This is a genomic window from Micromonospora cabrerizensis (genome assembly GCF_022230955.1).
GTDB lineage: Bacteria > Actinomycetota > Actinomycetes > Mycobacteriales > Micromonosporaceae > Micromonospora > Micromonospora cabrerizensis.
This window is the reverse complement of record NZ_JAKKFI010000107.1, coordinates 1-55252: the sequence shown is the minus strand read 5'-3', so window position 1 is coordinate 55252 and position 55252 is coordinate 1. Positions and strand designations below refer to the sequence as shown.

The following is a 55252-nucleotide window of genomic DNA, read 5'->3' as shown; positions in this document are numbered from 1 at the left end:
GTACGTCGAGGAGCTGCTGCGCTACGACTCGCCGGTGCAGCTGACCACCCGGATCAGCGGGGCGCCGGTGCGCTGCGGCGGGCTCGACCTGCCGGCCGGCAGCGCGGCGCTGCTGCTGCTCGGCGCGGCCAACCGGGACCCGCGCCGGTTTCCCGACCCGCAGCGTTTCGACCCGACGCGTGACCAGGCGCACCCGCTGTCCTTCGGCGCCGGCCCGCACTACTGCCTCGGTGCCGGCCTGGCCCGGCTGGAGGCGCAGCTGGCGTTCCCGATGCTGCTGCGCCGCCTCCCCGAGCTGGCGCTGGTCGAGCCGCCCCGGCACCGGACCCGGCTGACCCTGCGGGGTTACGAGAGCCTGCTGGTGACGCTGGGCACACCGGCCGTCGCGCGGCCCGGGACTCCGTAGGCCGGTACCCGGCCGACGGCGGCACAGCGAGGGGCCGGGCCGGCACGCGGGATGCGCACCGACCCGGCCTTCAGAGCGACAACGGCAGGTTGCCGGGCTGCCTCAGCCGAGCACCACGCCCGAGGCGCCGACTCCGGCCATGCCCGAGAAGATGTCCTCGTAGTACATCCGCCAGGCGCAGACCCGGCCGGTGGTGACGTAGCCGGTACAGGTCGTCACCGTGTTGGTGTCGTCGATGGCGGTGTTGGTGCCGGTCGCCCAGACCTGGAGGGTGTTCGCCGGGTTGACGATCTCCACGGGGCCGCCGCTGTCACCCTGGCCGACGGCGTTGGTGCGGGTCGTGCTCTCGGCCTGGACCTGGCCGCACACCGTGCCGAAGTTGCGCACGTTGATGCACAGGTTCCGGGCCTTCACCTGGATCGAGCAGCGGGTGCCGGAGTACGCGCCGGAGGTGCAGACGAAGTTGCCGACCTGGCTGGCCTGCGCGCCGATCACCTGGTTGCTGAACTCGCTGACCACCGCGCCGGCCGCGTTGGTGCTGTTGTTGAACACCCGGCCGCCCGAGCTGCCGGCGAGGAGCAGGGTGTCGGTGCCGGTGTTGCGGGTGCCGACGATGCCGATGGTCTGCCCGGTCGGGTCGGTCGCGAGGACGTTGAGGTTGGCGCAGTGCGCCGCGGAGAGCATCCGGGCCACCCCGCCCTGGAAGACCCCGAACCCGGTCGAGCAGCCACCGCCGGTGGCGGTGTTGCGCCACGCGGCGCCACCCCACCACGGTGCCGTGTCGTCCCAGCGGGTGGCGGGCGCGGCGGCGACCCCGGTCTGCACGGTCACCGGCACGCCCGCGAGGGCCGTCGCGCCGAGCAGGCCGTCCTGCGTACCCACGAGCAGGCCCGCGCCGTCGGCGCGCGGCCCGACCGTGGTGATCCTGTCGCCGGCCGCGGCGCGCAGCCGGTCGGCAGCAGCGACGAGTTCGCGCTGCGAGTACGGCGCGGGCAACACCCGGGTCGCGACGGTGGACCGGGCGACGGCCACCAGGTTGGCCGGCGGCTCGCCCTTCCAGTAGACCTGGAGCTGCCGGGTCGTGGGGTCGGCGACGACGCCGGCGAAGCCGGAGTTCGCGCTGCGCTCCGCCGTGTTCGTGATGCGCGCTGCGGCGGTATTCATCCGCTGCTGCAACCGGAGCAGCTCCGTCCAGGAGGCGAAGCCGCCGGGCACCGGTGTGCTGTCGACGAACGATCCGGTGGTGGCGGCCTTGCCGCCCGGTGCGGCGGTGGCCGGTGCGGCGGTCATGCCCGCGACGAGCAGTGTGAGGCCGAACGCGGCCACGGCGACGCGCCGCAGCATCGTGGTGGACCGCCGGCCGGTCGGGTGTGGACGGATCATCAGTTACCTCTTCCCCCAGGTCTTGTGGAGCGGGCCGAACCCGCATCAGGACGGTGGCACGCGACCTGTGCTCCGGGTGCCGCATCCTGGACGGGGCTGGACACCGCCGGACACGGCCGGACGGTCCGTGGTCCGAAGTGGAACTGTCAGACATCGGCGCTCACCTATCGAATGCCGCGCGGCCGGATTTAGCCTGCCCGTGCGCATCCGGGGGGCCGGGTGACCGGGGGGCGGGGGCCGCATGTCCGACCAGCGGGTGCCTTCCAGCACTCATCACACGTCACAGGTCTCGCCCGAGGGCTTCGAGCTGGTCCGCGCCTGTGCCGAGGCGCAGACGCTGCCGGAACTGGCCGGGCTGCTGCGCCAGTTGCGCCGCCGCGAAGCCCGACAGCAGGGCGAGACCCAGCTGACGTACCGGCAGTTGGCCGCGAAGACCGGCTGGTCGCGCGGGATCCTCGGGGAGTACTTCGCCGGCAACATCCTGCCTCCGCCGGAGCGGTTCGACGCCCTCATCCGGCTGCTCGGGGCGACGCCCGCTGAGCAGGGGGTGCTGGCCACCGCCCGGGACCGGGTCGAGGAGCGACGTCGACGCCCGACCCGGAACCCGGCGACCGCCGGACGAGCGGCCACCGGGCCGGCCCGGGCCGGTACGACCTCGTCCCGGCTGCCGGTGCCCCGCCAACTGCCTCCGGCACTGCCCGGATTCGTCGGGCGCGTCGCCCAGCTCGCCCACCTCGACGCGGCGTGCGCCAGCTCCCAGGCTTCCGCAGACGGCGGGCCTGCGCCGGTCACCATCCTGACGTTGTCCGGCACGGCCGGGGTCGGCAAGACGACGCTGGCGGTGAACTGGGCGCACCGGGTCGCCGACCGCTTCCCCGACGGCCAGCTCTACGTCGACCTGCGCGGTTTCGACGCCACCGGGACGGAGGTGACGGCCGTCGAGGCGGTACGGGGCTTCCTGGAGGCCCTCGAGGTACCGCCCGAACAAATCCCCACCCACCTGCCCGCCCAGGTGGGCCTCTACCGAAGCCTGCTGGCCAGCCGCCGGATGCTGGTGCTGGTGGACAACGCCCGCGACATCGGCCAGGTTCGACCGTTGCTGGCCGGCAGCCCGAGCTGCCTGGTCCTGGTCACCAGCCGCAACCGGCTCGCCGGCCTGGTCGCCGCCGAGGGCGCCCGGCCGATCGATGTCGGCCTGCTCAGCGCCGCCGAGGCCTGGCAACTGCTGGCCCGCCGGCTCGGCCCGCAGCGGTTGGCCGTCGAGCCGCAGGCGGTGGACGAGATCATCGAGCGCTGTGCGCGGCTGCCGCTGGCGCTGGCCGTGCTGGCCGCCCGGGGCGCGGCGAATCCCGCGTTCCCGCTGGCCACCCTCGCCGCGGAGCTGCGCGAGGCGACGTGCCCGCTGGACTCGTTCGACGGTGGGGACGCCGGCACCGACGTGCAGGCCGTCTTCTCCTGGTCGTACCGGAGCCTGACACCCGCGGCGGCGCGTCTGTTCCGTCTGTTCGGTTGCCACCCCGGACCGGACATCGGCGTCGCCGCGGCGGCCAGCCTGGCCGGGCTGCCCCGGGCCCAGGTGCCCCGACTGCTGGCGGAGCTGGCCCACGCGCACCTGGTCACCGAGTATGCCCCCGGCCGGTTCGGCGCGCACGACCTGCTCCGGGCGTACGCGGCCGATCGGGCCGACCGTCTCGAACCACCGGAGGCCCGACGGGCGGCGATCCGACGAGGGTTGGACCACTACCTGCACACGGCGCACGCGGCCGCGTTGCTGCTCCAGCCGGGGCGGGACCCGGTCACCCTGGCGGCTGCCCCGCCGGGGGTGCTGCCCGAGGAGATCACCGACCACGGTCAGGCGCTCGCCTGGTTCACCACCGAGTACCCGGTGCTCCTGGCAGCCGTCACACACGCGAGGCGTGCGGGGTTCGACGGGCACGCCTGGCAGTTGGCCTGGACGCTGGTGGACTTCCTGCAACGTCGGGGGCGTTGGCCGGACCTGGTCCTCGCCCAGCAGGCCGCCCTGGACGGGGCGCGGCGGGCGGGCGACCGACTCGGCCAGGCGAACGCCCACCGCGACCTGGCCCGGGTGCTGTACCGGTTGGGCCGGGTGAACGAGGCGGCGCGCCACTACCGCCGGGCCCTGATGATCTTCGAGGCGTTGGGTGACCAGACCGGGCAGGCGCGTACCCACCGGGCGTTCGGCGCGATGCTCGACGGGCTCGGCCGGTACGCGGAGGCGCTCGACCACGGCGAGCGTGCCCTGGTGTTGTACCAGGCCGCCGGCCATCGGGCCGGGGAGGCCAGCGCCCGCAACGCGGTGGGTTGGGCGCACGCCCAACTCGGCCAGTACGGGCCGGCGTTGGCGCACTGCGGGCAGGCGTTGGCGCTGCTGCGCCCGACCGGTGACCGGCACGGTGAGGCGAACACCTGGGACAGTCTGGGCTTCATCCACGCTCGGCTGGGTGACCACGGCCAGGCGATCCGGTGTTACGAGCGGGCGCTGCGGCTGTACCGGCGGGTCAGTGACCGCTACGACGAGGCGGACACGCTGTCCCGGCTCGGCGAGAGCCGACACGCGGCGGGGGACCGGACCGGTGCGGTGCGTACCTGGAGGCGGGCCCTGGGCATCCTCGACGACCTCGGCCACCCGGACAGCGAGCGGGTGCGTGATCTGTTGATCCGGGGGCAGGCTGAGCCGGGGGCGTAGGGCTGACGCCCGCCGACGAGCGGGTCGGCCGTCGGGACCGCGTCGATGCGGGGCTCGTGACCGGTTCACACCGGGTCCACCGGTGACGCTGGGCACACCGGCCGTCGCCGATCGAGGTACGCCGGCCAGCGCGCGGCGGGGCACTCCGTAGACTGGTACGGCACCCCTCGTCCGACCCGTGAAGGAGCCACCCCGCGTGACCGTTCAGCCCATCCGTCTGTTTGGGGATCCGGTGCTGCGCACGCCGGCCGATCCGGTGGTCGACTTCGATGCCGAGCTGCGTCGGCTCGTCGCCGACCTCACCGACACGATGCGTGAGCAGAACGGCGCCGGCCTGGCCGCCCCGCAGCTCGGTGTGAGCCTGCGGGTGTTCGCCTTCGACGTCGACGACGTGCTCGGGCACCTGGTCAACCCCGTGCTCGAGTTTCCCGACGAGGAGGAGCAGGACGGCCCGGAGGGCTGCCTGTCGATCCCCGGGCTCTACTTCGACACCAAGCGCCGCCAGAACGTCATCGCCAAGGGCTTCAGCTCGTTCGGCGACCCGATGCAGATCGTCGGCAGCGGCCTGATGGCCCGTTGTGTGCAGCACGAGACCGACCACCTCGACGGTGTGCTCTTCCTCGACCGGCTGGACGCCGCCGGTCGCAAGGAGGCCATGAAGGCGATCCGCCAGGCCGACTGGTACGACGCGGCGGCCCCGCCCACGGTCAAGCTCAGCCCGCACATCAGCGACCCGTTCGGTCTGGGTCGGTGACCGGGTGCGCGTGATCTTCGCCGGTACGCCGGCCGTCGCCGTGCCCGCGCTGGCTGCCGTCGCCGCCTCCCGGCACGAGCTGGTCGCCGTGGTCACCCGACCCGACGCGCCCGCCGGCCGTGGGCGTGGCCTGTCCCGGTCCCCGGTCGGGGAGTGGGCCGACGAGCACGGCGTCGAGGTGCTCACCCCGGCCCGACCCCGCGACCCCGAGTTCCTCGACCGGCTCCGCGCGCTCGCGCCGGACTGCGTGCCGGTGGTCGCCTACGGCGCGCTGGTGCCGCCGGCCGCCCTGGAGATCCCCCGACACGGCTGGATCAACCTGCACTTCTCGCTGCTGCCCGCGTGGCGCGGTGCCGCGCCCGTGCAGCACGCGGTGCTGCACGGGGACGAGCTGACCGGTGCCAGCGTCTTCCAGTTGGAGGAGGGCCTGGACACCGGCCCGGTCTACGGCACCCTGACCGACGAGATCCGGGCCGCCGACACCTCCGGCGACCTGCTGGAGCGGCTCGCCGACTCCGGTGCCGGTCTGCTGGTGGCGGTGCTCGACGCGATCGCCGACGGCACCGCCCGGGCCGAGCCGCAGCCCGCCGACGGGGTGTCGTTGGCACCGAAGCTGACCGTGGACGACGCCCGGGTGCGCTGGAGCGACCCGGCCTTCGCCGTGGACCGTCGGATCCGGGCCTGCACCCCGGCGCCGGGCGGTTGGACCACCTTCCGGGGCGAGCGGGTGAAGCTCGGCCCGGTCGTGCCGGTGCCCGACGGCCCGGAGTTGAAGCCGGGGGAGTTGCTGGTGGAGAAGTCCCGGGTGCTGAGCGGCACGGCGACCGTGCCGGTGCGCCTCGGCGAGGTCCGCGCCGCGGGCAAACGGGCCATGGGCGCGACCGACTGGGCGCGCGGCGTCCGGGTCGGCACTGGAGAGGATTTCGCGTGACAGCCCCTGAGGGCACCCGCCCCACCCGCTCCGGCCCGCCCGCGGGTCGTGGCGGAGACCGCCGGCCGGTCCGGCCACCTCTGGACCGACCGCGCCGAGCGGCGTACGAGGCCGTTGCCGCGGTGCACCGCGACGACGCGTTCGCCAACCTGGTGCTGCCCATCATCCTGCGGGAGGAGGGGCTGTTCGGCCGGGACGCGGCCTTCGCCACCGAACTGACCTACGGCACCCTGCGCCACCTGGGCACGCTGGACGCGATCCTGACCGACGCGGCCGGCCGGGACGTGGCCCGGATCGACCCGCCGGTCCGCGACGCGCTGCGGCTCGGGGCGTACCAGCTCCTGCACACCCGGGTGCCGGCGCACGCCGCCGTCTCGTCGACCGTGGACCTGGTCCGCTCGGTCGCGCCGGGCGCCACCGGCTTCGCCAACGCGGTGCTGCGCGAGGTGTCCACCCGTGACTCGGACGCCTGGGTGGCGAAGCTCGCCCCACCGATGGAGACCGACCCGGTCGGGCACCTCGCACTGGCGTACAGCCATCCGCAGTGGATCGTGCGGGCGTTCTCCGAGGCGCTCGACGGCGATCTGGGCGAGACCGAGCGCCTCCTGATCGAGGACAATGAGCGCCCGCCGGTGCACCTGTGCGCGCGGCCGGGGCTGATCGACCCGGTCGAGCTGGCCGACCAGGTCGGCGGGGCACCGGGTGCCTTCTCGCCGTACGCCGTCTATCTGCCCGGCGGCGCGCCGGGCGACATCCCGGCGGTGGTCGACGGCCGTGCCCACGTCCAGGACGAGGGCTCCCAGCTGGTGGCCGCCGCGCTCGCCGACGCGCCACTGGACGGCCCGGACGGGCGCTGGCTGGACCTGTGCGCCGGCCCGGGCGGCAAGGCCGGGCTGCTCGGCGCGCTGGCCGCGCAGCGTGGTGCCCGGGTGACCGCGGTGGAGGTGGCCGAGCACCGCGCCCGGCTGGTCTCCCTGGCGACCCGGGACCTGCCGGTGGCCGTGCTGACCATGGACGGCCGTGAGGTCGGTGGCGACCCGAAGCTGCCCGAGCAGCACTTCGACCGGGTGCTGGTGGACGCCCCGTGCACCGGGTTGGGGTCGTTGCGCCGCCGCCCGGAGTCGCGCTGGCGTCGTCAGCCGTCGGACCTGCCGCCGCTGACCCGGCTGCAACGGGAGTTGCTCGGCGCGGCCCTGCGGGCGGTCCGCCCCGGTGGTCTGGTCGCCTACGTCACCTGCTCGCCGCACACGGTCGAGACGCACGTGACGGTGACCGAGGCGGCCCGCCGTAGCGGCGTCGCGGTGGACTTCGTGGACGCCCGGCCGTTGCTGCCGGCCGGTATGCCGGGTCTGGGTGACGGGCCGACCGTGCAGCTCTGGCCGCACCGCCACGGCACCGACGCGATGTTCCTCGCCGTCCTGCGCCGAGGCTGAGTCGCACCGACACCGCTGAGCGCGAAGAAAGGGCCCCGAGGGGCCCTTTCTTCGCGCTCGGGGACGCTCAGGTGACCGGGAGGCCCTTGTTGCCGGCGTTCTTCATCGAGCGGGTCAGCTTGCGGTCGGAGATCCAGAGGAAGCACTGCACGCCACGGTTGCCGTTCTTCCACTCCTCCTCGTACGGCTGGTAGTAGATCGTCCCGGCGCGGAAGTCGAGCTGGGAGTTGTCCGGTACCTTCGCGTACTTGGCGATCATCGACTGGCAGGCGCGGTGGGTGCGCTTGACGGTGCGGGAGAACTCGGCGTAGGTGATGTCCGGCGCCTGCCAGACCCCGACGAACTCGGCGTGGTGCGTGGCGGTGCAGGAGACCGGCACCATCTCGTCGATGTCGTCCTTGACCACCTTCGGGTTGAAGCAGCGGTACGCCAGGGGCGCCGCTCCGGTCAGTGCGCCCCGGAGGCTGCCGGTGCGCAGGTCGACAGCGGTGTCGTCGATGCTGGCGATCTCGGTGACGTCGCAGCGGTACCACCGGGCCCCGCCCGACCACGCCTGTGGCGAGGGCAGCACGACGGCCACGCCGACTCGCCCGGACCGCCAGTCGGCGCCCAGCGCCTTGTTGACCTCGGTGTCGCAGGCGCTCTGCGCGGCCCGCATACCCACCGAGCCGGCCTGCGGCGGTGCGTCGCGCTCGGCGCCCGGGCCGGTGAGCGTGCCGACGTGGATGGTCTCCACCCGGTGGGCCTCGGTGCACGGCATCGGGTTGTAACCGCTCAGGAAGCCAACCTGCTGGGAGGAGTGGTGGCAGACGTCGGCGGCGGGAACGAACTGCTGTGCCGCGACGGGTGCCGGCCAGTCGTCGATGAGATCACGGTCGACCCCGGCGGGTGCGCCACACCCGGCCAGTGCCAGGGCCAGGGCCGCACCCCCGGCGAACGCCGCCAACCACCGTCGCATCCCCGACCTCCCGCCGCTGGTGGCCTCCGGCCGGACCTCGCCGGTCGGTAGCGCCACGGCGCAGCAGCATACGGCACCGTTGTTCAGATCGCCGGTAGTCCCTCCGGACCGGCACCGCGCATCGAGCGGGTGAGTTTGCGGTCGTCGCTCCACAGGAAACACCGCACGCCCCGGTCGCCCTCCTCCCACTCGCGTTGCGACGGTGGGTAGTAGATGGACCCGGCCCGGTACGGCAGGTCGCTGTTGTTCGGCACGGACGCGAACTCGGCGATCAACTGCATGCAGCGTTGGTGCGCCTGCGCGGCGGACCTGCTGAACTCGGCCCAGCTCATGTCCCGTTCCTCGTAGACGCCCACGAACTCGGCGCGGTGCGGTTCGGTGCAGAGCACCGGCGCCATGTAGTTGAGGTTGTCGCCGATCAGCTTCGGGTCGAAGCAGCCGTGCGTCAGTGGGTTGTCGCCGATCAACGCCCCGCGCAGGCTGCCGGTGCGGTTGACCGGGCGGGTGTTGTCGATGCTGCCGGTCTCGCTGAGGTCGCAGCGGAACCAGCGCGCGCCGCCGGACCAGGCGGGTGCGGACGGCAACGCCAGCGACAGCGCCAGCCGGGCGGTGTGCCAGTCGCCGCCGAGCACCTCCCGGGCCCGCTGGTCGCACTCGGCGCGGGCGGTGCGCAGCGCCGTCGAACCGGGTTCGGGCCGGGTCTCGGTCAGCGCGTCGGGCCCGACGAACGTGCCGACGTGGATGGTCTCGGCCAGGTGGTTGCGCGCGCAGTCCACCGTCTCGTACGTGCTGGCCTGCACGACCGGGATGATCCGGGGCAGGCAGGTGTCGGCGGCGGGAGCGAACGGCTTCGGGGCCCGCAGCACCGGCCAGTCGTCGGTGAGGTCACCGTCCGCGCCTCGCGCCGGCGCGCAGCCGGCCAGCAGCATCGTGGTGACGCCGGCCAGCGCCAGCGCTGGAAGCCACCGTCGCATCGTCCGCCCTTCCGGGTGCTGGCGGCCGGTCACCGCGCCCCGCGGCGAGACCCCGGCGGGCGTGCAGCCTACGGCACAGTCCCGGTTGGAGTGTCGTCGCCTTTCCGTCGATCGGCCAGCCACTGACGTCTGTTCGTCCGGAAACGGCGGTCCGGAGTGACCAATTCTGCACCACTGGTCACTGCGGGGTAACAGCGCGTCCCCGAAGGTGGCGCGATGCGGGTTGCGGGCCGCGACGTTCGTACACTGGCCACGTGACCGTACCGCCGCCGATCGTCGCGCCGAGCATTTTGGCCGCCGATTTCGCCCGCCTCGCCGAAGAAGTCCGTGCCGTCGAGGACGCCGCGGACTGGTTGCACGTCGATGTGATGGACAACCATTTCGTGCCCAACCTGACCATCGGGCTGCCCGTCGTGCAGAGCCTGCGGGCTGTCACCGCGATGCCGTTCGACGTGCACCTGATGATCGAGGACCCACGCCGCTGGGCCCCCGGTTACGCCGACGCCGGGGCGTACAACGTCACCTTCCACGCCGAGGCGTCCGACGACCCGGTGGCGCTGGCCAAGGACCTGCGCTCGGCCGGCGCGAAGGCTGGCCTGGCCATCGACCGGGACACCCCGATCGAGCCGTACCTCGACCTGCTGCCCAGCTTCGACACCCTGCTGATCATGACGATCAAGGCCGGCTTCGGCGGGCAGCGGTTCATCCCGCAACTGCTGGACAAGGTGCGTACCGCCCGCCGGCACATCTCGGCCGGGCACCTGGAGCTGCGCATCGAGGTGGACGGCGGGATCGCCGCCGACACCATCGAGCAGGCCGCCGCCGCGGGCGCCGACGCGTTCGTGGCCGGCACCGCCGTCTACGGCGCCGCCGACCCGGCGGAGGCCGTACGGCACCTGCGGGCACTGGCGGAACGCGCGGCTCCGAGCGCCTGACGTGGACCCCGACGACGACCGCAAGGACATCATCCTCGTCGTCGACGACGACGAGGACATCGCCCGTTTCGTCGAGTTCAACCTGCGGCTGCACGGCTTCGAGGTGATCCACGCCAGCGACGGCCAGGAGGCCCTCGAGGTCATCGAACGCCAGCGTCCCGACCTGGCGGTGATCGACCTGATGATGCCCCGGATCGACGGGCTGGAGCTGACGCGGCGGCTGCGCGCCGACCCGATGACCTCCGCCATTCCGGTGATCATGTTGACGGCCAAGGGCATGACCGTCGACAAGGTGCACGGGCTCAGTGCCGGCGCCGACGACTACCTGGTCAAGCCGTTCGACACCGCCGAGCTGGTGGCCCGGGTCTCGTCCACGCTGCGCCGCAACAAGGAGTTCCGCGAGGTTTCCCCGCTGACCGGGCTGCCCGGCAACAGCCGGATCCGTCGGGAGATCAGCGACCGGGTCCGCAACGGTGTCGACTACGCGGTCGGCTACATCGACATCGACCGGTTCAAGAGCGTCAACGACCGGTACGGCTTCGTCCGCGGTGACGACTTCATCTCCGCGCTGGCCCGCAGCCTGCACCGGGCGGTGGTGGCGGTGGGGCTGCCACCGGCCTTCCTCGGTCACGTCGGCGGCGACGACTTCGTGATCGTCTGCGCCCCGGACCAGGTCCGCTCGCTGACGTCGCGGGCGGTGGTCGACTTCGAGAAGTCGGCCGACACGCTCTACGACGCGACCGACCGGGAGCGCGGCTTCGTCGAGCTGAAGGACCGGCGCGGCAACATCCGGCGCGCCGCCCTGGTCACGCTCTCCATCGGGGTGTCCCTCTCCGACGCCGGCAAGCGGTTCACCGACCCCCTCGAAGCCATCGCGGTGGCCTCGGAGATGAAGACGGTCGCCAAGAGCCAGCCGGGCTCGTACGTGGCCGTGGACCGGCGTCGCGGCGTCACCTGACGCGTGATACCGCTGTGAAGTACCTCGCCTAGGTGGCGGCGCACCCGCATCGGCGTGTAAGACTGCCGGTATAACCCACCACGCGCTGGCGGGACTCGGTGAAATTCCGAACCGGCGGTGATCCACGGTCCAACCGTGGTCAGCCCGCGACCCGGACGGCTTCGGCCGCCCGGTGGACCTGGTGAAAATCCGGGGCCGACGGTTGGGGGCGGTTCGTCCGCGCCCAGACAGTCCGGATGGGAGACAGCGCGCGGGACGGACGGGTCCGAGCCGGCCGCTGGCTTCAGCGTGCCGTGCCGAGCCCCCCCGGGGCGGCTGTGCCGTTCCCGGACTCCGCCTCCGCCTGCCCGCGGCCCCATGGCCGCAGCCTCCCTGACCGCCGCGCGCGGACGGCGAGTGAGAGGGCAGGGGCAGCGCGATGGCCAGCGTCTCCGTCGATGAGGCGATGCGGCGTGCGATCGAGTTGGCGGCGCGCGGGCTCGGCACGACCAGCCCCAACCCGGTGGTCGGTTGCGTGCTGCTCGACGAGGACGGCCAGGTCGTGGGCGAGGGCTTCCACGCGTACGCCGGCGGGCCGCACGCCGAGATCGTCGCCCTGGCGCAGGCCGGGCAGCGCGCCAAGGGCGGCACCGCAGTCGTCACTCTGGAACCGTGCGACCACACCGGTCGCACCGGCCCCTGCAGTTCCGCGCTCGTCCAGGCCGGGGTCGCCCGCGTGGTCATCGCCGTGCCCGACCCCAACCCGGTCGCGTCCGGCGGCGCCGCCACCCTGCGCGCCGCCGGGGTCCGTGTCGACCTGGGGGTACGCGGGGAGGAGGCCGAGGCCGGCAACGTCGCCTGGCTGACCTCGATGCGCCGGGGCTGGCCGTACGTCATCTGGAAGTACGCCGCCACCGTCGACGGGCGCTCGGCCGCGCTGGACGGCACCAGCATGTGGATCACCTCGGAGGCGGCCCGGATCGACGTGCACGCGCTGCGTGGCACTGTCGACGCGGTGCTGGCCGGGGTGGGCACCGTGCTCGCCGACGACCCCCGGTTGACCGCTCGCAACCTGCGCGACGGCAGCCTGGCCATCCGGCAGCCGCTGCGTGTGGTGGTGGACAGCTCGGGTCGTACCCCCGCTGACGCCCGGGTCCGCGACGGCGCCGCGCGGACGTGGATCGCGACCGCCGACGAGGTGGGCGCCGACCCGGACGGCCGGGTCGACCTGACGGCGCTGCTCGCGGCGCTGCACCAGCGCGGGGTCCGCGCGGTGCTGCTGGAGGGCGGCCCCCGGCTGGCCGGCGCGTTCCTGCGGGCCGGCCTCGTCGACAAGATCGTCGGGTACGTCGCGCCCCGGTTGCTCGGCGCCGGCCCGACCGCCCTGATCGACGCCGGAGTGAGCACCATCGCTGAGGCCATCGATCTGGAGTTCGTCGACGTTACGCAGATCGGTCCGGATCTCCGGATCACCGCTTTGCCCCGCAAAAGGGAGGGCTGAGATGTTCACCGGCATTATCGAGGAGTTGGGCGAGATCGTCCGGGTCACGCCGACGGCGGGCGATTCGGCGTTGATCGGCGTACGCGGTCCGCTGGTCACCTCCGACGCCCGGCACGGCGACTCCATCGCGGTCAACGGCGTGTGCCTGACCGTGGTGGAGGTGGCCGACGGGGTCTTCACCGCCGACGTGATGGGGGAGACGCTGCGCCGCTCCGCGCTGGGCGCCCTGAGCGTCGGTGACCCGGTCAACCTGGAGCGGGCGGCCGCACTCGGCAGCCGGCTCGGCGGGCACCTGGTGCAGGGCCACGTGGACGGCGTCGGCGCGGTGCTCTCCCGGGAGCCGGCCGAGCAGTGGGAGACGGTCCGGTTCCGGCTGCCCGCCGCCCTGTCCCGGTACGTGGTGGAGAAGGGCTCGATCACCATCGACGGTGTCTCGCTGACCGTGGCCGAGGTGGGCGCGGACGAGTTCGCCGTCGGGCTGATCCCGACCACGCTCAAGCTGACCACGCTCGGCGCGAAGAGTGTCGGCGACCCGGTCAACCTGGAGGTCGACGTGCTGGCCAAGTACGTCGAGCGGCTGCTCGGCGACCGGCTCACCGGCACCGACGGCACCGGGGTGGCCCCGATCACCGGCGGGGTGGCCTGATGGGCCCGCTGAGCTGGCTGCTGGACGCCCAGGTGCAGGTGGGCGGCTCGCCGGTGCTGGCCCGGGAGATCGTCGGCAACGTGTTCGGGCTGGTCTCCGCGCTGCTCGGGCTGCGCCGGCTGGTCTGGGCGTGGCCGGTCGGCATGGTCGGCAACGCGCTGCTGCTCACCGTCTTCCTCGGCGGGGTGTTCGCCACCCCGCAGGAGCACGACCTGTACGGGCAGGCCGGCCGACAGGTGTTCTTCTTCGCCGTCAGCGTCTACGGCTGGTGGCGCTGGCAGTCGAACCGCCGCGCCGACGGCGGTCAGGCAGCGGTCGTCCCGCGCTGGGCCACCGGGCGGGAGCGGCTGATGCTGCTGCTGGCCGCCGTGGTCGGCACCGCCGCCGCGTACCCGGTGCTCAAGGCGCTGGGCTCGTGGGGTCCGCTGCCCGACGCCTGGATCCTCACCGGCAGCCTGCTGGCCACCTACGGCATGGCACGCGGCTGGGTGGAGTTCTGGCTGCTCTGGATCGCGGTGGACGCGGTCGGCGTGCCGCTGCTGCTGCGCGGCGGGTTCTACCCGTCGGCGGTCATGTACCTGATCTACGGCGCCCTCTGCGCCTGGGGCTTCGCCGCCTGGTGGCGCACCTCGCGTGCCGCGGCCCTCGCCCGCACGCCCATCTACCGGGAGGCCGTCGCATGAACGAGCGTAGCGAGCGAATCATCAGGTGCAGCCCCATGGTGCCTCATGACGCCACTGCTCACAGTCCGACCCCCGGCCGAGGCCGCGTGGTCCTGTCAAGACAGACCGACGCGGCCGGGGCTCGGACCGTTCGGCGAAGCGGAGTGGCGGCATGAGCAGCTTCGGAAGCATCGAGCAGGCGGTCGCGGAGATCGCGGCCGGCCGGCCGGTGGTCGTCGTCGACGACGCCGACCGCGAGAACGAGGGCGACCTGATCTTCGCGGCCGAGCTGGCCACACCGGAGCTGATGGCGTTCATGGTGCGCTACACCTCCGGGTACGTCTGCGTGGCGTTGACCGAGAGCGAGGCCGACCGCCTCGACCTGCCGCCGATGCACCACACCAACCAGGACCGGCGCGGCACCGCGTACACGGTGACCGTGGACGCCCGGGAGGGCGTCGGCACCGGCATCTCGGCGGCCGACCGTGCGCACACCAGCCGGCTGCTGGCCGGCGCGGCGACCGACCCGACCGACCTGTCGCGGCCGGGGCACGTCGTGCCGCTGCGCGCCCGCGAGGGCGGGGTGCTGCGCCGCCCCGGGCACACCGAGGCGGGGATCGACCTGACCCGGCTGGCCGGGTTGCGCCCGGCGGGCGTGCTCTGCGAGCTGGTCAACGACGACGGCACGATGATGCGACTGCCGGACCTGGAGAAGTTCTCCGCCGAGCACGGCCTCACGCTGATCACGATCGCCGACCTGATCGCCTACCGCCGGCGCACCGAGAAGCAGGTCGAGCTGGTCGCCGACGCCCGGATGCCCACCCGGCACGGGGTGTTCCGGGCGCTCGGCTACCGCGCCGAACACGACCCGGCCGAACACATCGCGATGGTGCTGGGCGACCTCGGCGACGGCCAGGACGTGCTGGTCCGGGTGCACTCCGAGTGCCTCACCGGGGACGTGTTCGGCTCACTGCGCTGCGACTGCGGGCCGCAGTTGGACGCCGCGCTGGCCCGGGTCGCGCGGGAGGGCCGGGGCGTGGTGCTCTACGTCCGCGGGCACGAGGGGCGCGGCATCGGGCTGCTGCACAAGCTGCAGGCGTACCAGTTGCAGGACTCCGGCCGCGACACGGTCGACGCCAACCTCGACCTGGGCCTGCCGGCCGACGCCCGCGACTACGGCACCGGTGCGCAGATCCTCTACGACCTGGGTGTGCGCTCGATGCGCCTGCTGACCAACAACCCGGCCAAGCGGGCCGGGCTGGAGGGGTACGGGTTGACCATCACCGGCCGCGAGGGGTTGCCGGTCGGCGCGCACCCGGAGAACATGCGCTACCTGCGCACCAAGCGGGACCGGATGGGTCACCTGCTGGACGAGTTGGACGAGCTGTCCGAGGCGCCGCTGGGGCGCCCGGTCGCCAACGACGAGATCGGAGCATGACGATGGCGGGTTTCGGTGAGCCGGGAGTCGACGCGGTGGACGCCGCGGGGCTGACCGTCGGGATCGTCGCCGCCCGCTGGCACGGCGACCTGACCGACCACATGCTGGAGCGGGCGGTGGCGGCCGCCGAGGCGTGCGGCGCCCGGTCCGTGGTCGCCCGGGTCGCCGGCTCGGTCGAGCTGCCGGTGGTCGCCCAGGCCCTCGCGCGTCGCTGCGACGTGGTGGTAGCCCTCGGCGTGGTGGTCCGCGGCTCCACCGCGCACTTCGACTACGTCTGCCGCTCGGTCACCGACGGGCTGACCCGGGTGGCGCTGGACGAGGGCAAGCCGGTGGCGCACGGGGTGCTGACCGTGGAGACCATCGAGCAGGCCCGGGACCGCGCCGGTCTGCCCGGCTCGGCGGAGGACAAGGGCTGGGCGGCGACCGTCGCCGCGCTCGACGCCGCGCTGGCCGTCCGGACCGTCGCCGCCGGCAACGCCCAGAGGGTCGGCTTCGGCGGCTGAGGCCGCCCCTGCCGTCGGCCGGCCCTTGCCTGCGGCCGGCTTAAGGGCCGCCGGCTTGAGGGGCGGTCGGCTTGAGGGGCCGCCGGCTTGAGGGGCGGTCGGCTTCAGACGCGGTCGGCTTCAGAGGCGGCCGGCCTCGATGATCCGGTGTAGGAACTGCCGGGTGCGAGGCTGGGTCGGCTCGCCCAGCACCTGTTCGGGTGGGCCACTCTCGACGACCCGCCCCTGGTCGAGGAAGCACACCTGGTCGGCAACCTCCCGGGCGAAGCTCATCTCGTGGGTGGCCAGCACCATCGTCATCCCGTCGGCCTTCAGGTCCCGGATCATCGCCAGCACCTCGCCGACGAGTTCCGGGTCCAGCGCGGAGGTCACCTCGTCGAGCAGCATCAGCCGCGGTGAGTTCGCCAGCGCCCGGACGATCGCCACCCGCTGTTGCTGCCCGCCGGAGAGCCGGTCCGGGTAGGCGTCCGCCCTGGCGCCGAGCCCCACCCGGTCGAGCAGCTCCCGGGCCTGGGCCTCCGCCTCCGCACGGGCCCGCCGGTGTACGCGACGCGGGGCGAGCGTGACGTTCTCCAACACGCTCAGGTGCGGAAAGAGGTTGTACGCCTGGAACACCATGCCGATCCGCCGACGGACCCGGTCCGGGTCCACCCGGGGATCGGAGATGTCCTCCCCGTCCAGCTCGATGGTGCCGTCGTCCAGCTCCTCCAGCAGGTTCACGCACCGCAGCAGTGTCGACTTGCCGGACCCGGAGGCACCGATCAGCGCGACCACCTGATGCTCGGAGACGGTCAGGTCGAGCTGGTCGAGCACCACCTGACCGGCGAACTCCTTGCGCAGACCCCGACAGCGCAGCAGCTCCATCGTCAGCCTCCCGACTGTCGGCGGGCCGCCCGCAGCGTCACCCAGTCGGTGACCGCGATCAGCGGGATCGCGAGCAGCACGAAGAGCACGCCCGCCACGACGTACGGCGTGTAGTTGAACGACTGGGCGGTGGCGATCTGCGCGGCGCGTACCGCGTCGATCGGCCCGGCGAGCGAGACCAGGCCGACGTCCTTCTGCAACGCCACCACGTCGTTGAGCAGGGGCGGCGCCACCCTGCGGACGGCCTGCGGCAGCACCACGTGCCGCATCGTCTGCCGGTAGGTCAGGCCCAGCGAGCGGGCCGCGGCGAGCTGACTGGGGTGCACCGACTCGATGCCGGCCCGGAACACCTCGGCGAGATATCCGCCGTAGGTGAGGACCAACGCGGCCCCACCGAGCACCAGCACCGGCGGCATACCCTGCAGTCGCAGGCCGGGCACGCCGAGCGTGAGCAGGTACAGCACGATGATCAGCGGAAGGCCGCGGAAGGTGTAGGTGTAGCCGGCGGCCAGCGCCCGGACCGGGAAGAAGACCGGGCCGCGCAACGTCCGCAGCACCGCGATCACCAACCCGAGCAGCAGCGCGCCGACCGCACAGCAGACCAGCAGCCGAACGTTGAGCCAGAGCCCGCTCAGCACCGCCGGCAACGCGTCCCGGGCGATCTCCGGGTCCAGGAACGACTGCCGCACCCGGTCCCACCCGGGCGCACCGGTCACCGCGACGACCAGCAGCGTGCCGAGCGCCGCCGTGGAACAGGCCGCGACCACCACGCTGTGGACGGTCTGCCGATGCCGGTACGCCGACCGACGCCGCTGCGCCTCCGAGGGGACGTGATCCAGGAGCGTCACCGCAGCTCGGCCGCCCCCGCCGCCTGCGCGAGCCACGTCTGCTCCAACTGCTTCAGCGTGCCGGCCGCGGTGAGCTGACCGACCGCGCCGGTCACGCACTTGGTCAACGGGGAGTTCTTGTCCAGCAGCAGGCCGAACGCCTCGGGCGTACCGACCTGCGGCACCTGACCGACGATCGTCGCGTCGGTGATCTCCGCCCCGGTGATGTAGAAGGCGGTCGGCAGGTCCACCACGAGCCCGTCCAGCTGCCCGTTCTGCAGGGCCTTCTTGGCGTCGTCGTTGCTGTTGTAGACCTGCGGCTTGGCCGACGGCTTGATCACCTCGGTGATCGCCTGGTAGCTGGTGGTGCCCACCTGCGCGCCGAGTCGCGCGTCGCGGAGATCGGCCAGCGACGTCCTGCCGGCGATCTTCGACGACTTCAACGCGATGACGGTCTGCCGCACCAGGTAGTACGGCGCGGAGAAGTCGACCGCCTGCTTGCGCTCGTCGGTGATGGAGAACTGGTTGATGTCGAAGTCGAAGTCCTTCGGCCCGGGCGCGATCGCGGTGTCGAACTTCACCCGGGTCCAGGCGACGTCGGCGCGGGCGTAGCCGAGCTTCTCCGCAACCGCGTACGCGACGGCGGACTCGAAGCCCTCGCCGCTCTCCGGCTTGTCCTTCGAGAACCACGGCTCGTACGCGGGCTGGTCGGTGGCGATGGTGAGCTTGCCCGGCGTACGGGTGGGCAGGCTGTCCTTGGCGCACGACAGCCCCGTGGTGACGGTGGGGGTTGGTAGCTCCTTCTGTGGCGCGCATCCGGCGGTGGCGGCGACGACGGCACCGGCGAGGGCGAGCGCGAGGAGACGTGAGCTGCTGGCCATGGCCGACAGCGTAGAGCTCCATGAGCATCGATCGAAGATTTTCCCACCACGCTGATAGGGAATTGCCGCCTCGATGTCCCGCTGACTGGGTGTCAGCCGACCCGGACGCGCGGTGCGAGTCGACCGGCTGGAAGAATCGTCTTTCGTGAAGACGTTCGAGGAGTTGTTCGCCGAGCTGCAGGCCAAGGCCGCCGCCGGCACCCCGGGCTCGGGCACCGTCGCCGCCCTGGACAAGGGGGTGCACTTCATCGGCAAGAAGGTCGTCGAGGAGGCGGCCGAGTCGTGGATGGCCGCCGAGCACGAGGGGCCGGAGCGCACCGCCGAGGAGATCTCCCAACTGCTCTACCAGGTCCAGGTGCTGATGATCGCCAGCGGTCTCGACCTCAAGGACGTCTACCGACATCTGTGAGTGCCCCCACCCGTTGATCGCCATCCGGATCGAAGGAGCACTCCGTCATGTTGCGTGTCGCCATTCCCAACAAGGGCACCCTGGCCGAGCCGGCCGCCCAGATGCTGCGTGAGGCGGGCTACCGCCAGCGCACCGACCCCAAGGACCTCGTCTGCCGCGACGAGGCAAACGACGTCGAATTCTTCTACCTGCGTCCCAAGGACATCGCCACCTACGTCGGCTCCGGTGACCTCGACCTCGGGATCACCGGCCGGGACCTGCTGATCGACTCGGCCGCGCCGGCGGAGGAGGTCGTCGACCTCGCCTTCGGTCGCGCCACCTTCCGCTTCGCCGCCCGCCCCGACGACATCGCCTCCGTGCAGGACCTGGGGGGCCACCGGATCGCCACCGCGTACCCGGGTCTGGTCGAGCGGCACCTCGGCGAGGTGGGCGTCAAGGCCGACGTGATCCGCCTCGACGGTGCGGTGGAGAACGCCGTACGCCTCGGTGTCGCCGACGTGATCGCGGACGTCGTGGAGACCGGCGCCACCCTGCGCCAGGCGGGCCTCGTCGTCTTCGGTGAGCCGCTGCTGCGCTCCTCGGCGGTGCTGGTCCGCCGTGCCGGCGCGCCCGCGCACGCGCAGGCCGAGCAGTTGCTGCGCCGCCTGCACGGTGTGCTGGTGGCCCGCCGTTACGTGATGCTCGCCTACGACGTGCCGGCCGGCCTGCTGGACCGCGCCAGCGGGCTCACCCCGGGCATCGAGTCACCCACCGTCTCGCCGCTGCACCGCGAGGGCTGGGTGGCGGTGCAGGCGATGGTGCTGCGCGACGACGTCCACCGGATCATGGACGAGCTGTACGAGTTGGGCGCCCGCGCCATCCTCGTCACCAACATCCACGCCTGTCGCCTCTGACCGGTTTCGGGTCCTCGCGCGCACTCGGCGCTTGATCAACTCGGGTTCGCTGGAACGGGGGTGTCCGAATGCCAGGGACACCCCCGTTTCCTTGATGTCGAGTGGATCACTGTGAGGGCTCGACGCGCGAACGTCCGCGGGCCGCATCCCGGACCCGCAAGATCGCGCTCGATCATTGAAGTAGTGGCCTCGCGCTCGACCGAGGCCACTGGATCCTGGATCGAGCGCGATCTTGACGTGGCCGGTGCGCCGTCGAGCTGCGCGAGAAGCTGGCAGCCATGCGTCGCCGGTGCGTGGCGGCTCGGCGGGTGGTGCGTTTGATGGGCGAGTGCGGGTGGCAGACTGGTGGGGTGAGTGAAACCGAACTGGTCCGCCTGAAGCCCCGCCGCATCCGCGTGGTCTGCTGGTCGGCGGCAGTTGCGCTGGTGGTCGTGTTCGGTCTGGTCGCCACCTCGCTGAGTGGGCCGACCGGCGACGGTTACGGCAGCTTCCAGCGCGGCGACCAGATCGCCATGATCGGCCTGGGCGTCTTCGGGGCGCTGGGGTTCCTCCTGTTCACCCGTCCGCGGGTGGAGGCGGACGCGCGTGGCATCCGGGTGCGCAACGTCATCAGCTCCTACGAGCTGCCCTGGGAGGTTGTCCGGGGAGTCCGCTTCGACCGGGGCGCGCCGTGGGCCAGCCTGGAGCTGCATGACGACGACCTCCTGCCGATGGTCGCCCTCCAGGCCGCCGACAAGGAGCTGGCCGTCGACGGGGTCCGCGCACTGCGGCGCCTGCACGAGGCGCACCAGGCCCACCTCGCCGAACGCGCCGTTGGCCGCTGACCCGCACCCAACTCCCGGGCCCCGCGTCGGGGTCTGCCGCGTGTCGGGTCTACCGCGCGTCGCGGTCACGCCGTGTGTAGGCGTCTGCCCTGCGTTGGGGTCCGCCGGGCATCAGGTGCTGCCCTGCGTCTGGGCCTGCCCCGCGTGGGCGTCTGCACCGCACTCGCGCCGCACCGCGTGCGCCCGCCGCACCCCCACCGGCAAGATCTGGGCAACTTCCCGGAAACTGCTGTCTCAGCGTCGCCGGAGGCAGCACTTTCCGGGAAAGTGCACGGATCTTGACCGGCACGATCGGCGCGCGACCGGCACGATCGGCACGACCGGCGCGCGACCGGCGCGACGGGGACCACGAGCGCGGCCGACGGGAACCACGAGCGCGGCCGGCGCGACCCGCCTGGGCCCGAGGTCATGCCCGGTTTGGGGGCGGCCGGGACGCCGGTGTACTGTTATCCAGTCGACCAGGCTGTCTCCGCGTGCGAGCAGACGGCCTTGAAAGCGGAGCGCCTGCTCCCACCCGAGTCGCCGCTACGGTGGCCGGGTCCGGTCACCGGTTCCGGGCATGTCCCGGCACCGGATGCGCGATCCTGTGATCGTGCTGACCGGTCGAGCGGGCCCTGGCATGCGCCGGGGCCTTCTGCTTTTCGGGTTGGTTCCCATCCGGGGGCCGCGGGGGTCGGCAACTGAGCAGAAGCGACTCGAGGAGGCCCCATCAGCGTCGAACCACGCGTGAACGAGCAGATCCGGGCACGTGAGGTCCGACTGGTCGGCCCAGAGGGTGAGCAGGTGGGCATCGTCCCGCTGGAGCGCGCTCTTCAGCTGGCCGCGGACGTCGATCTGGACCTGGTCGAGGTTGCGCCGATGGCGCGCCCGCCGGTGTGCAAGCTCATGGACTTCGGCAAGTTCAAGTACGAGAGCGCACTCAAGGCGCGCGAAGCGCGGCGTAACCAGCAGCAGACCGTCATCAAGGAAATGAAGCTTCGGCCGAAGATCGACCCGCACGACTACGAGACCAAGAAGGGTCACGTGGTGCGGTTCCTCAAGGCGGGCGACAAGGTCAAGGTGACGATCATGTTCCGCGGTCGCGAGCAGAGTCGTCCGGAGCTGGGTTACCGGCTTCTGCGTCGACTCGAATCCGAGATCACGGAACTGGGATACGTCGAGGCCGCTCCCAAGCAGGACGGCCGAAACATGATCATGGTTCTCGCTCCGCACCGGGCCGTGAAGGCCTCCGCGGTCGCCGCCACGGCGTCCCGCGGTGGACCTCGGGACCGGGTAGGGGACGAGTCCGCCGCTCCGGAAGCCGATGAGACCGCAGCGGTCGGCGAGACCGCAGCAGCCGGTGACACCGGCCTCGCCGCCGATACCAGCGGCGAGTAACAGGGGAGAGACGTTCCACATGCCGAAGATGAAGAGCCACACGGGTATGGGTAAGCGGGTCAAGGTGACCGGCAAGGGCAAGATCGTTGCCCAGCAGGCCGGCCTCCGTCACAACCTGGAGAAGAAGCCCTCCACCCAGACCCGCCGGCTGACCGGCACGGTCGTGCTGGCCAAGGCCGACGTCAAGCGCATCAAGAAGCTGCTCGGCCGCTGACGCGCGCCACCTTTACGTAATAAGGAGTTGAGATGGCACGCGTCAAGCGGGCTGTAAACGCCCAGAAGAAGCGTCGTACCCTGCTGGAGTCCGCGAGCGGTTACCGCGGTCAGCGCTCCCGGCTGTACCGCAAGGCCAAGGAGCAGGTGCTGCACTCGATGCAGTACGCCTACCGGGACCGTCGCGACCGCAAGGGCGACTTCCGGCAGCTGTGGATCCAGCGGATCAACGCGGGCGCCCGGGCCAACGGGATGACCTACAACCGCCTGATCCAGGGCCTGCGTCTGGCCGGCATCGAGGTCGACCGCAAGATCCTGGCCGACATGGCTGTCAACGACGCCGCCTCCTTCGCGGCGATCGTCGAGCTGGCCCGGGCCGCGGTCACGGCCGAGGGCACCGGCGGCGCGGCGGCTCAGGCCGCCTGATCCCCACGCACCAGAGCGAGGCGTCTCCCGTGTCGGCACCGCCGTCCGGGGGGCGCCTCAATCGTGCCGGAGGAGCGCACACCATGGCTTTCACCCCGCGTACCCCCAGGATTGTCGCCGCCCGTCGGTTGCAACGTCGTCGGGACCGCGACGCCACCGGCCAGTTCCTGGCCGAGGGCCCACAGGCGGTCCGCGAGGCCCTCGCGCGGCCGGAGGTGGTCACCGAGTTGTTCGGTACGCCCACCGCCCTCGACCGGCACCCGGATCTGGCCGCCACGGCGGCCCGCGCCGACGTGCCGGTCTCCGAGGTCACCGACGAGGCCCTCGCCGCGCTGACCGAGACCGTCGCCCCGCAGGGGCTGGTCGCCGTCTGCCGGCACCTCGACGTGTCGTTGGAGCAGGCCCTCGCGGGCGGGCCCCGGCTGGTGGCGGTGCTCGCCGAGATCCGCGACCCGGGTAACGCCGGCACGGTGCTGCGCACCGCCGACGCGGCCGGGGCGGGCGCGGTGGTCTTCGCCGGTGACGCCGTCGACCCGTACAACGGCAAGTGTGTCCGGGCCTCCGCCGGCAGTCTCTTCCACCTCGACGTGGTGCGCGCCGCCGACCCGGTCCAGGTGGTCGACGCGCTGCGGGCCGCCGGGCTATCGATCTTCGCCACCACGGGGTACGGCGACAGCGACCTAGACGACATGACCGACTACGGTCGGCTCGTCGGGCCCACCGCCTGGCTGTTCGGCTCGGAGGCGCACGGCCTGCCCGAGGAGTTGGCCGCCGCCGCCGACGCCCGGGTGCGGGTGCCGTTGTACGGGCGCGCGGAGAGCCTCAACCTGGCTGCCGCGGCGGCGGTGTGCCTGTACGCTTCAGCGAGAGCACAGCGCTGAGGGTGATCGTGCCCGGCGCGACTGACAGCAGAGGAGAGCGTCCGCCCATGAACGCGTCACGGCGTTCGTTTAGCCAGCCCGCCGGTGTCGGCGGGCGGCGGGCCTGACCTGCTCCCTGCACAACTCCTACCGGCGGGCTGCGGCACAGCCGCGCGTCCGTAGACTCGCTTAGCCGCCCCCGGTGAGGGCTGGCGCCGCCGTGAGGGAGTGCCCGTACGCCATGAGCTACCGCAACGATCCGTACGACCCGAAGCAGGTTGCCCTGCTCGACCCCGCCGCCCTGGACGAGGCTGTCGCGGACGCCACGAAGGCGTTCACGGCGGCCGCCGACCCGGACGCGCTGACCGCGCTGCGCTCGGTGCATCTCGGTGACCGGTCACCGGTCTCGCTGGCCCGCCGGGAGATCGGCGCGTTGCCGCCGGCCGCGAAGTCCGATGCCGGCAAGCGGGTCAACGAGGCCCGCCGGGCGATCGAGACCGCGTACGCCGACCGCGCCGAGGTGGTGGAGCGCGAGCAGGCCCAGCGGGTGCTGGTCGAGGAGCGGGTGGACGTCACCCTGCCCTTCAACCGGCGTCCCCGGGGCGCCCGACACCCGCTGAGCACCCTGATGGAGTCGATCAGCGACCTGTTCGTCGGGATGGGCTACGAGGTGGCCGAGGGGCCCGAGGTCGACCTGGAGTGGGTCAACTTCGACGCGTTGAACATCCCCGCCGACCACCCGGCGCGCGGGTTGATGGACACGTTCCACATCGCACCGGAGGGCTCCGGCCTCGTTCTACGAACGCACACCTCGACGGTGCAGACCCGCACCATGCTCAGCCGCAAGCCGCCGATCTACGTGATCGTGCCCGGCCGGGTCTACCGCACCGACGAGATCGACGCCACGCACAGCCCGGTGTTCCACCAGGCCGAGGGTCTGGTGGTGGACAAGGGCATCACGATGGCGCACCTGCGGGGCACGCTGGACCACTTCGCCCGGGCGATGTTCGGCCCGGAGGCGAAGACCCGGTGGCGGCCGCACTACTTCCCGTTCACCGAGCCGTCGGCGGAGTTCGACGTGTGGTTCCCGGAGCACCGCGACGGCCCGCAGTGGGTCGAGTGGGGCGGCTGCGGCATGGTCAACCCGCGGGTGCTGCGCGCCTGCGGCGTGGACCCGGAGGTCTACTCCGGATTCGCCTTCGGCATGGGCATCGACCGGACCCTGATGGTCCGGCACGGGGTCAGTGACATCCGCCATCTCTTCGAGGGCGACGTGCGGTTCAGCCGCGCGCTCGGGACCGGGGCGTAGGCGATGCGGGTACGAGACACGGGAACGGTGGTCTGACGTCATGCGAGTTTCTGTCAGTTGGCTGCGGGAGTACGTCGACCTCCCCGCCGACCTGCCCACCGGTGACCTGGAGCAGGCACTGGTCGACCTTGGCATCGAGGTCGAGTCCGTGGTGGACCTGGCCGCCACCGTCACCGGTCAGCTCGTCGTCGGTGAGGTCCGCGAGATCGAGGAGCTCACCGGCTTCAAGAAGCCGATCCGGTTCTGCCGGGTCGACGTGGGGGCCGCCAACGGCACCGGGGAGCCGCAGGAGATCGTCTGCGGGGCGCGCAACTTCGCCGTCGGTGACCGGGTGGTCGTGATCCTGCCCGGTGGTGTGCTGCCCGGTGGCTTCGCGATCGGCGCCCGCAAGACGTACGGGCACAACTCCGCGGGCATGATCTGCTCGGCGAAGGAGTTGGGCCTGGGCGACGACCACTCCGGCATCATCGTGCTGGGGCCGGACGTCACGGCCAAGCCGGGCGACGACGCGCGCCCGGTGGTCGGCCTCGACGACGTCGTGCTCGATCTGGAGATCACCCCCGACCGGGGGTACGCGCTGAGCCTGCGGGGTCTGGCCCGGGAGCTGTCGCACGCGTTCGACGTGCCGCTGCACGACCCGGCCCTGGTGCCCGCGCCGAGCGGCACCGAGACGCCGGCGTACCCGGTGGAGGTCCGCGACACGGTCGGCTGCGACCGGTTCACCGCCCGCCTGGTCCGGGGCGTCGACCCGAGCGCGCCCACCCCGTCGTGGATGGCCCAGCGGCTGGTCACCGCCGGCATCCGCAGCATCTCGCTGCCGGTGGACATCACCAACTACGTGATGCTGGAGCTGGGCCAGCCGATGCACGCCTTCGACGCCGACCGGGTCGTCGGGCCGTTGGTGGTCCGCCGCGCCGAGGCGGGGGAGAAGCTGACCACCCTGGACGGCGTCAACCGGGTGCTCACCGCCGACGACATGGTCATCTGCGACGACACGGGGCCGATCTCCCTCGCGGCGGTGATGGGCGGTGAGACCAGCGAGGTCGTCGCCGGCACCAGCACCGTGCTCTTCGAGGCGGCGCACTGGGACCCGGCGATGGTCGGGCGTACGGCCCGCCGGCACAAGCTGTTCAGCGAGGCCGCGAAGCGCTGGGAGCGGGGCGTCGACCCGGCCGTGGCGCTGGTCGCGTTGCAGCGTGCCGTGCGGCTGCTCACCGAGCACGGTGGTGGCACGCCGAGCGCGGAGATCCTGGACATCGACCACGTCCGGCCGCGTACCCCGATCACCCTGCCGGCGGACCTGCCCACCCGGCGGGTCGGCGTCGAGTACCCGCCGGCGCGGGTGGTCGCCCTGCTGGAGCGGGTCGGCTGCACGGTCGCGCAGGGCGCGGACCGGTTGTCCGAGGACCCGGGCGCGGTCGGTGTGGCCAGCGGGGCCGGGACGGCGCTGAGCGTCACCCCGCCGTCCTGGCGGCCCGACCTGACCGACCCGGCCGACCTGGTGGAAGAGGTGGTCCGCCTCGACGGGTACGACCGGGTGCCGTCGGTGCTCCCGACCGCGCCTCCCGGTCGCGGCCTGACGCTGCGGCAGCGTCGGCGCCGGGCGGTCGCCGGGTCCCTCGCCGAGCGGGGGTACGTGGAGGTGCTCGCGCACCCGTTCGTGTCGCCGGAGCTGGCCGACCAGCTCGGCCTGGCTGCCGACGACCCGCGTCGACCGGCGGTGCGCCTGGCCAACCCGTTGTCCGAGGAGGAGCCGCTGCTGCGCACCACGCTGCTCGGCCCGCTGCTCGGGATCCTCAAGCGCAACCTCGGTCGGGGTCACCGCGACCTCGCCCTCTACGAGATCGGTGCGGTCTTCCACCCGCGCGTCGGTGCCGGCAGCCCGCCGGAGATGGGTGTGGACCGGCGTCCCACCGACGCGGAGTTCGCCGCCGCCGACGCGGTGGTGCCGGCGCAGCCGGTGCACGTCGCGGTGGTGCTCGCCGGCGACCTCGACCCGGCCGGCTGGTGGGGTGCGGGTCGACCGGCCGGCTGGGCGGACGCGATCGAGGCGGCCCGTGACGTGCTCGACGCCGCCGGTGTCACCGGCGAGCGGGTCGAGGTGCGGGCGGCCGAGTACGCGCCGTGGCACCCGGGTCGCTGCGCCGAGCTACGGGTCGACGGCTCGGTCGTCGGACACGCCGGCGAGCTGCACCCGTTGGTGGTCGCGGCGCTGGAGCTGCCCCGCCGCACTTGCGCGATGGAGCTGGACCTCGACGCGCTGCCGCCGACCCCGGTGACGCCCGCGCCGACGGTGTCCGGCTTCCCGCCGGCGCTGATCGACGTGGCCCTGGTGGTGGACGACTCGGTGCCGGCGGAGCAGGTGCGCCGGGCGTTGGAGGCGGGCGCCGGTGAGCTGCTGGAGGACGTGCGGCTGTTCGACGTGTACTCCGGCGCGCAGCTCGGTGACGGTCGCCGGTCGTTGGCGTACAAGCTGACCTTCCGGGCACCGGACCGGACGCTGACGGTCGAGGAGGCGGTCGCGGCCCGCGACGCGGCGGTCGCCGTCGCGGCGGAGCGCCTCGGCGCGACCCTGCGCGGCGCCTGAGCGATGCCGGTGCTGGGATGGCTCGCGGTGGCCGCCGTACTCGCGGCGGCCACCGCCGGCCTGATCTGGGCGCGCCGGCACCTGCTGCTGGTCGCGGTGGTGGGGCGCAGCATGGAGCCGACGCTGCGCTCCGGTGACCGGGTGCTGGCCCGGCGCGTGCCGTTGGCCCGGGTCCGGCCCGGCGACGTGGTCGTGGTGGTGGCTCCGGCGGGGATGACCGCCGGGCGACCGGCCCGCCCCGACGTTCCGGGCGCCCCTGGCCTGCTGATCAAGCGGGCGTACGCGGTGCCCGGCGACCCGGTGCCGGTGGACCGGGTGCCGCTGCTGCGCCAGAGCGGCGAGCGGGTCGTGCCGGCCGGTCGGCTGGTGGTGCTCGGCGACAACCCGTCGCAGAGCTACGACTCCCGCGAGTGCGGCTACATCCCGGAGCCGGACGTGCTGGGCGTGGCGGTCCGACCGCGACCGCGCCCGAGCTGAGCACGGCCCGGTGACCCGCAGAACGGTGTGCCGCCCGGCCCCGGGGCCGGACGGCACACCGTCACCGCCTCAGCAGAGGGCGGACATCGTGCTCGCGCCCGCGCTGCAGTAGTAACCGCAGCTTCCGCAGGTCGTCTTGCAGCCCAGGCTCGTGCTGCACCGCTTGAAGTAGCACGTCCCACAGAGCGCGCAGTACGGGTCCGGCGGACAGCCGGCGGCTGCCGTCACCTTGGGTACGAACACGCCGAGCATCCGCTCGCCCAGGTTCTCCAGTCGACGGAACATTCGTTCACCTCCCCTCGATACGGATCGTTGCCGGGACGCTACGGCGGGTCGGTACACCGCCGGTACAGCCGAGTCGGAGGTCGGCGAGAGCCGATGTATCCGCGATGTATCCGCCACTTCTAGCGTGGGCCTCCCGGCAATGGGAGGTGCGTACGGATGCGAGCCCTGGAACTGACCGCACGGCTGCTGCTGGCCCTGGTGTTCCTCGCCGCGGTCGTCGGCAAGCTGCGGACCCGGGCGGGTTTCACGGAATTCGTCGGGTCGGTCGGCCAGTTCGGCGTGCCCGACCGCTGGACCGTGCCCGCCGCCCGGGTCGCGGTGACCGCCGAGGCCGCCGTCGTGGTGCTGCTTGCCGCCCCCCGGACCGTGCCGGTCGGGCTGGTGCTCGCCGTCGGGCTGCTGGGTGTGCTCACCGCCGCGATCGTCGGGGCGCTGCGTCGGGGCGCCCGGCCGGCCTGCCGCTGCTTCGGCGCCGCCGACGCGCCGGTCGGGCCCCGGCACGTCGGGCGCAACCTCGCTCTGGCCGTGGTGGCGCTGCTCGGCCTGCTCGGCTGGGCCACCGCCACCGGTCCGCCGCCGTCCGCGTCGGCCGTCCTGGTCGCCGTCGGTGCGGCGGTGCCCCTCGCCGCCGTGGTGGTCCGGCTCGACGACCTGGTCGCCCTCTTCGCCCCCACACCGTCGCGGCCGTCCCGTCCGGCCGGTCGGCACTGACCCCGGTTCGTATCCCCGCACCCCGAAGGAGCCCTCATGGCGCTGTTGACCGTCGCCGTCGTTGTCGTCGCCGCTCTCGGCCTGCTCAACCTGGTCCTGCTGCTCGGTGTGGTCCGCCGGCTGCGCGAGCACTCCGACCTGCTCAGCGACCAGCAGGGCCAGCCCCCGGCGGTGATGCTGGAGGTGGGGTCGATCCCCGGTGACTTCGTCTCGACCACCGTGGACGGTCGGTTGTTCTCCCGCGCCGACCTGCCGCCGATGACCCTGGTGGCGTTCCTGTCGCCCAGCTGTGAGCACTGCGAGGAGCAGTTGCCGGTGCTCATCGACCGGGCCCGGACCATGCCCGGCGGCGCGGAGCACGTCTGGGTGGTGGTGGTCGGGAAGGGCCCGGAGACCCAGCCGTACGCCGATCGGTTCGCCGGCCTGGCGACCGTCTTCGTGGAGCCGGGCACCGGCGCGCTCCCGCTGGCCTTCGGGGTCAAGGGGTTCCCGGCGTTCGGCCTGCTCGACGAGCGCGGCATCGTGGCGTCGACGGCGTTCGGCATCGCCCGGTTGGACCTGCCGGTGGCGCGGTGAGCGGCCCCCGGCTCGCACCGAGGCGGGCTGCCCGGCACGCCCGGTCGGCACTGGGGCTGACCTGGCGGGCCGCCCCGGGGGGCACCACGACGGACCTGCTGCTGGCGGTGCTGGCCGGGTTGACCCCGGTGCTCGTGGCGGCGCTCACCAAGCTCGTGCTGGACCGGCTCACCGGTGGGGGCTCGGTCGGCGTGCCGCTGACCGCGCTCGCCGCCGGTCTGGCCGTGGCCGCCGCGCTCGGCACGGTCCTGCCGCACCTGCGCACCTACGTGGCGGCGCAGCGGTCGCGGGCGGTGTCGCGGCTGGTGCGCCGCCGTCTCTACGACGCGGTGCAGCGGCTCGTCGGGCTGGTGCGGTTGGAGGACCCGGAGTTCCAGGACCGGTTGCAGGCCGCCCAACAGACCGGTCACCTCGGCCCCACCCAGCTGACCGGCAACGCGTTCGGCGCGGTGCAGAGCGCGCTGGCGATGACGGGGTTCCTCGGCGTCCTGTTGGTGCTCAACCCGCTGATCGGCGCGTTGGTGCTGTTGGCCGCGCTGCCCACCCTCTGGATGCAGTTGCGGCTCAACCGGGCCCGCGCGGCGATGGTGCTGCGGATGGAGCACTTCCAGCGGCGGGACCTGTTCTTCGCCCAGTTGCTGGTGGGTGTGCCGGCGGCCAAGGAGGTGCGCCTGTTCGGTCTGGGCCGGTTCTTCGGCGACCGGATGCTCGACGAGCTGCACGACCTGCACCGGGTGGAGCAGCGACTGGACCGCCGGGAGGTGCGCGCCCAGGCGGTGCTCGGCCTGCTCGGGGCGACGGTGGCGGGCATCGGGGTGGTCTACACCGTCTCGGTCGCCCGTGCGGGCGGGCTCAGCCCCGGCGACGTGGTGATCTTCCTGGCCGCGGTCCCGGGGGTGCAGGGCGCGCTGGGCAGCCTGGTCGTCCAGCTCGGCGCGATCCACCAGGCGTTGCTGCTCTTCGATCACTACGACCAGGTGGCGCACGTCGAGACGGACCTGCCGGTGCCGGCCTCGCCCCGGCCGGTGCCGCCGCTGACCGAGGGCATCGAGCTACGGGACGTGTGGTTCCGCTACTCGCCGCAGCATCCGTGGGTGCTGCGGGGGGTCGACCTGCACCTGCGCGCCGGTGCCACGACCGCTCTGGTGGGGCTCAACGGCGCGGGCAAGAGCACCCTGGTCAAGCTCCTCTGCCGGTTCTACGACCCGGAGCGCGGCAGCATCCGGTGGGACGGGGTCGACCTGCGCGAGTTCGATCCGGCGGAGCTGCGCGAGCGGCTGGGGGCGGTGTTCCAGGACTTCATGCCGTACGACCTCAGCGCGGCGGAGAACATCGCGTTGGGTGACCTGAGTGCCCGGGACGACCCGGAGCGGCTGCGTACCGCCGCCCGGTACGCGGGCATCGACGACGCGTTGACCGCGCTGCCCCGTGGCTACGACACGCTGCTGACCCGGATCTTCTTCGACGGCCCGGACCGGGACGACCCGCAGGCCGGGGTGGTGCTCTCCGGCGGTCAGTGGCAGCGGGTGGCGCTGGCCCGGGGGTTCCTGCGGGCCGAGCGGGACCTGCTGATCCTCGACGAGCCCAGCTCCGGCCTGGACGCCGAGGCCGAGCACGACCTGCACCGCCGGTTGGGTGAGCTGCGCCGGGGTCGTACGAGTCTGCTCATCTCGCACCGGCTCAACGCGGTGCGCGACGCGGACACGATCGTGGTGCTCGCCGACGGTCGGGTCGTCGAGCGGGGTGACCACCGGGAGCTGCTGGCCGCCGCGGGCCGGTACGCCCGGTTGTTCGGCCTGCAGGCCCGCGGCTACCGGGAGGACGCCCCGGCGCCGGTCTGACCGGCCAGGTCGCCGCTCGCCTCGGTGGCGGCGAGTTCGGCGGCGTAGAGCCGGACGAGTTCGCCGATGTGGAACCGGCCGGGTCCGGCCGGCTCGGCGAGCTGCGCGGCGACCAGGCGGTCCAGTGCCCGTGCCGCGTCCTCGGGCGGGGCCCCGCTCAGCATGGCGGCCAGTTCGGCGGTGACCGGCCCGGGGTGGGCTCGACCGAGCCGGAGGAAGACCGGCGCGGCCGACCCGAGCCGGTGGTAGCTGGCGCTGAGCCGGGGCCCGAGGCCGGTCTCGGCGAGCCGGTACCGCTCGTCGCGCAGCAACCGCGCCAACCGGGTCAGCGACCAGTGCGGCCCCTCGGTCAGCCGACCGGCGGCGGTGCGCAACGCGAGGGGCAGCCGCTCGCAGAGGTTGACCACCGCCGAGGCCGCCTCCGGCTCCGCGTCCACCGTCCGGGCTCCGGCGGTGGCGCGCAGCATCGCCAGCGCGTCGGCGGCGGGCAGCGGATCGAGCCGCAGGCCGGGGGCGTCGCCGGTGGTGACCGGGTTGCGGCTGGTGACCAGCAGCGCGCACCCGCCGCGGACCGGCAGCAGGCCGTCGACCTGGGCGGCGTCGGCGGCGTTGTCGAGCACCAGCAGCACGCGCCGGTCGAACAGCAGGGACCGGACCCGGGCGCGTGCCTCGGCGACGCTGGTCGGCTCCGGTTCGTCGGCGCCCGGGTGCAGGGCCCGGAGCACCCGGGTGGCGACCTGCAACGGCGGGGGCGGAGCGTCGGCGACCGACCCGCCGAGATCGAGGTGGAGCTGGCCGTCGGGGAAGGCGTCCAGCGCTGCCGCGGCGGCGCGCAGCGCCAGTGCCGACTTGCCGGTGCCGGCCATGCCGTAGACGGCCACGGTGACCGGTTGCCGCCGGGTGTCGACGAGCGCCTGGCGCAGCCGGGCCAGCTCTGCTTGCCGGCCGACGAACGACGCGGCGGGGCAGGGCAGCTCGTGCGGCACCCGCGGCGCGACGGTACGGTGCCGGGTCGGTGTGCCGCCGGGTCGTCGGGGCGGGACCGCCGGGCGGCGCTCGTGGCGGCGTACCGAGCGGTACAGCTCGGTCAGCTCGGGCCCGGGAGCCACACCCAGTTCGCCGTCGAGCGCCCGGCAGGCCGCCTGGTAGGTCTGCACCACGCCGGCATGGTCGCCGGCGCGGTGCAGGGCGGTCATCAGCAGCGCCCACGCCGGCTCGCGCAGTGGATGCTCCGCGAGGTGCTGGCGCAGCAGGGTCAGCACCTCCGGTGTGCCCCGGTCGCCCAGGTCCAGGCGGCAGGCCGCGTACGTCTCCCGGGCGCCGGCGCGCCGCTCGCGCAGCCGGTCGAAGGCGGCTGCGGTAGCCGGCCCGTACGCCGGGGGCGGATCGGTCGGTGACCAGAGCGCGAGCGCGCGGCTCAGCAGGGTGGCGGCCAGTTCGGGTTCTCCGCTGATGCGGGCGGCGTGGCCGTCGCTGGCGAGTCGTTCGAACTCGGTGGCGTCCAGCTCGCCCGGTTCGACGCGGAGCAGGTACCCACCGTGCTCGGCGGGCAGTCGGGGCAGTGCGTCGGGGGAGTCGAGCAGGTGGCGTAGCTGGCTGGCGTGGCTGCGCAGGTTGGCCACGGCCGAGGCCGGGGGTCGTCTGCCCCACAGCTCCTCGCGCAGCCGTTCGACCGGGACGGCCAGATCGGCCTGGAGCAGGAGGGTGACCAGAAGGGCGGTGGGCCGGCCGGCCGGCACTCGCAGGGTCTGTCCGTCGCGACGGACCCGGACCGGACCGAGGATCTCGAACGACAGCCCCACCGCGTCCTCCGTCAGGTGCCCCCACGCGGGCCGGACAGGCCGGCCCACCACCGTCGGAAAGTCATGCTAGTCGATCGAATGCCGACTCACGCGGTTTTGCTGAACGTTGACTCAGGCGACCCGTCCCGTGCCGTTGGGTTCATTGCCATGCATGGGTCTGCATTAACTTGCAGTCGTGAGTCGTCCTTGTTAATCTTCTCTGCATAGTCATGCGGAGGTGAGTATGGGAATCCGAGTCGCGGTCGCCGGTGCGAGCGGCTACGCCGGGGGTGAGTTGCTGCGCCTGGTCGCCGGGCACCCGGAGTTCGACCTGGTCGCCGCCACCGCGCACAGCCAGGCCGGGCACCGCGTCGACGTGGTGCACCCGCAGCTCACCGGGCTCGACCTGGTGCTCGGCCCGACCGACCCGACGGCCCTCGCCGACGCGGACCTGGTCTTCCTGGCCCTGCCGCACGGCGAGTCGGCGGCCCTCGCGGCCCAACTGCCGGCCGAGGTGCGCATCGTCGACCTGGGCGCGGACCACCGGCTCGCCGACCCGTACGCCTGGGCGCAGTACTACGGCGGCACGCACGCCGGGCAGTGGACCTACGGCCTGCCCGAGCTGCCCGGCCAGCGGGAGCTGATCGCCGGCTCCACCCGGGTGGCGAACACCGGCTGCTACGCCGCGGCGATCACCCTGGCGCTCGCGCCGCTGATCGCCGACGGTGCGGCCAGCCCCGCCGACGTGGTGGTCGTGGCCGCCTCCGGCACCTCCGGCGCGGGCCGGGCGGCGAAGCCGCACCTGCTGGCCAGCGAGGTGCTGGGCGACCTGTCGCCGTACCGGGTCGGCACCCACCAGCACGTGCCGGAGATCAAGCAGGCGTCCGGCGCGACCGGCCTGTCGTTCACCCCGGTCCTGGCGCCGATGCCGCGCGGCATCCTGGCCACGGTCACCGCGGTGCCGGCGCGCGGCGTCGACCCGCAGCAGGTGCTGGCGCAGGCGTACCCCGACGCGCCGTTCGTGCACGTGCTGCCGGAGGGCCGCTGGCCGCACACGGCCGCCACGCTGGGCTCCAACTCGTGTCATCTGCAAGCGACCGTGGATGTCGACTCGGGTCGGCTGATCGTGCTCAGCGCGCTGGACAACCTGGGCAAGGGTGCCGCCGGTCAGGCCGTGCAGAACGCCAATCTCATGCTCGGCCTGCCGGAGACGACGGGCCTGTCGATCTGGGGAGTCAGCCCATGAGTGTCACCACCCCTCGGGGGTTCCGCGCGGCCGGAGTGGCCGCGGGCCTCAAGGCCAGTGGTGGCGCGGACGTCGCGCTGGTGGTCAACGACGGCCCGGACGCCGGTGTCGCCGGTGTCTTCACCACCAACCGGGTCAAGGCCGCGCCGGTGCTCTGGAGCCAGCAGGTCGTGCAGGGCGGTGTGGTCCGCGCGGTGGTGCTCAACTCCGGTGGCGCCAACGCCTGCACCGGTCTGGCCGGCTTCCAGGACACCCACGCCACCGCCGAGCACACCGCCGCCGCGCTGACCTCGGTCAGCCCACGGTTGATCCTCGGCGCCGGTGAGGTGGCGGTCTGCTCCACCGGGTTGATCGGTGAGCGGCTGCCGATGCCGAAGCTGCTGCCCGGCGTCCGCTCGGCGATCCGGCAGTTGTCCCGTGACGGCGGCGTGGCCGCCGCCGAGGCGATCATGACGACGGACACCCGGTCGAAGACCACGGTGGCCCGGGGCAGCGGCTGGACGGTCGGTGGCATGGCCAAGGGCGCCGGGATGCTCGCGCCGGGAATGGCCACCATGCTCTGCGTGCTGACCACCGACGCGGTGGCCGGGCCGGCGACCCTGGACGAGGCCCTGCGCGCGGCGACCCGGGTCACCTTCGACCGGGTCGACTCCGACGGCTGCATGTCCACCAACGACACCGTGCTGCTGCTGGCCAGCGGCGCGAGCGGCATCGAGCCGACCCCGGCCGAGCTGGCCGCCGCCGTCACCGCGGCCTGTCACGACCTGGCCCAGCAGTTGGTGGCCGACGCCGAGGGGGCGACCAAGCAGGTCGCCATCGACGTGGTGGGCGCCGCCGACGAGGACGACGCGGTCGAGGTGGGCCGTTCGGTGGCCCGCAACAACCTGGTCAAGACCGCGCTGTTCGGCAACGACCCCAACTGGGGCCGGATCCTCGCCGCCGTCGGCACCACCGCCGCCGCGTTCGAGCCGGACGAGGTGGACGTGGCCGTGAACGGGGTGTGGGTGTGCCGGGGCGGTGCCGCCGCCGAGGACCGCTCGAAGGTCGACCTCACCGGGCGGGACGTGACGATCCGGATCGACCTGCACGCGGGCACGTCGGCCGCGACGATCTGGACCAACGACCTGTCCCACGCGTACGTGCACGAGAACTCGGCGTATTCGACATGAACGCGAGGAACGCAGCGCAGCGGAGTCCCGCAGTCGTGAAGGGAAAGCAGGCACGGTGAGCGCGAGGAACGCAGCGCAGCGGAGTCCCGCAGTCGCGAACGAAAGGCCGGCGCGGTGAGTCTCAGCAGCGACCTGACTCGCGCCCAGGTCAAGGCGGAGACGCTGATCGAGGCGCTGCCCTGGCTGGCGCGCTTCTCCGGCTCCACGGTCGTGGTCAAGTACGGCGGCAACGCGATGACCGATCCCGAGTTGCAGCGGGCGTTCGCCGCGGACATGGTGTTCCTGCGCTATGCGGGCCTCAAGCCCGTGGTGGTGCACGGCGGGGGCCCGCAGATCTCCGCCATGCTGGGCCGGCTCGGCATCGCCAGCGAGTTCCGGGGCGGCCTGCGGGTGACCACCGCCGAGGCGATGGACGTCGTCCGGATGGTGCTGGTCGGGCAGGTCGGCCGCGAGCTGGTCGGGCTGATCAACTCGCACGGCCCGTACGCGGTGGGCCTCTCCGGCGAGGACGCCCGGCTGTTCACCGCGGTGCGCCGTCCGGCGTACGTGGACGGGTTGCCGGTCGACGTCGGGCAGGTTGGTGACGTCGAGTCGGTCGACGTGTCCGCGGTGACCGATCTGATCGAGGCTGGTCGGATTCCGGTGATCTCGACGGTGGCGCCGGACGTGGACGGGGTGCTGCACAACCTCAACGCGGACACCGCCGCCGCCGCGTTGGCCATCGCGTTGCGGGCCCGCAAGCTGGTCGTGCTCACCGACGTGGCCGGCCTGTACGCCGACTGGCCGGACACCACCAGCCTGGTCTCCGAGATCGTCGCGGACGACCTGGCCAAGCTGCTGCCCACCCTGGAGTCGGGGATGGTGCCGAAGATGGAAGCCTGCCTGCGCGCGGTGCGTGGGGGAGTGCCGGCGGCGCACGTCGTCGACGGTCGGGTGGCGCACTCGACGTTGCTTGAGGTGTTCACCTCGGAAGGGTTCGGAACGATGGTGGTGCCGGGAGACGGGATGGTCGGGTCGTGAGCACGCTGGCGCAGCGGTGGAAGCAGTCCATGATGGACAACTACGGCACGCCGCCACTGGCGCTGGTGTCCGGTGCCGGTGCCGTGGTGGTCGACGACGCCGGCCGCGAATACCTCGACCTGGTCGGTGGCATCGCGGTGAACGCCCTCGGTCACGCCCACCCGGCCGTGGTGGCGGCGGTGTCGAAGCAGGTCGCGACCCTCGGGCACGTCTCCAACCTGTTCGTCGCGGAGCCGCCGGTGGCCCTGGCCGAGCTGCTGTTGGCGCTCGCCGGGCGGCAAGGCCGGGTCTTCTTCGCCAACTCCGGGGCGGAGGCGAACGAGGCGGCGTTCAAGCTGTCGCGGCGTACCGGCCGCACGCACGTGGTGGCCACCAGGGGCGGCTTCCACGGCCGCACCATGGGTGCGCTCGCGCTGACCGGTCAGCCGGCCAAGGCCGATCCGTTCCGGCCGCTGCCCGGTGAGGTGACGCACGTCGACTACGGCGACGTCGCCGCCCTGGAGGCGGCCGTCTCCGACGCCACCGCGATGCTGATCCTGGAGCCGATCCAGGGTGAGAACGGTGTGGTCGTCCCGCCGGCCGGTTACCTGGCCGCGGCCCGCCGGATCACCGCGCGGCACGGCGCGTTGCTGGTCCTCGACGAGGTGCAGACCGGTATCGGCCGCACCGGGCACTGGTTCGCGCATCAGGCCGAGGGTGTGGAGCCGGACGTGGTCACCCTGGCCAAGGGCCTGGGTGGGGGGTTGCCGATCGGCGCCACGCTGGCCTTCGGCCCGGCCGCCGACCTGCTTACCCCCGGCTCGCACGGCACCACCTTCGGCGGTAACCCGGTCAGCTGCGCGGCGGCGCTGGCCGTGGTGGCGACCATCGCCAACGAGGGCCTGCTCGACAACGTCAAGCGGGTCGGCGAGCGGCTGCGCCACGGCATCGAGTCGTTGGGGCATCCGCTGATCGCCGGCGTACGCGGCGAGGGGCTGCTGCTCGGCGTGACGCTCACCGCGCCGGTGGCGACGGTGCTCGCCGAGGCGCTGCGGGAGGCCGGTTTCCTGGTCAACCCGGTGCAGTCGACGGTGCTCCGGCTGGCTCCGCCACTGATCCTCACCGCCGCGCAGGCGGACACCTTCCTCGCCGCGCTGCCTGCCGCCCTGGACGCGACGGCCCCGGCGGCCGCCGGCACGACGCTCGAACCCTCCACTCTGACCACCACGACGGGGACGACTCGATGACCCGGCACTTCCTGCGCGACGACGACCTCTCACCCGCCGAGCAGTCCGCGGTCCTCGACCTGGCGGCGCGGATGAAGGCGGACCGGTTCGGCCACCGACCGTTGGTCGGCCCCCGCTCGGTGGCGGTGCTCTTCGACAAGCAGAGCCTGCGGACCAGGATCTCGTTCGACGCCGGCATCGCCGAGCTGGGTGGGCACCCGCTGGTCGTGGACACGCAGGTCACCCACTTCGGCCGGGGCGAGTCCCTCGCCGACGCGGGGCGGGTGCTGTCCCGCTACGTCGCGGCGATCGTGCTGCGTACCCACGGCGACGACCGGATCGCCGAGGTGGCGGCGGGCGCCAGCGTGCCGGTGGTCAACGCGCTCACCGACGGCTTCCACCCGTGCCAACTGCTGGCCGACCTGCTCACCGTCCGGGAGCGGTGCGGCGGCACGGCCGGTCGCACCCTGACCTACGTGGGGGACAGCGCGAACAACATGGCGCAGTCGTACCTGCTGGCCGGGGCGACGGCCGGCATGCACGTCCGGGTCGCCGGGCCGGCCGGCTTCGCGCCGGATCCGAGCGTGGTGGACGCGGCCGCTCGGATCGCCGCCGGGACCGGCGGGTCGGTGCGGGTGCTGACCGACCCGGCCCAGGCGGTACGCGACGCCGACGTGCTCGCCACCGACACGTGGACCTCGATGGGGCAGGAGGCCGACGGGCTGGACCGGATCACCCCGTTCCTGCCGTACCAGGTCAACAAGGAGCTGCTCGGTCAGGCCGCACCGGACGCGATCGTGCTGCACTGCCTGCCGGCGCACCGCGGTGAGGAGATCACCGACGAGGTGCTCGACGGCCCGCAGAGCGCGGTCTTCGACCAGGCGGAGAACCGCCTGCACGTGCAGAAGGCGCTGCTCATGTTCCTGTTGGACACCGCGACGGGGGAGTCCCGATGACCTCGCCGTTGACCCGCGCGGCCCGGCACGCCCGGATCGTGGAGCTGATCCGTGACAAGGCGATCCGGTCGCAGACCGAGCTGGCCGACCTGCTCGCCTCCGACGGTGTCGGCGTCACCCAGGCCACCCTCTCGCGCGACCTGGAGGAGCTGGGCGCGGTCAAGGTGCGTGGCGGCGACGGCCCGGCCGTCTACCTGATCCCCGAGGACGGCAAACGGCCGTTGCGCGACGCCGAGGCCGCGCCGGCCCGACTGATGCGGCTGCTGCACGAGCTGCTCAACGGCGTCGACTCCAGCGGCAACATCGCCGTGCTGCGTACCCCGCCGGGCGCAGCCCAGTACCTGGCCAGCGCGTTGGACCGAGCGGGCCTGCCCGAGATCGTCGGCACCATCGCCGGCGACGACACCATCCTCGTCGTGGCCCGCGAGGCCGTCGGTGGGGCCGCGCTCGGCGAGAAGCTCGCCGGCTGGGCCCGGCGGGAAGACAACGTGGAAGGAAACACGACATCATGACCGAGCGGGTGGTGCTCGCGTACTCCGGAGGGTTGGACACCTCCGTCGCCATTCCGTACCTGGCCGAGCAGACCGGCGCCGAGGTGATCGCGGTCGCGGTCGACGTCGGTCAGGGCGGCGAGGACCTCGACGCGATCCGGCAGCGTGCCCTGGACTGCGGCGCCGCCGAGTCGGAGGTCGTCGACGCGCGCGACGAGTTCGCCGCCGACTACTGCCTGCCGGCCATCCGGGCCAACGCCCTCTACATGGACCGCTACCCGTTGGTGTCGGCGCTGTCCCGGCCGTTGATCGTCAAGCACCTGGTGGCGGCGGCGCGTCAGCACGGCGGCACGATCGTGTCGCACGGCTGCACCGGCAAGGGCAACGACCAGGTCCGGTTCGAGGTGGGCCTGAACGCGCTCGCCCCCGACCTGAAGATCGTCGCGCCGGCCCGGGACTTCGCCTGGACGCGGGACAAGGCGATCGCCTTCGCCGAGGAGAAGGGGCTGCCGATCGACGTGTCGGCCAAGTCGCCCTACTCGATCGACCAGAACCTGTGGGGTCGGGCGGTGGAGACCGGTTTCCTGGAGGACATCTGGAACGCTCCCGTCGAGGACCTCTACTCGTACACTGCCGACCCGGCGCTGGACCGTGACGCCGACGAGGTCGTGATCACCTTCGACGGCGGTGTGCCGGTGGCGATCGACGGTGAGACGGTCACCCCGTACCAGGCGATCCTGGAGCTGAACCGGCGCGCCGGCGCCCACGGCGTGGGCCGGCTCGACATGGTCGAGGACCGCCTCGTGGGCATCAAGAGCCGCGAGGTGTACGAGGCGCCCGGCGCGGTCGCGCTGATCACCGCCCACCAGGAGCTGGAGGCGGTGACCGTGGAACGCGACCTGGCCCGGTTCAAGCGCGGCGTGGACCAGCGCTGGGGTGAGCTGGTCTACGACGGCCTGTGGTTCTCGCCGCTGAAGGACTCGCTGGACGCGTTCATCGACGACGCGCAGCGGCACGTGAGCGGTGAGGTGCGGATGACCCTGCACGGCGGCCGGGCCACCGTGACGGGCCGTCGCTCCGAGGCGAGCCTCTACGACTTCGGGATGGCCACCTACGACACCGGCGACACCTTCGACCAGTCCCTGGCCAAGGGTTTCGTGCAGTTGTGGGGTCTGCCGAGTCGGATGGCCGCCGCTCGGGACGCCCGGCTGGGCGGTGGCGGACAGTGAGCCCCACAATGGGCGGCGTGGACGACAAGAGCCTGACCGAGAACAGCGCCGCCACCAACCGGACGAGCCTGTGGGGTGGCCGGTTCGCGGGCGGCCCCGCCGAGGCGCTCGCCCGACTGTCGGTGAGCGTGCAGTTCGACTGGCGCCTGGCGCCGTACGACATCGCCGGTTCCCGGGCGCACGCCCGGGTCCTGGCCGGCGCCGGCCTGCTCGACCCGGAGGAGCTGGGCCGAATGCTGGCCGCGTTGGACGACCTGGAGGCCGCCTGCGCCTCCGGGGCGTTCCGGCCCACCATCGAGGACGAGGACGTGCACACCGCGCTGGAGCGCGGCCTGCTGGAGCGCCTCGGCAGCCTCGGCGGCAAGTTGCGCGCCGGCCGGTCCCGTAACGACCAGGTCGCCACGGATCTGCGTCTCTACCTGCGGGACCACGCCCGGGGTGTGGCCAGCCGCCTCGTCGAGCTGGCCGAGGCGTTGGTCGAGCAGGCCGAGCGGCACATCGACACCGCGGCGCCCGGCATGACCCACCTCCAGCACGCCCAGCCGGTCACCTTCGGGCACTGGCTGCTGGCCCACGTGCAGCCGCTGCTGCGGGACCTGGAGCGTCTGCGTGACTGGGACCACCGGGCGGCGGTCAGTCCGCTCGGCGCGGGCGCGCTGGCGGGCTCCGGCCTGCCACTGGACCCGGTGGCCGTGGCGAAGGAGCTGGGTTTCCGGACGTCCTTCGCCAACTCGATGGACGCGGTCGCCGACCGGGACTTCGTCGCCGAGTTCCTCTTCACCACCGCCCTGATCGGGGTGCACCTGTCCCGGCTCGGCGAGGAGGTGGTGCTCTGGACGTCGCACGAGTTCGGCTGGGTCGAGCTGGACGACTCGTTCGCCACCGGCTCGTCGATCATGCCGCAGAAGAAGAACGCGGACATCGCGGAGCTGGCGCGCGGCAAGTCCGGGCGTCTGGTCGGCGGCCTGGTGACCGTGCTCACCATGCTCAAGGGCCTGCCGATGACCTACGACCGGGACATGCAGGAGGACAAGGAGCCGGCCTTCGACGCGGTCGACACCCTGGAGCTGCTGTTGCCGGCCCTGGCCGGAATGATCTCCACGATGACGGTCCGGGTGGACCGCCTCGTCGCCGCCGCCCCGGTCGGCTTCTCCCTGGCCACCGAGGTCGCCGACTGGCTGGTCCGGCGCAACGTGCCGTTCCGGGACGCGCACGAGATCACCGGCCGGCTGGTGGCGCTCTGCGCGGCTCGGGAGTGCGAGCTGAACGACGTCTCCGACGAGGACCTGGCCGCGATCAGCGGGCACCTCGACCCGTCGGTGCGTGATGTGCTCTCGGTTCGCTCGGCCCTCGCCGCCCGCACCACTCCCGGTTCCACCGGGCCCGGCCCGGTCGCCGACCAGCTCGCCGCCGCGGCGGACCGGTTGGCCGGCTGGCGGGAGTGGGCCACCGAACGGGTCGTACCGCGCTGACCGCGTCGCGGCGTCGGCGGGTTCCGTCGGCGCCGCGGCCGGTTCAGGCCGTCGGGCGCTCCCGCCTGGGGAGCTTGGCGACCACCATGTCGTACGACGCGTCGACCGCCTCGGTCAGCTCCTCGGCGTCGATCCCGCCGTTGAGACGCAGGGTGTTCCACCCGGACCGACCGATGTAGGCCATCACCCGGGCGTCGTCGGGATGCCGGTGCAGCCACTCGTCGGCCACCTCGCGGGTCGGCCCGCACTTGATGCCGACCGTCGGCTCGCCGCCACCGTTGCCGAGGAACGCGAAGATCCGGCCACCCACCTTCACCACCTCGTCGCCCTCCCACGGCTGGTCCAGCCACGCCCCCGGCTTGGCCAGGCAGTACGCCAGCATGTCCGCGCGCTCCATGGGTGCCTCCTCGTCGTGCGCACAGTGTGCCCGCCGAATCGCTTGCGGGCACGCGGTGTGCCGGTTCGCGCGGTCAGCCAATCTGCTCGGCCGAGCGGGCGGCGACCCGCTCGTAGCGCTGCCGGGCCGCCTGTGCGCTGCCCAGCCCCAGCCCGTACGCGATCGCCTGCCAGGTCAACCCGCGGTCGCGGGCCAGCGTCATCAGCCCGGCCTCCAGCGCGTCCAACTCGGCGCGGACGTGCGGCAGCAGGGTCAGCGCGGCGGTCAGGTCGGCGGCGTCGACCGGCTCCTCGGTCGGCTCCCGCTCGGCCCCGCCGGCGGCCAGCGCGGTGACCAGGGCGACCGCCTCCCACGGGTCCAGCACGTACGGGTGGGCCCAGCGGGAGCGCTGGGTGTCGGTGCCGGCATGCCGGTCGCTGATCCGCTGGAGTGCCTCGTGGGTGCGGTGGGCGCGGGCGTGGGCCGGGTGCGGCGCGGTGAACGGGTCGTCCGTCGTCATGTCCCGAGCACACACCCTCAACACGACATTGTCAACACTTTGTTGAAATGGCGGCCGGTCGTACGTGGTTGTCGCCGCTGGGCTGGGTACCGTCGAACCATGGACCTGTTGCCCGGTGACCACGCCGCCGACGCTGACCTGGCGGCACTGGCCGACCTGCTGGCCGGCCCGCTGCTGCCGGCCGCGCGCGGGCTGCTGGGCTGCGAGCTGCACGCGGGCGGCGTCACCGTCCGGATCACCGAGGTCGAGGCGTACGCCGGCATGGCCGGAGACCAGGCCTCGCACGCCCACCGGGGGCGCACACCGCGCAACGCGGTGATGTTCGGCCCGGCCGGGCACGCGTACGTCTACTTCACCTACGGGATGCACTGGTGCATGAACGTGGTGACCGGAGTCGAGGGGGAGGCCTCCGCCGTGCTGCTGCGCGCCGGGGAGGTGGTCGACGGCCTGGCCGCGGCCCGGGACCGTCGGCCGGCCGTACGCCGGGACGTGGACCTCGCCCGGGGGCCGGCCCGGCTGTGCGCCACGCTCGGCATCGACCGCTCCGCGTACGGCGGCTACCTGCTGGGTGACGGGCCGGTCCGGCTGCGCCCGCCGACGCGGACGGTGCCGTCGGAGACGGTGGTCGCCGGTCCCCGGGTCGGTGTGACGGGCGCGCATGACCTGCCGTGGCGGTTCTGGCTGGACGGCGACCCGACGGTCAGCGCGTACCGGCGGCACGTGCCCCGCACCCGACGCTGATCCCCGGGCGTGTGTCCCACGGACGTGTCGGGGGGTGTGGCCATAATCACCGCACCTGCTCACGGACGGTTCGGAGGACATCATGGCGACGCTGCTCGCGATCGGCACGGCCAAGGGGTTGTTTCTCGCCACCAGTGGTGATGACCGGCGCAGTTGGGAGATCACCGGCCCGCACTTCCCGATGACCGGTGTCTACGCGGTCGCGGTCGACACCCGTCGCCCCACCCCGCGGCTGCTGGCCGGGGTGACCAGCTCGCACTTCGGTCCCAGCGTCGCCACCAGCGACGACCTCGGCGCCTCCTGGGACGAGCCCGACCACGCGCCGGTCGCGTTTCCGGACGACACCGGCGTCTCCCTCGGGCGGGTCTGGCAGCTGATGCCGGCCGGTCCCGACCAGCCGGACGTGGTCTGGGCCGGCACCGAGCCGTCCGCGCTGTTCCGGTCCACCGACGGCGGCCGCAGCTTCGAGCTGGTCCGCTCCCTGTGGGACCACCCGCACCGCCCCCAGTGGGAGGGTGGCTTCGGCGGCCAGGCCGTGCACACCGTGCTGCCCCACCCGCGTGACCCGGCCCGGCTGCTGGTCGCCATGTCCACCGGCGGGGTCTACCGCTCGGAGGACGCCGGGGCGAGTTGGGCGCCGGGCAACACCGGCATCCGCGCCTACTTCATGCCCGACGAGTGGCCGGAGTTCGGCCAGTGCGTGCACAAGGTCGCCCGGGACGCCGGCAATCCTGAGCGGCTCTATGCGCAGAACCACCACGGTGTCTACCGCTCCGACGACGACGGCCGCACCTGGTCCTCGATCGCCGACGGGCTGCCCAGCGACTTCGGCTTCCCGATGGTGGCCCACCCGGGGCGGAGCGGCATGGTGTGGACCTTCCCGTTGGTGGCCGACGGCGAACGGTTCCCCACCGACCACCGCTGCCGGGTGTTCCGTTCCGCCGACGCGGGCGGCAAGTGGGAGCCGCTGTCGGTGGGGCTGCCCGAGGGGCCGTTCTACCCGGCGGTGCTGCGCGACGCGATGTGTGCCGACGAGGCCACCCCGGGTGGGGTCTACTTCGGCACCCGTTCCGGCGAGGTCTACGCCAGCCGCGACGAGGGTGACTCCTGGTCCCTGGTGGCCGCGCATCTGCCCGACGTGCTCTGCGTTCGCGCCGCGGCGGTCTGAGGTGGTCACCGTGCTGCTGCCCGGCCCGCTGCGCGGCGAGGCCGGCGGTGCCAGCCGGCTGAGCGTCACCGCCGCCGGGACGCTGCGGGCGGTCCTGGACGAGGTGGCCGCCCAGCATCCGCGGCTGTCCCGGCGCATCCGTGACGAGCGCGGCGAGCTGCGCCGATACGTCAACGTCTTCGTCGACGGTGAGGACTGCCGGCACTCCGGAGGTCTGGCCACCCCGGTCGGCGACGACGCCGAGGTGCAGGTGTTGCCGTCGGTGGCGGGCGGCTGACGCCGCGGGCAGGCGGCTGGGTGGACGCCGCGGGCGGGCGGTTGAGCCGGCGGTGCCGCCCCGTCGGGTGGCCGCTGTCCGCTTTTGGGCGTGACCTGTGCCACCTCGGGACGTGCCGCCTCCGGAATAGTTGCGTCGTCAAATAAGTTGACTGCTGCGTCCGGGCACGACGAATGACCCGGTTCTACACGCAGGGAGCTGGTCATGCAGTTCGGAGTCTTCACCGTCGGTGACGTCACGGTCGACCCGACCACCGGTCGGGAGCCGACCGAGCATGAGCGGATCAAGGCGATGGTCGCCATCGCGCTCAAGGCCGAAGAGGTCGGTCTGGACGTCTTCGCCACCGGCGAGCACCACAACCCGCCGTTCGTGCCCTCGTCACCGACCACCATGCTCGGCTACGTGGCGGCGCGCACCGAGCGGCTGCTGCTGTCCACCGCCACCACGCTGATCACCACCAACGACCCGGTGAAGATCGCCGAGGACTACGCGATGCTCCAGCACCTGTCCGGCGGCCGGGTGGACCTGATGATGGGTCGCGGCAACACCGGCCCGGTCTACCCGTGGTTCGGCAAGGACATCCGCGCCGGCATCCCCCTGGCCATCGAGAACTACGACCTGCTGCACCGGTTGTGGCGCGAGGACGTGGTCGACTGGAAGGGCAAGTACCGCACCCCGTTGCAGTCGTTCACCTCGACGCCGCGTCCGCTCGACGGCGTGCCCCCGTTCGTCTGGCACGGCTCGATCCGCAGCCCGGAGATCGCCGAGCAGGCCGCGTACTACGGTGACGGCTTCTTCGCCAACCACATCTTCTGGCCCAAGGAGCACACCCAGCGGATGATCGCGCTCTACCGCCAGCGGTACGCGCACTACGGCCACGGCTCCGCCGACCAGGCCATCGTCGGTCTCGGTGGGCAGGTGTTCATGCGGCGCAACTCGCAGGACGCGGTCCGGGAGTTCCGGCCGTACTTCGACAACGCCCCGGTCTACGGGCACGGGCCGTCGCTGGAGGAGTTCACCCGGGAGACCCCGCTGACCGTGGGCAGCCCGCAGCAGGTCATCGACCGCACGCTCGGCTTCCGGGAGTACGTCGGCGACTACCAGCGGCAGCTCTTCCTGATGGACCACGCCGGGCTGCCCCTGAAGACCGTTTTGGAGCAGCTCGACCTGCTCGGCGAGGAGGTGGTGCCGGTGCTGCGCAAGGAGTTCGCCGCGCTGCGGCCGGCGCACGTGCCGGAGGCGCCCACCCACGCCTCGCTGGTCGCCGCCGCCGGTGGCGGCACGGACAGCACCGTGCACGCCGTGGACGACGTGACGGGCAAGGCGCCGGAGGGGGCGACCCGATGACCCGCCGCACCCTGGCCGTGGTCTCGGCGGGGCTGAGTCAGCCCTCGTCGACCCGGCTGCTCGCCGACCAGCTCGCCGCGGCCGCCCGCGACGAGCTGGTCCGGCGCGGCTCCGAGGTGGAGCTGCGTGTGGTCGACCTGCGGGAGTACGCCCACGACGTGGTGAACAACATGCTCACCGGGTTCCCGCCGGCGGCGCTGCGCGAGGTGGTCGACGCGGTGACCGGGGCGGACGGGCTCATCGCCGTCACCCCGATCTTCAGCGCCTCCTACAACGGGCTGTTCAAGTCCTTCTTCGACGTGTTGGATGCGGGTTCGCTGGTCGACCGGCCGGTGCTGATCGGGGCGACCGGCGGCACCGCCCGGCACTCGCTGGCACTGGAGCACGCCGTCCGCCCGATGTTCGCCTACCTGCGGGCGGTGGTGGTCCCGACCGCGGTCTTCGCCGCACCGGAGGACTGGTCGGACGGCACCGCCGACGGCGCGTTGCGCGGCCGGATCCGGCGTGCCGCCGGGGAGTTGGCCGACCAGGTCGAGCGTCGGCCGCCGGCCAGCGGCCCCGCCGACCCGTTCGCCCTCACCACCGACTTCCTGCAGATGCTCGGTCGGTCCGACGACACACCGGTCAGCTGACCGGATAGGGGTGGGCGACCAGCACCGGGCAGTGCGCGTGCTGGATCGCCGCCTGACTGACCGAGCCGAGCAGCAGCCCGGTGAATCCGGCCCGGCCCCGGGTGCCCACGACCAGCAGCGACGCCGTGCCGCTGGCCTCGATGAGCCCCTGGGCCGGGCCGGCCGCGCGGACCGGGTGTTCCCGCACCACCAGCTCGGGGTGCTGGGCGCGAACGGCGGCGGAGGCCTCGGCCAGCAGCCGTACCGTGTCGGCCTGGTGTGCGGCCTGCGACTCCTCGATCTCCTCCGGCACCGTCCGTCCCTCGTCGGCCGGGCCGACGTGCACCAGCACCAGCGGCACGTCCCGCAGGGCGGCCTCGTCGGCGGCGTGGCCCGCGGCGAGCCGGGACGCCTCGGACCCGTCGACGCCGACGAGCACCGGAGCGTCCACCGGGATCGGCTGTTCGTCCGGGCGGACGACCAGCACCGGGCAGTGCGCGTGCGCGGCCACCTGCCCGCCGACCGAGCCGAGCAGCAGCCCGGCGAACCCGCCCAGCCCCCGACTGCCCACCACGACCAACTCGGCCTGGCGGGACTCCTCGATCATGGTGATGCCGGGGCCGCCGGCGACCTGGCGCACCTCGACGGTCAGGCCGGGCCACCGGTCGGCCAGCTCGGCCGCCGTGCGTTCCAACATCTTCTGCGCCTCCTCGGAGGGCACCGGCACCCCGAAGTCGTACGGGTTGAGCGGCACGCCGTAGCCGAGCGGATGCAGGTAGCCGTGCACCAGGCGTAGCGGCCGGGACCGGAGCAGGGCTGCGCGGGCCGCGTGCTCCGCGGCGACGAGGCTGGACGGTGATCCGTCGACGCCCACCACGACGGGTCGGTTCATCGGCACTCCCTGGGTCGGTCCGCTGCCCCGTCCATCTTGCTGCCTCGGTGGCGGCGCGCTCGGCACGGATCGCCCACCGGCTGACGACAGATCTTGCTCGTAAGTACGTTAGTACGTACTATCGACACATGGGCACAGTGGAAGAGCGGCTGGCCGCACTGGAAGAGCAGGTCACCGCCCTCAACGAGCGGCTGACGCCGACGGCACCGGCCCCAACCGATTCCGAGGGCGTCTTCTGGGCCCTCGACGGCCTCAAGCAGCGACTGCCCTCCGACGGCACCGGCGCGGTCCTCTACACCGGCACCGTCCGCGTCGCCGGGCAGCACTACGACTGGCAGTACGGCCGCACCGTCGACGACGTGCTCGCCGCCGACTGGACGGAGCTGGCCACCACGCTCTCCGCGTTGGCCCACCCGGTGCGGCTGCGGCTGCTGCGCGAGATCCTCGACGGCCGGCAGAGCACCAGCGAACTGGCCGAGATCGAGGAGTTGGGCACCACCGGCCAACTCCACCACCACCTGCGCCAGATCACCGCCGCCGGCTGGCTGCGCAGCGCCGGCCGGGGCCGGTGGTCCGTCCCCGCCGAACGCGTGGTGCCGCTGCTGACCATCCTCACCGCCGCCGGCCGCTGACCCCGTGCCGCAGCACCGACCACACGAGCGACGACCAGCAGGAGGAGCACCATGCGCCGGACGACCGTGATCACCGTCGTCGTCGCGCTGATCGCCGGCCTCGCCGGAATCGCGCTCATGCCCCGGGTGGCCCGCCTCGGCGCGCAGGCCACCGGCGATGCCGACCTGGTCAGCGCCGCACGAGCGGCCGTACGCGATCCGTCGGGGCACCGTGGGCTCGCCGTCGCCCTGGTCGAGAACGGCCGGATCCGCACCGCCGGCCTGGGGGACCGGGACCGGAGCGGCAAGCCCGTCGAGCCCGGCACCTCGTTCGAGATCGGCTCGGTCACCAAGGTGCTCACCGGCATGCTCCTCGCCGACCAGGTCGCCGCCGGCGTCGTCCGCCCCGACGACCCTCTCGGCACCACCTGGCCCACGGTCACCGGCTCGGCCCGCGACGTGACGCTCGCCGAGTTGGCCAGCCACCGCGCCGGCCTGCCCCGGCTCGCCCCTGACGGCATCCTGGGCTGGGCTCGCATCCTCTGGTCCAACGTGTCCGGCGGCAACGCGTACGCCGGGCAGGACGTCGACGCCATCCGGAGCGCCGCCGACCGGGTCACGCCCGACGACGACGAGCGCGGCGAGGTCCACTACTCCAACCTCGGGCCGTCCGTGCTCGGCCACGCGCTCGCCGCGAAGGCCGGCGTCGCGTACGCCGATCTGCTGCGGGCGCGGCTGCTCCAGCCGCTCGGCATGAACGCCACCGTGATCGCCACCGACGCCGACGACCTGCCGGCCGGCCGCGCCCACGGCGGCCGGGCCGCCGGCCGGGCGCTCGACCCCTGGTCGGGAGTGGGGTACGCCCCGGCCGGCGTCGGCCCCTGGTCCACCGCCGAGGACCTGGGCCGGCTGGCCGCCGCGACCCTCGCCCGCACCGCGCCCGGCGCCGACGCCACCACGGCCCGCTTCCGCGAGGACGGCGACACCCGCATCGGGTACGGCTGGTTCACCACCCGCCACGGTGACCGCGAGGTGGTCTGGCACAACGGCGCGACCGGCGGGTTCCGGTCCTACGTCGGCCTCGAACGGGCCACCGGCCGGGCGGTGGTGGTGCTCGGCAACACCGACAGGGGCGTCGAGCCGATCGGGCTGCGACTGCTCGGCGTCCCGGAGGAGGCCGGGGCGGCGGCACCAGCGGCGCCGGTCTGGATCGGCGCCGGTCTCGCGGTGGCCTTCACCTTCCTCGGCGGCCTGTCCCTGCTCGGCACCGCCCGCCGCCGCGAACTGGACCGGGTGACCCTGGTGGCGGCGGTGGTGTGGGCGTTCGCCTATCTCGGGTTGGCGCACCGGATGGGTGACTGGTCGATGGTGCCGGTCTGGCTCTGGCCGCTGGGGGCCGGCCTGTCCGCGGCGGGGGCGACCCTGGCCGTGACCCGGTGGTCCGCCCTGCCGGTGGTCGATGCGCAGGTGCCGTGGCGTCGCCTGCTGTCGGTGGCCAGCTCCCTGTTCGCCGCGGTGCTGGCGGTCGCCGCCGTGAGCAACTGAGCGAGCCGCGCCGGTCCGCCGTTGCGTACCCTCGGCCGATGACTTCTGATCTGCGGCTGCGCCCGGTTCTGGAAGACGACCTCGTCGAGTTCTTCCTGCACCAGCAGGACCCGGAGGCCAACCGGATGGCCGCCTTCGTCGCCAAGGACCCGTCCGACCGTCGGGAGTTCGCCCGGCACTGGGCCCGGGTGCTCACCAACCCGGCGAACCGGGTCCGCACCGTCGAGGTCGACGGCGAGGTGGTCGGCTACGTGAGCGCCTTCCCGGTCGACGACCAGACCGAGGTCAGCTACTGGATCGACCCGCAACGCTGGGGCCGGGGCCACGCCACGGCGGCCCTGGCCGCCCTGCTGTGCGAGGTGCCCCGACCGGTGCACGCCCGCGCCGCCAAGGACAACGCCGCGTCCCTCGCGGTGCTGCGCAAGTGCGGGTTCGTGGTGGTCGGCGAGGACTCGGGGTACGCCAACGGCCGCGGCGAAGACGTCGAGGAGTGGCTCCTGGAGCTGCCCGCCGACGGCCCTGACCTGGGCGGGCACTAGTCTCGCGGCGTGAACTGGTTGGATCTCGTCGGCTGGGCCGGCTCCGCGGTGCTGGTCTGGTCGTTGTTGCAGTCGCGCGTCCTGCGGCTGCGCGCGCTCAACCTCGTCGGCAGCGTCGTGCTGATCGGCTACAACGCCGCGATCGAGGTCTGGCCCATGGTCGGGCTCAACGTCGTGCTCGCGGCGATCAACATCTGGTACCTGCGCGGGATGCTCGCCACCCGTCACGACGAGCAGACCTACCAGGTGGTGGAGGTCGGCGTCGGCGACCAGTTCCTCGCCCACACGCTGCGGGTGCACGCCGCCGACATCGCCCGGTTCAACCCCGACTTCCGGTGGGACCCGGACACCTCGGGACGATCCGCCTTCCTGGTGGTCACCGCCGACGAGGTGGTCGGCGTCGTGCTGTCACACGCCGAGGCCCGCGACGTCGCCCAGATCGACCTGGACTACGTGACCCCGAAGTTCCGCGACTTCACCCCGGGCGAGTTCGTCTACCGACGCAGCCACCTGTTCACCGAACGGGGCTTCCGCCGGGTGGTCAGCCCACCCCGGATGGTCGCGCCGTACTACCACCGGCTCGGCTTCCGCCCCGAGGGCGACTCGTACGTCCTCGATCTGCCGACGACCCCGGTCGCCGATCCCGCGTAGCGACCTCGGTCGCCGATCCCGCGTAGCGTCACCGGCGACCGATCCGGCGTAGCCTCGCCGGGGCAGGATTCGGCGGGCACCGGACGGGGCAATCACACGCCTACGCCGGGCGGGCTCGCCGACCGGCGGGCGCCGCGCGTACTGGCCGGTGCCACCACCACGAGGGAGCGAACCGGGCGTGCAGAGCTACGGGAGCCAACTGGCCCTGGTCGGAGTCCTGGTCGTGATCAATGCGCTCTTCGCGGGCAGCGAGATGGCGTTGGTGTCACTGCGGGACAGCCAGATCCAGCGGTTGGAGCGCACCAGTCGTGCGGGGCGGGTGCTGGCCCGCCTCGCCAAGGACCCGAACCGCTTCCTGGCCACCATCCAGATCGGCATCACCCTCGCCGGCTTCCTCGCCTCCGCCGCCGCGGCGGTCTCGCTGGCCAAGCCTCTCGTGCCGCTGCTCGGCATGTTCGGCGGCGCCGCCGAGACGGTGGCGATCGTGGTGGTCACCCTCGCGCTGACGTTCGTCACCCTGGTCTTCGGCGAGCTGGCGCCCAAGCGGATCGCCATGCAGTCCGCCGAGCGGTGGGCGCTGCTGGTGGCCCGCCCACTCGACCTGCTGGCCACGTTCACCCGCCCGGCCGTCTGGGCGCTCGGCGCCACCAGCGACGTGGTGGTCCGCCTGGTCGGGCTGAACCCCAAGCACCAGCCGGAGGAGATCGGCCCGGACGAGCTGCGGGACATCGTCGCCGGCAACCACGGCTTCACCAAGGAACAACGCACCATCATCGCCGGCGCGGTGGAGATCGCCGACCGACGGTTGCGGGCTGTCCTCGTACCCCGGTTGCAGGTCTTCACGCTCGACAGCGGGACCACCGCGGAGGCCGCGCGGCTCGTGCTGGCCGCCACCGGGCACTCCCGCGCGCCGGTCGTGCGACACGGCGGCCTGGACGACACGGCCGGCGTGATCCACCTGCGCGACCTGGTGGGGGTGCCCGACGACCGCCCGGTCGACGAGATCGCCCGCCCCCCGATGCTGCTGCCCGACTCGTTGCCCGTCGTGGACGCGCTGCGCCAGTTCAAGGCCGAGCGCCAGCACATCGCACTCGTCGTGGACGAGCGCGGCGCGGTCGACGGCATCGTCACCCTGGAGGACATCCTGGAGGAGATCGTCGGTGAGATCTACGACGAGACCGACCGGGACGTGAGATCGGTACGACGCGACCCCGACGGCGCGCTGCTGCTGCCCGGCACCTTTCCGGTGCACGACCTCCCCGACATCGGCGTCGAGCTGCCGTCGCGCCCGGACGGCGACTACACCACCGTCGCCGGCCTGGTGCTGGCCCGGCTCGGGCACATCCCCACCGTCGCCGGCGAGGACGTCACCCTGGACGGCTGGGTGCTGGTGGTGGCCGGCATCGACCACCGGGCGATCACCGAGGTACGGGTCAGCCGGGTGCCCGACGACACCGACTCCGACGCCGACCTGACCTCGGAGCCGGTGCTGGACGAGGCCCGCAGCTGACCCGCCCGGGTGTCGCCGCTCAGTCGCGCGAGAGGTTCTGTAGCCGGACCTGACCGCGCGCGACCAGCCGCTCGTCGGCATCGGTGATCTCCACCTGCCACAGCTGCTGGCTGCGGCCCCGGTGCACCGGCGTGCCGACCGCGGTCAGCTCCCCGTCCCGCACGGCCCGCAGGAAGTCGGTCTGGTTCGACACGCCGACCACCGTGCCCCGGTCGGCCAGCCAGAGGGAGCCACCCACGCTGGCCGCGGTCTCCACGACCGAGCAGTACACCCCACCGTGCAGGATGCCGAACGGCTGGTGCAGCTCCGGTCGGACCTGCCAGCTGATGACCACCCGGTCGGCGGACGCCTCTTCGAACTTCAGCCCGAGCAGGGCGACGAAACCACCCGTCAGATCCGGCATCTCCACGGCAGAACCCCTCCTCGATCAACGGGGCGCAAGCCTAACCGGGGCGGGTTACGGCAAACCCGGTACGGGTCGGTGCCGGCGATGGGGGAGAATCGGTGACCGTGACCGACAGCAGCCCCCCGCCGTCCGGGCGGGACTCCCTGACCGACGACCTGCTCTGGCGTGGCCTCATCCAGGACTCGACCGGCCTCGACGAGCTGCGCGAGTTGCTCGACGGCGAGACGGCCGCCACCTATTACGTGGGCTTCGACCCCACCGCCCCGAGTCTGCACGTCGGCAACCTCATGCAGGTCCTCATGGCCCGCCGGCTGCAACTCGCCGGCCACCGCCCGTTGTTGCTGGTCGGCGGGGCCACCGGGCAGATCGGTGACCCGAAGGAGAGCGCCGAACGGACCCTCAACCCGCCCGAGGTGATCGCCGGCTGGGTCGAGCGCATCCGAGAGCAGCTCGCGCCCTTCGTGTCCTACACGGGGGACAACGCGGCGCAGCTGGTCAACAACCTGGCCTGGACCGGCGAGATGTCGATCGTCGAGTTCCTCCGCGACGTGGGCAAACACTTCCCGGTGAACAAGATGCTGGCGCGGGAGGTGGTGCGGGCCCGGCTGGAGACCGGCATCAGCTTCACCGAGTTCAGCTACCAACTGCTGCAGGCCAACGACTTCTTCGAGCTGCACCGCCGGCACGGCTGTCAGCTCCAGTTCGGTGGCTCCGACCAGTGGGGCAACATCACTGCCGGCGTCGACTACGTGCGCCGGCGGGGCGCGGGGCCGGTGCAGGCGTTCACCACGCCGCTTGTCACCAAGTCCGACGGTACGAAGTTCGGCAAGAGCGAGGGCGGCGCCGTCTGGCTCGACCCCACCATGACCAGCCCGTACGCGTTCTACCAGTTCTGGCTCAACGTCGAGGACCAGGAGGTCGACCGCTACCTGCGCTACTTCAGCTTCCGTACGCGCGACGAGCTGGAGGAACTGGCGAAGGCGACGGCCGAACGGCCGGCGGCCCGGCTGGCGCAGCGGGCGCTCGCGGAGGAGCTGACCACCCTGGTGCACGGCGCCGACGAGACCCGACAGGCGATCGCCGCCAGTCAGGCCCTCTTCGGTCGCGGGTCGCTGGAGGACCTGGCTCCGGAGACGTTGCGCGCGGCGTTGACCGAGGCCGGCCTGGTGCGTCTCTCCGGCGAACTGCCGGATGTGGCGGGTCTGTTGCGCGACTCCGGGCTCGTGAGTGGCCTCAAGGAGGCCCGTCGGGTGATCGCCGAGGGTGGTGCCTACGTCAACAACAACCGGGTGACCGAGGTGGAGGCCGGAGTCTCGGCGAGCGACCTGCTGCACGGGCGATACCTGGTGCTGCGCCGCGGCAAGCGCTCGTTCGCAGGCGTTGAGCTGGGCGAATAGTCGACTGTCGACGATGTGACCGGGGACGCGTCCGGTGGATTTGACGATCATCCAGCCGGACGCGTAACTTTCTCTCTGTCAGCGCGGAACGGACGAAACAGGCGAAAGCCTGAGGCGGCCGGAGCGCGGCAACGACCGCCGGGTCGGAGGGGTTGAACCTCTCGGGACCGGCACCGGGTGGTGTCCCCAAAGTTCGCCGCGAGGCGGATTTGGTGCGGCGGAACCGACCGGGTATGGTTACCAACCGGCAGGGCACCGGGCAAGCTTGCGGGAGACCGCAGCGGCCGGCCTGCCGAATCCGTGACGAGAGCGGCGCAAGCCGGTCGAGACATGGTGCCCGCATTACCGGATGAAGCACGACGAACCGCGAAACACCGGTTTGACACGGCAGAAACCAGCGGGTAACGTAGTAAAAGTGCCTGGCGCTGGAAAGCGCAAGCGACATGAACGAAAAGCCCCGGTTGGGGTTCCACTGAGGTGGGGCTTCTGGTCGGTGTGTGGTTGTTCTTTGAGAACTCAACAGGGTGCTTGTAAAGCCAGTGCCAATTATGATTTATACCCCGG

The 55252-nt window shown here is 72.8% G+C and carries 56 protein-coding genes and 1 riboswitch (1 of these 57 cut by a window edge); of the genes, 44 read left to right on the top strand and 12 right to left on the bottom strand.

Features of this window, described 5'->3' with window-relative positions; translation table 11 throughout:
• A protein-coding gene (locus LADH09A_RS28420; RefSeq protein ID WP_238648753.1) for a cytochrome P450 crosses the window boundary here: on the top strand, positions 1–406 show its 3' end. 839 nt of this gene lie to the left of the window's left edge; 406 of the gene's 1245 nt are visible here — the last part of the coding sequence; the start codon falls outside the window, past its left edge; the stop codon is at positions 404–406.
• 102 nt (positions 407–508) lie between these two features.
• Here the strand turns inward: LADH09A_RS28420 and LADH09A_RS28415 are convergent, their stop codons facing one another.
• Positions 509–1789 (bottom strand): chymotrypsin family serine protease, encoded by a 1281-nt coding sequence (locus LADH09A_RS28415; protein WP_238648752.1) that lies wholly within the window; start codon positions 1787–1789, stop codon positions 509–511.
• Positions 1790–2045: 256 nt separating this feature from the next.
• Between LADH09A_RS28415 and LADH09A_RS28410 the strand changes: the two genes are divergently transcribed.
• The 4 genes from LADH09A_RS28410 to LADH09A_RS28395 all read left to right on the top strand — a co-directional run bounded on the left by LADH09A_RS28410 (position 2046) and on the right by LADH09A_RS28395 (position 7614).
• Positions 2046–4496 carry an ATP-binding protein gene (locus tag LADH09A_RS28410; protein ID WP_238648751.1) on the top strand — a complete coding sequence of 817 codons (2451 nt, stop codon included), beginning with the start codon at positions 2046–2048 and terminating at the stop codon, positions 4494–4496.
• Between the two features lie 196 nt (positions 4497–4692).
• On the top strand, positions 4693–5250 hold the full coding sequence (gene def / locus LADH09A_RS28405; protein WP_238648750.1) for a peptide deformylase: 558 nt from the start codon (positions 4693–4695) through the stop codon (positions 5248–5250).
• 4 nt (positions 5251–5254) lie between these two features.
• Complete coding sequence (gene fmt, locus LADH09A_RS28400; protein ID WP_238648749.1) at positions 5255–6181, top strand: methionyl-tRNA formyltransferase; 927 nt, start codon at positions 5255–5257, stop codon at positions 6179–6181.
• Positions 6136–7614, top strand: a complete 1479-nt coding sequence (locus LADH09A_RS28395; protein ID WP_274530292.1) for an RsmB/NOP family class I SAM-dependent RNA methyltransferase — start codon at positions 6136–6138, stop codon at positions 7612–7614. Before fmt ends, LADH09A_RS28395 begins: the two co-directional genes overlap by 46 nt.
• A gap of 67 nt (positions 7615–7681) precedes the next feature.
• Here LADH09A_RS28395 and LADH09A_RS28390 read toward each other — a convergent pair whose 3' ends face one another.
• Entirely contained in the window at positions 7682–8572 is an 891-nt protein-coding gene (locus LADH09A_RS28390) for a septum formation family protein (protein WP_238648759.1), read from the bottom strand.
• Between the two features lie 83 nt (positions 8573–8655).
• Positions 8656–9546, bottom strand: a complete 891-nt coding sequence (locus tag LADH09A_RS28385; protein WP_238648747.1) for a septum formation family protein — start codon at positions 9544–9546, stop codon at positions 8656–8658.
• A gap of 254 nt (positions 9547–9800) precedes the next feature.
• On the opposite strand from LADH09A_RS28385, the gene rpe reads away from it, so the two are divergent.
• From rpe to ribH, 7 genes are all read left to right on the top strand, one after another.
• On the top strand, positions 9801–10481 hold the full coding sequence (gene rpe, locus LADH09A_RS28380; protein WP_238648746.1) for a ribulose-phosphate 3-epimerase: 681 nt from the start codon (positions 9801–9803) through the stop codon (positions 10479–10481).
• Position 10482: 1 nt separating this feature from the next.
• Positions 10483–11439, top strand: a complete 957-nt coding sequence (locus LADH09A_RS28375) for a response regulator (protein WP_238648745.1) — start codon at positions 10483–10485, stop codon at positions 11437–11439.
• Positions 11440–11519: 80 nt separating this feature from the next.
• Positions 11520–11691, top strand: a riboswitch (FMN riboswitch).
• Between the two features lie 166 nt (positions 11692–11857).
• Positions 11858–12919, top strand: a complete 1062-nt coding sequence (ribD, locus tag LADH09A_RS28370) for a bifunctional diaminohydroxyphosphoribosylaminopyrimidine deaminase/5-amino-6-(5-phosphoribosylamino)uracil reductase RibD (protein WP_238648744.1) — start codon at positions 11858–11860, stop codon at positions 12917–12919.
• 1 nt (position 12920) lies between these two features.
• Positions 12921–13565 carry a riboflavin synthase gene (locus tag LADH09A_RS28365; RefSeq protein WP_238648743.1) on the top strand — a complete coding sequence of 215 codons (645 nt, stop codon included), beginning with the start codon at positions 12921–12923 and terminating at the stop codon, positions 13563–13565.
• Positions 13565–14248, top strand: coding sequence for a nicotinamide riboside transporter PnuC (gene pnuC / locus LADH09A_RS28360; RefSeq protein WP_238648742.1), 684 nt, complete (start codon positions 13565–13567; stop codon positions 14246–14248). The genes LADH09A_RS28365 and pnuC overlap by 1 nt, the downstream gene beginning before the upstream one ends.
• 151 nt (positions 14249–14399) lie before the next feature.
• Positions 14400–15665 carry a bifunctional 3,4-dihydroxy-2-butanone-4-phosphate synthase/GTP cyclohydrolase II gene (locus tag LADH09A_RS28355; protein ID WP_238648741.1) on the top strand — a complete coding sequence of 422 codons (1266 nt, stop codon included), beginning with the start codon at positions 14400–14402 and terminating at the stop codon, positions 15663–15665.
• Positions 15666–15667: 2 nt separating this feature from the next.
• Positions 15668–16168, top strand: coding sequence for a 6,7-dimethyl-8-ribityllumazine synthase (gene ribH, locus LADH09A_RS28350; RefSeq protein WP_238648758.1), 501 nt, complete (start codon positions 15668–15670; stop codon positions 16166–16168).
• 120 nt (positions 16169–16288) lie between these two features.
• On the opposite strand, the gene LADH09A_RS28345 is transcribed toward ribH, so the two are convergent.
• The 3 genes from LADH09A_RS28345 to LADH09A_RS28335 are packed head-to-tail and all read right to left on the bottom strand — an operon-like array spanning position 16289 to position 18740.
• Positions 16289–17032, bottom strand: coding sequence for an amino acid ABC transporter ATP-binding protein (locus LADH09A_RS28345; protein WP_238648740.1), 744 nt, complete (start codon positions 17030–17032; stop codon positions 16289–16291).
• 2 nt (positions 17033–17034) lie between these two features.
• Positions 17035–17880 carry an amino acid ABC transporter permease gene (locus LADH09A_RS28340; RefSeq protein WP_238648739.1) on the bottom strand — a complete coding sequence of 282 codons (846 nt, stop codon included), beginning with the start codon at positions 17878–17880 and terminating at the stop codon, positions 17035–17037.
• Positions 17877–18740 carry an ABC transporter substrate-binding protein gene (locus tag LADH09A_RS28335; protein WP_238648738.1) on the bottom strand — a complete coding sequence of 288 codons (864 nt, stop codon included), beginning with the start codon at positions 18738–18740 and terminating at the stop codon, positions 17877–17879. Before LADH09A_RS28335 ends, LADH09A_RS28340 begins: the two co-directional genes overlap by 4 nt.
• Positions 18741–18885: 145 nt before the next feature.
• Here LADH09A_RS28335 and LADH09A_RS28330 point away from each other — a divergent pair, with 145 nt between their 5' ends.
• The 10 genes from LADH09A_RS28330 (at position 18886) to LADH09A_RS28285 (ending at position 28115) form a co-directional block, all read left to right on the top strand.
• The gene (locus LADH09A_RS28330) at positions 18886–19149 is read left to right on the top strand and encodes a phosphoribosyl-ATP diphosphatase (RefSeq protein WP_238648737.1); all 264 of its coding nucleotides are present in this window, start codon (positions 18886–18888) and stop codon (positions 19147–19149) included.
• 47 nt (positions 19150–19196) lie between these two features.
• Positions 19197–20042 carry an ATP phosphoribosyltransferase gene (hisG, locus tag LADH09A_RS28325; protein WP_130400361.1) on the top strand — a complete coding sequence of 282 codons (846 nt, stop codon included), beginning with the start codon at positions 19197–19199 and terminating at the stop codon, positions 20040–20042.
• A 350-nt stretch (positions 20043–20392) separates the two neighbouring features.
• Complete coding sequence (locus tag LADH09A_RS28320) at positions 20393–20866, top strand: PH domain-containing protein (RefSeq protein WP_238648736.1); 474 nt, start codon at positions 20393–20395, stop codon at positions 20864–20866.
• Positions 20867–21592: 726 nt separating this feature from the next.
• Positions 21593–22243: a translation initiation factor IF-3 gene (gene infC / locus LADH09A_RS28315; protein ID WP_238648735.1), complete on the top strand. Its 651-nt coding sequence runs from the start codon at positions 21593–21595 to the stop codon at positions 22241–22243.
• A gap of 19 nt (positions 22244–22262) precedes the next feature.
• Positions 22263–22457, top strand: coding sequence for a 50S ribosomal protein L35 (gene rpmI, locus LADH09A_RS28310; RefSeq protein WP_007458415.1), 195 nt, complete (start codon positions 22263–22265; stop codon positions 22455–22457).
• 32 nt (positions 22458–22489) lie between these two features.
• The gene (rplT, locus tag LADH09A_RS28305; RefSeq protein WP_030488429.1) at positions 22490–22882 is read left to right on the top strand and encodes a 50S ribosomal protein L20; all 393 of its coding nucleotides are present in this window, start codon (positions 22490–22492) and stop codon (positions 22880–22882) included.
• A gap of 83 nt (positions 22883–22965) precedes the next feature.
• A complete protein-coding gene (locus LADH09A_RS28300; RefSeq protein WP_274530279.1) occupies positions 22966–23763 on the top strand; it encodes a TrmH family RNA methyltransferase in 798 nt (265 codons plus the stop codon).
• A 220-nt stretch (positions 23764–23983) separates the two neighbouring features.
• Complete coding sequence (pheS, locus tag LADH09A_RS28295) at positions 23984–25051, top strand: phenylalanine--tRNA ligase subunit alpha (RefSeq protein WP_238648733.1); 1068 nt, start codon at positions 23984–23986, stop codon at positions 25049–25051.
• A gap of 40 nt (positions 25052–25091) precedes the next feature.
• The gene (gene pheT / locus LADH09A_RS28290; RefSeq protein ID WP_238648731.1) at positions 25092–27638 is read left to right on the top strand and encodes a phenylalanine--tRNA ligase subunit beta; all 2547 of its coding nucleotides are present in this window, start codon (positions 25092–25094) and stop codon (positions 27636–27638) included.
• 27 nt (positions 27639–27665) lie between these two features.
• Positions 27666–28115, top strand: a complete 450-nt coding sequence (locus LADH09A_RS28285; protein ID WP_238648729.1) for a S26 family signal peptidase — start codon at positions 27666–27668, stop codon at positions 28113–28115.
• Positions 28116–28184: 69 nt separating this feature from the next.
• Here LADH09A_RS28285 and LADH09A_RS28280 read toward each other — a convergent pair whose 3' ends face one another.
• On the bottom strand, positions 28185–28400 hold the full coding sequence (locus LADH09A_RS28280; RefSeq protein ID WP_210927842.1) for a hypothetical protein: 216 nt from the start codon (positions 28398–28400) through the stop codon (positions 28185–28187).
• A 156-nt stretch (positions 28401–28556) separates the two neighbouring features.
• Between LADH09A_RS28280 and LADH09A_RS28275 the strand changes: the two genes are divergently transcribed.
• Genes LADH09A_RS28275 through LADH09A_RS28265 form a run of 3 tightly spaced genes read left to right on the top strand, consistent with a single transcriptional unit; the run spans position 28557 to position 31528 of the window.
• Positions 28557–29111 (top strand): MauE/DoxX family redox-associated membrane protein, encoded by a 555-nt coding sequence (locus LADH09A_RS28275; protein WP_238648728.1) that lies wholly within the window; start codon positions 28557–28559, stop codon positions 29109–29111.
• Positions 29112–29147: 36 nt separating this feature from the next.
• Positions 29148–29687, top strand: a complete 540-nt coding sequence (locus tag LADH09A_RS28270) for a TlpA family protein disulfide reductase (RefSeq protein ID WP_238648727.1) — start codon at positions 29148–29150, stop codon at positions 29685–29687.
• Positions 29684–31528 carry an ABC transporter ATP-binding protein gene (locus LADH09A_RS28265; protein ID WP_238648726.1) on the top strand — a complete coding sequence of 615 codons (1845 nt, stop codon included), beginning with the start codon at positions 29684–29686 and terminating at the stop codon, positions 31526–31528. Before LADH09A_RS28270 ends, LADH09A_RS28265 begins: the two co-directional genes overlap by 4 nt.
• Here the strand turns inward: LADH09A_RS28265 and LADH09A_RS28260 are convergent.
• The gene (locus LADH09A_RS28260; RefSeq protein WP_238648725.1) at positions 31498–33330 is read right to left on the bottom strand and encodes an AfsR/SARP family transcriptional regulator; all 1833 of its coding nucleotides are present in this window, start codon (positions 33328–33330) and stop codon (positions 31498–31500) included. The genes LADH09A_RS28265 and LADH09A_RS28260 overlap by 31 nt on opposite strands.
• A 223-nt stretch (positions 33331–33553) precedes the next feature.
• On the opposite strand from LADH09A_RS28260, the gene argC reads away from it, so the two are divergent.
• From argC to argH, 8 genes are all read left to right on the top strand, one after another.
• Positions 33554–34555 (top strand): N-acetyl-gamma-glutamyl-phosphate reductase, encoded by a 1002-nt coding sequence (gene argC / locus LADH09A_RS28255; RefSeq protein WP_238648724.1) that lies wholly within the window; start codon positions 33554–33556, stop codon positions 34553–34555.
• Positions 34552–35724 (top strand): bifunctional glutamate N-acetyltransferase/amino-acid acetyltransferase ArgJ, encoded by a 1173-nt coding sequence (argJ, locus tag LADH09A_RS28250; RefSeq protein ID WP_238648723.1) that lies wholly within the window; start codon positions 34552–34554, stop codon positions 35722–35724. Before argC ends, argJ begins: the two co-directional genes overlap by 4 nt.
• A gap of 114 nt (positions 35725–35838) precedes the next feature.
• Positions 35839–36744, top strand: coding sequence for an acetylglutamate kinase (argB, locus tag LADH09A_RS28245; RefSeq protein ID WP_238648722.1), 906 nt, complete (start codon positions 35839–35841; stop codon positions 36742–36744).
• A complete protein-coding gene (locus LADH09A_RS28240) occupies positions 36741–37970 on the top strand; it encodes an acetylornithine transaminase (RefSeq protein ID WP_238648720.1) in 1230 nt (409 codons plus the stop codon). Before argB ends, LADH09A_RS28240 begins: the two co-directional genes overlap by 4 nt.
• Positions 37967–38905: an ornithine carbamoyltransferase gene (argF, locus tag LADH09A_RS28235; protein ID WP_238648719.1), complete on the top strand. Its 939-nt coding sequence runs from the start codon at positions 37967–37969 to the stop codon at positions 38903–38905. Before LADH09A_RS28240 ends, argF begins: the two co-directional genes overlap by 4 nt.
• On the top strand, positions 38902–39417 hold the full coding sequence (locus LADH09A_RS28230) for an arginine repressor (RefSeq protein ID WP_238648718.1): 516 nt from the start codon (positions 38902–38904) through the stop codon (positions 39415–39417). The genes argF and LADH09A_RS28230 overlap by 4 nt, the downstream gene beginning before the upstream one ends.
• Positions 39414–40625 (top strand): argininosuccinate synthase, encoded by a 1212-nt coding sequence (locus LADH09A_RS28225; protein WP_238648717.1) that lies wholly within the window; start codon positions 39414–39416, stop codon positions 40623–40625. Before LADH09A_RS28230 ends, LADH09A_RS28225 begins: the two co-directional genes overlap by 4 nt.
• Positions 40626–40633: 8 nt before the next feature.
• Entirely contained in the window at positions 40634–42097 is a 1464-nt protein-coding gene (gene argH / locus LADH09A_RS28220) for an argininosuccinate lyase (protein WP_238648757.1), read from the top strand.
• 43 nt (positions 42098–42140) lie between these two features.
• Here argH and LADH09A_RS28215 read toward each other — a convergent pair whose 3' ends face one another.
• A complete protein-coding gene (locus tag LADH09A_RS28215) occupies positions 42141–42494 on the bottom strand; it encodes an MmcQ/YjbR family DNA-binding protein (RefSeq protein ID WP_238648716.1) in 354 nt (117 codons plus the stop codon).
• 73 nt (positions 42495–42567) lie between these two features.
• Positions 42568–42993: a DNA-binding protein gene (locus tag LADH09A_RS28210; protein ID WP_238648715.1), complete on the bottom strand. Its 426-nt coding sequence runs from the start codon at positions 42991–42993 to the stop codon at positions 42568–42570.
• A gap of 99 nt (positions 42994–43092) precedes the next feature.
• Here LADH09A_RS28210 and LADH09A_RS28205 point away from each other — a divergent pair, with 99 nt between their 5' ends.
• The 5 genes from LADH09A_RS28205 to LADH09A_RS28185 all read left to right on the top strand — a co-directional run bounded on the left by LADH09A_RS28205 (position 43093) and on the right by LADH09A_RS28185 (position 47158).
• The gene (locus LADH09A_RS28205; protein ID WP_238648714.1) at positions 43093–43734 is read left to right on the top strand and encodes a DNA-3-methyladenine glycosylase; all 642 of its coding nucleotides are present in this window, start codon (positions 43093–43095) and stop codon (positions 43732–43734) included.
• An 82-nt stretch (positions 43735–43816) separates the two neighbouring features.
• Complete coding sequence (locus LADH09A_RS28200; RefSeq protein WP_238648713.1) at positions 43817–44902, top strand: WD40/YVTN/BNR-like repeat-containing protein; 1086 nt, start codon at positions 43817–43819, stop codon at positions 44900–44902.
• 10 nt (positions 44903–44912) lie between these two features.
• Complete coding sequence (locus LADH09A_RS28195; protein WP_238648711.1) at positions 44913–45179, top strand: ubiquitin-like small modifier protein 1; 267 nt, start codon at positions 44913–44915, stop codon at positions 45177–45179.
• A gap of 204 nt (positions 45180–45383) precedes the next feature.
• Entirely contained in the window at positions 45384–46526 is a 1143-nt protein-coding gene (locus LADH09A_RS28190) for an LLM class flavin-dependent oxidoreductase (protein WP_238648709.1), read from the top strand.
• Positions 46523–47158, top strand: coding sequence for an FMN reductase (locus tag LADH09A_RS28185; RefSeq protein WP_238648708.1), 636 nt, complete (start codon positions 46523–46525; stop codon positions 47156–47158). The genes LADH09A_RS28190 and LADH09A_RS28185 overlap by 4 nt, the downstream gene beginning before the upstream one ends.
• Here the strand turns inward: LADH09A_RS28185 and LADH09A_RS28180 are convergent.
• Positions 47151–48035: a universal stress protein gene (locus LADH09A_RS28180; protein WP_238648707.1), complete on the bottom strand. Its 885-nt coding sequence runs from the start codon at positions 48033–48035 to the stop codon at positions 47151–47153. The two genes, LADH09A_RS28185 and LADH09A_RS28180, sit on opposite strands and share 8 nt — an antisense overlap.
• Positions 48036–48157: 122 nt before the next feature.
• On the opposite strand from LADH09A_RS28180, the gene LADH09A_RS28175 reads away from it, so the two are divergent.
• From LADH09A_RS28175 to LADH09A_RS28155, 5 genes are all read left to right on the top strand, one after another.
• A complete protein-coding gene (locus LADH09A_RS28175; protein WP_238648706.1) occupies positions 48158–48661 on the top strand; it encodes an ArsR/SmtB family transcription factor in 504 nt (167 codons plus the stop codon).
• A gap of 51 nt (positions 48662–48712) precedes the next feature.
• Positions 48713–50185, top strand: coding sequence for a serine hydrolase domain-containing protein (locus LADH09A_RS28170; RefSeq protein ID WP_238648705.1), 1473 nt, complete (start codon positions 48713–48715; stop codon positions 50183–50185).
• A 38-nt stretch (positions 50186–50223) separates the two neighbouring features.
• Positions 50224–50724: a GNAT family N-acetyltransferase gene (locus tag LADH09A_RS28165; RefSeq protein ID WP_238648704.1), complete on the top strand. Its 501-nt coding sequence runs from the start codon at positions 50224–50226 to the stop codon at positions 50722–50724.
• Positions 50725–50733: 9 nt separating this feature from the next.
• Positions 50734–51375 (top strand): YgjV family protein, encoded by a 642-nt coding sequence (locus tag LADH09A_RS28160; RefSeq protein ID WP_238648703.1) that lies wholly within the window; start codon positions 50734–50736, stop codon positions 51373–51375.
• A gap of 178 nt (positions 51376–51553) precedes the next feature.
• Positions 51554–52885, top strand: a complete 1332-nt coding sequence (locus LADH09A_RS28155; RefSeq protein ID WP_238648701.1) for a hemolysin family protein — start codon at positions 51554–51556, stop codon at positions 52883–52885.
• Between the two features lie 19 nt (positions 52886–52904).
• Here LADH09A_RS28155 and LADH09A_RS28150 read toward each other — a convergent pair whose 3' ends face one another.
• Positions 52905–53288, bottom strand: a complete 384-nt coding sequence (locus LADH09A_RS28150) for a PaaI family thioesterase (RefSeq protein WP_238648756.1) — start codon at positions 53286–53288, stop codon at positions 52905–52907.
• Between the two features lie 107 nt (positions 53289–53395).
• On the opposite strand from LADH09A_RS28150, the gene tyrS reads away from it, so the two are divergent.
• Entirely contained in the window at positions 53396–54688 is a 1293-nt protein-coding gene (gene tyrS, locus LADH09A_RS28145) for a tyrosine--tRNA ligase (protein ID WP_238648755.1), read from the top strand.
• Positions 54689–55252 lie beyond the last annotated feature (564 nt).

Excerpts from the sequence above, each read along its gene's own strand:
- pheS (WP_238648733.1), top strand. The coding sequence starts at position 23,984 with ATGAGCTACCGCAACGATCCGTACGACCCGAAGCAGGTTGCCCTGCTC.
- LADH09A_RS28275 (WP_238648728.1), top strand. The coding sequence starts at position 28,557 with ATGCGAGCCCTGGAACTGACCGCACGGCTGCTGCTGGCCCTGGTGTTC.
- LADH09A_RS28165 (WP_238648704.1), top strand. The coding sequence starts at position 50,224 with ATGACTTCTGATCTGCGGCTGCGCCCGGTTCTGGAAGACGACCTCGTC.
- LADH09A_RS28390 (WP_238648759.1), bottom strand. The coding sequence starts at position 8,572 with ATGCGACGGTGGTTGGCGGCGTTCGCCGGGGGTGCGGCCCTGGCCCTG.
- LADH09A_RS28355 (WP_238648741.1), top strand. The coding sequence starts at position 14,400 with ATGAGCAGCTTCGGAAGCATCGAGCAGGCGGTCGCGGAGATCGCGGCC.
- LADH09A_RS28215 (WP_238648716.1), bottom strand. The coding sequence starts at position 42,494 with ATGGAGCGCGCGGACATGCTGGCGTACTGCCTGGCCAAGCCGGGGGCG.
- LADH09A_RS28225 (WP_238648717.1), top strand. The coding sequence starts at position 39,414 with ATGACCGAGCGGGTGGTGCTCGCGTACTCCGGAGGGTTGGACACCTCC.
- LADH09A_RS28175 (WP_238648706.1), top strand. The coding sequence starts at position 48,158 with ATGGGCACAGTGGAAGAGCGGCTGGCCGCACTGGAAGAGCAGGTCACC.
- LADH09A_RS28190 (WP_238648709.1), top strand. The coding sequence starts at position 45,384 with ATGCAGTTCGGAGTCTTCACCGTCGGTGACGTCACGGTCGACCCGACC.
- argF (WP_238648719.1), top strand. The coding sequence starts at position 37,967 with ATGACCCGGCACTTCCTGCGCGACGACGACCTCTCACCCGCCGAGCAG.
- hisG (WP_130400361.1), top strand. The coding sequence starts at position 19,197 with ATGTTGCGTGTCGCCATTCCCAACAAGGGCACCCTGGCCGAGCCGGCC.
- argH (WP_238648757.1), top strand. The coding sequence starts at position 40,634 with ATGGGCGGCGTGGACGACAAGAGCCTGACCGAGAACAGCGCCGCCACC.
- rpmI (WP_007458415.1), top strand. The coding sequence starts at position 22,263 with ATGCCGAAGATGAAGAGCCACACGGGTATGGGTAAGCGGGTCAAGGTG.
- ribH (WP_238648758.1), top strand. The coding sequence starts at position 15,668 with ATGGCGGGTTTCGGTGAGCCGGGAGTCGACGCGGTGGACGCCGCGGGG.
- LADH09A_RS28185 (WP_238648708.1), top strand. The coding sequence starts at position 46,523 with ATGACCCGCCGCACCCTGGCCGTGGTCTCGGCGGGGCTGAGTCAGCCC.
- LADH09A_RS28385 (WP_238648747.1), bottom strand. The coding sequence starts at position 9,546 with ATGCGACGGTGGCTTCCAGCGCTGGCGCTGGCCGGCGTCACCACGATG.
- LADH09A_RS28335 (WP_238648738.1), bottom strand. The coding sequence starts at position 18,740 with ATGGCCAGCAGCTCACGTCTCCTCGCGCTCGCCCTCGCCGGTGCCGTC.
- argC (WP_238648724.1), top strand. The coding sequence starts at position 33,554 with ATGGGAATCCGAGTCGCGGTCGCCGGTGCGAGCGGCTACGCCGGGGGT.
- LADH09A_RS28230 (WP_238648718.1), top strand. The coding sequence starts at position 38,902 with ATGACCTCGCCGTTGACCCGCGCGGCCCGGCACGCCCGGATCGTGGAG.
- pnuC (WP_238648742.1), top strand. The coding sequence starts at position 13,565 with ATGGGCCCGCTGAGCTGGCTGCTGGACGCCCAGGTGCAGGTGGGCGGC.
- argJ (WP_238648723.1), top strand. The coding sequence starts at position 34,552 with ATGAGTGTCACCACCCCTCGGGGGTTCCGCGCGGCCGGAGTGGCCGCG.
- LADH09A_RS28300 (WP_274530279.1), top strand. The coding sequence starts at position 22,966 with ATGGCTTTCACCCCGCGTACCCCCAGGATTGTCGCCGCCCGTCGGTTG.
- LADH09A_RS28150 (WP_238648756.1), bottom strand. The coding sequence starts at position 53,288 with ATGCCGGATCTGACGGGTGGTTTCGTCGCCCTGCTCGGGCTGAAGTTC.
- rplT (WP_030488429.1), top strand. The coding sequence starts at position 22,490 with ATGGCACGCGTCAAGCGGGCTGTAAACGCCCAGAAGAAGCGTCGTACC.
- LADH09A_RS28415 (WP_238648752.1), bottom strand. The coding sequence starts at position 1,789 with ATGATCCGTCCACACCCGACCGGCCGGCGGTCCACCACGATGCTGCGG.
- LADH09A_RS28345 (WP_238648740.1), bottom strand. The coding sequence starts at position 17,032 with ATGGAGCTGCTGCGCTGTCGGGGTCTGCGCAAGGAGTTCGCCGGTCAG.
- LADH09A_RS28205 (WP_238648714.1), top strand. The coding sequence starts at position 43,093 with ATGGACCTGTTGCCCGGTGACCACGCCGCCGACGCTGACCTGGCGGCA.
- LADH09A_RS28200 (WP_238648713.1), top strand. The coding sequence starts at position 43,817 with ATGGCGACGCTGCTCGCGATCGGCACGGCCAAGGGGTTGTTTCTCGCC.
- pheT (WP_238648731.1), top strand. The coding sequence starts at position 25,092 with ATGCGAGTTTCTGTCAGTTGGCTGCGGGAGTACGTCGACCTCCCCGCC.
- LADH09A_RS28210 (WP_238648715.1), bottom strand. The coding sequence starts at position 42,993 with ATGACGACGGACGACCCGTTCACCGCGCCGCACCCGGCCCACGCCCGC.
- ribD (WP_238648744.1), top strand. The coding sequence starts at position 11,858 with ATGGCCAGCGTCTCCGTCGATGAGGCGATGCGGCGTGCGATCGAGTTG.
- LADH09A_RS28280 (WP_210927842.1), bottom strand. The coding sequence starts at position 28,400 with ATGTTCCGTCGACTGGAGAACCTGGGCGAGCGGATGCTCGGCGTGTTC.
- LADH09A_RS28170 (WP_238648705.1), top strand. The coding sequence starts at position 48,713 with ATGCGCCGGACGACCGTGATCACCGTCGTCGTCGCGCTGATCGCCGGC.
- LADH09A_RS28365 (WP_238648743.1), top strand. The coding sequence starts at position 12,921 with ATGTTCACCGGCATTATCGAGGAGTTGGGCGAGATCGTCCGGGTCACG.
- LADH09A_RS28270 (WP_238648727.1), top strand. The coding sequence starts at position 29,148 with ATGGCGCTGTTGACCGTCGCCGTCGTTGTCGTCGCCGCTCTCGGCCTG.